This is a genomic window from Streptomyces sp. NPDC000880 (assembly GCF_053599675.1).
In genome coordinates this window covers 1-57,671 of the sequence record NZ_JBSFMS010000032.1, presented here as the reverse complement: position 1 = coordinate 57,671, position 57,671 = coordinate 1, and the positions used below count along the sequence as shown (strand labels likewise).

45 protein-coding genes, 1 other RNA gene and 1 pseudogene (1 of these 47 running past the window's edge) are annotated in these 57,671 nt (G+C 70.3%); 30 read left to right on the top strand and 17 right to left on the bottom strand.

Annotated features, from left to right (window positions below; translation table 11 throughout):
* The 3 genes in view from ACWDO5_RS13865 to ACWDO5_RS13855 are tightly spaced (at most 4 nt apart) and all read right to left on the bottom strand, a layout consistent with a single transcriptional unit that may run on beyond the window.
* Positions 1–1,186 carry the 5' portion of a DUF4350 domain-containing protein gene (locus ACWDO5_RS13865; protein WP_450530499.1) on the bottom strand. The gene continues 14 nt to the left of window position 1, outside the view, so 1,186 of the gene's 1,200 nt are visible here — the first part of the coding sequence; it begins with the start codon at positions 1,184–1,186; the stop codon falls past the left edge of the window.
* On the bottom strand, positions 1,183–1,869 hold the full coding sequence (locus ACWDO5_RS13860; protein WP_450530498.1) for a DUF4129 domain-containing protein: 687 nt from the start codon (positions 1,867–1,869) through the stop codon (positions 1,183–1,185). The genes ACWDO5_RS13865 and ACWDO5_RS13860 overlap by 4 nt, the downstream gene beginning before the upstream one ends.
* A 4-nt stretch (positions 1,870–1,873) precedes the next feature.
* On the bottom strand, positions 1,874–3,106 hold the full coding sequence (locus ACWDO5_RS13855; protein ID WP_450530497.1) for a DUF7544 domain-containing protein: 1,233 nt from the start codon (positions 3,104–3,106) through the stop codon (positions 1,874–1,876).
* Positions 3,107–3,287: 181 nt separating this feature from the next.
* Here ACWDO5_RS13855 and mtnA point away from each other — a divergent pair, with 181 nt between their 5' ends.
* From mtnA to ACWDO5_RS13820, 7 genes are all read left to right on the top strand, one after another.
* Positions 3,288–4,436 (top strand): S-methyl-5-thioribose-1-phosphate isomerase, encoded by a 1,149-nt coding sequence (gene mtnA, locus ACWDO5_RS13850; protein WP_450530496.1) that lies wholly within the window; start codon positions 3,288–3,290, stop codon positions 4,434–4,436.
* A gap of 4 nt (positions 4,437–4,440) precedes the next feature.
* Positions 4,441–5,130, top strand: a complete 690-nt coding sequence (gene mtrA / locus ACWDO5_RS13845; RefSeq protein ID WP_205375139.1) for an MtrAB system response regulator MtrA — start codon at positions 4,441–4,443, stop codon at positions 5,128–5,130.
* A gap of 1 nt (position 5,131) precedes the next feature.
* Complete coding sequence (gene mtrB / locus ACWDO5_RS13840) at positions 5,132–7,153, top strand: MtrAB system histidine kinase MtrB (protein WP_450530495.1); 2,022 nt, start codon at positions 5,132–5,134, stop codon at positions 7,151–7,153.
* Positions 7,143–8,993, top strand: a complete 1,851-nt coding sequence (locus ACWDO5_RS13835; RefSeq protein ID WP_450530494.1) for an LpqB family beta-propeller domain-containing protein — start codon at positions 7,143–7,145, stop codon at positions 8,991–8,993. The genes mtrB and ACWDO5_RS13835 overlap by 11 nt, the downstream gene beginning before the upstream one ends.
* Before the next feature lie 181 nt (positions 8,994–9,174).
* Positions 9,175–9,900, top strand: coding sequence for a ComF family protein (locus tag ACWDO5_RS13830; protein WP_450530493.1), 726 nt, complete (start codon positions 9,175–9,177; stop codon positions 9,898–9,900).
* A gap of 341 nt (positions 9,901–10,241) precedes the next feature.
* Positions 10,242–10,931 carry a ribosome hibernation-promoting factor, HPF/YfiA family gene (hpf, locus tag ACWDO5_RS13825; protein WP_450530492.1) on the top strand — a complete coding sequence of 230 codons (690 nt, stop codon included), beginning with the start codon at positions 10,242–10,244 and terminating at the stop codon, positions 10,929–10,931.
* A 196-nt stretch (positions 10,932–11,127) separates the two neighbouring features.
* Complete coding sequence (locus tag ACWDO5_RS13820; protein WP_450530491.1) at positions 11,128–11,847, top strand: response regulator; 720 nt, start codon at positions 11,128–11,130, stop codon at positions 11,845–11,847.
* Between the two features lie 24 nt (positions 11,848–11,871).
* Here the strand turns inward: ACWDO5_RS13820 and ACWDO5_RS13815 are convergent, their stop codons facing one another.
* On the bottom strand, positions 11,872–13,035 hold the full coding sequence (locus ACWDO5_RS13815; RefSeq protein ID WP_450530490.1) for a winged helix-turn-helix domain-containing protein: 1,164 nt from the start codon (positions 13,033–13,035) through the stop codon (positions 11,872–11,874).
* A gap of 125 nt (positions 13,036–13,160) precedes the next feature.
* The gene (locus tag ACWDO5_RS13810; RefSeq protein ID WP_450530489.1) at positions 13,161–13,736 is read right to left on the bottom strand and encodes a GNAT family N-acetyltransferase; all 576 of its coding nucleotides are present in this window, start codon (positions 13,734–13,736) and stop codon (positions 13,161–13,163) included.
* A gap of 239 nt (positions 13,737–13,975) precedes the next feature.
* On the opposite strand from ACWDO5_RS13810, the gene secA reads away from it, so the two are divergent.
* Positions 13,976–16,795, top strand: coding sequence for a preprotein translocase subunit SecA (secA, locus tag ACWDO5_RS13805; RefSeq protein ID WP_450530488.1), 2,820 nt, complete (start codon positions 13,976–13,978; stop codon positions 16,793–16,795).
* An 85-nt stretch (positions 16,796–16,880) separates the two neighbouring features.
* On the opposite strand, the gene ACWDO5_RS13800 is transcribed toward secA, so the two are convergent.
* Entirely contained in the window at positions 16,881–17,396 is a 516-nt protein-coding gene (locus tag ACWDO5_RS13800; protein ID WP_450530487.1) for an SgcJ/EcaC family oxidoreductase, read from the bottom strand.
* 63 nt (positions 17,397–17,459) lie between these two features.
* Here ACWDO5_RS13800 and ACWDO5_RS13795 point away from each other — a divergent pair, with 63 nt between their 5' ends.
* Positions 17,460–17,915 (top strand): MarR family winged helix-turn-helix transcriptional regulator, encoded by a 456-nt coding sequence (locus ACWDO5_RS13795; RefSeq protein ID WP_450530486.1) that lies wholly within the window; start codon positions 17,460–17,462, stop codon positions 17,913–17,915.
* A gap of 20 nt (positions 17,916–17,935) precedes the next feature.
* Here ACWDO5_RS13795 and ACWDO5_RS13790 read toward each other — a convergent pair whose 3' ends face one another.
* Positions 17,936–18,364: an Rv3235 family protein gene (locus ACWDO5_RS13790; protein ID WP_450530485.1), complete on the bottom strand. Its 429-nt coding sequence runs from the start codon at positions 18,362–18,364 to the stop codon at positions 17,936–17,938.
* Positions 18,365–18,639: 275 nt separating this feature from the next.
* Here ACWDO5_RS13790 and ACWDO5_RS13785 point away from each other — a divergent pair, with 275 nt between their 5' ends.
* Both ACWDO5_RS13785 and ACWDO5_RS13780 read left to right on the top strand, forming a co-directional pair.
* The gene (locus ACWDO5_RS13785; RefSeq protein ID WP_450530484.1) at positions 18,640–19,146 is read left to right on the top strand and encodes a DUF6912 family protein; all 507 of its coding nucleotides are present in this window, start codon (positions 18,640–18,642) and stop codon (positions 19,144–19,146) included.
* 90 nt (positions 19,147–19,236) lie between these two features.
* On the top strand, positions 19,237–19,902 hold the full coding sequence (locus tag ACWDO5_RS13780; RefSeq protein ID WP_450530483.1) for an HAD family hydrolase: 666 nt from the start codon (positions 19,237–19,239) through the stop codon (positions 19,900–19,902).
* A 225-nt stretch (positions 19,903–20,127) separates the two neighbouring features.
* On the opposite strand, the gene ACWDO5_RS13775 is transcribed toward ACWDO5_RS13780, so the two are convergent.
* Positions 20,128–20,694 carry a DJ-1/PfpI family protein gene (locus ACWDO5_RS13775; RefSeq protein ID WP_450530482.1) on the bottom strand — a complete coding sequence of 189 codons (567 nt, stop codon included), beginning with the start codon at positions 20,692–20,694 and terminating at the stop codon, positions 20,128–20,130.
* Positions 20,695–21,143: 449 nt separating this feature from the next.
* On the opposite strand from ACWDO5_RS13775, the gene ACWDO5_RS13770 reads away from it, so the two are divergent.
* Positions 21,144–26,090 carry an NAD-glutamate dehydrogenase gene (locus ACWDO5_RS13770; protein ID WP_450530481.1) on the top strand — a complete coding sequence of 1,649 codons (4,947 nt, stop codon included), beginning with the start codon at positions 21,144–21,146 and terminating at the stop codon, positions 26,088–26,090.
* A gap of 107 nt (positions 26,091–26,197) precedes the next feature.
* Here the strand turns inward: ACWDO5_RS13770 and ACWDO5_RS13765 are convergent, their stop codons facing one another.
* The 3 genes from ACWDO5_RS13765 to ACWDO5_RS13755 all read right to left on the bottom strand — a co-directional run bounded on the left by ACWDO5_RS13765 (position 26,198) and on the right by ACWDO5_RS13755 (position 28,480).
* Positions 26,198–26,707, bottom strand: coding sequence for a hypothetical protein (locus ACWDO5_RS13765; RefSeq protein WP_450530480.1), 510 nt, complete (start codon positions 26,705–26,707; stop codon positions 26,198–26,200).
* 77 nt (positions 26,708–26,784) lie between these two features.
* Positions 26,785–27,570, bottom strand: coding sequence for an ABC transporter ATP-binding protein (locus ACWDO5_RS13760; RefSeq protein WP_450530479.1), 786 nt, complete (start codon positions 27,568–27,570; stop codon positions 26,785–26,787).
* Entirely contained in the window at positions 27,563–28,480 is a 918-nt protein-coding gene (locus ACWDO5_RS13755) for an ABC transporter permease (RefSeq protein ID WP_450530478.1), read from the bottom strand. The genes ACWDO5_RS13760 and ACWDO5_RS13755 overlap by 8 nt, the downstream gene beginning before the upstream one ends.
* Positions 28,481–28,607: 127 nt before the next feature.
* Between ACWDO5_RS13755 and ACWDO5_RS13750 the strand changes: the two genes are divergently transcribed.
* Positions 28,608–29,213 carry a TetR/AcrR family transcriptional regulator gene (locus tag ACWDO5_RS13750; RefSeq protein WP_450530477.1) on the top strand — a complete coding sequence of 202 codons (606 nt, stop codon included), beginning with the start codon at positions 28,608–28,610 and terminating at the stop codon, positions 29,211–29,213.
* A 446-nt stretch (positions 29,214–29,659) separates the two neighbouring features.
* Here ACWDO5_RS13750 and ACWDO5_RS13745 read toward each other — a convergent pair whose 3' ends face one another.
* From ACWDO5_RS13745 to ACWDO5_RS13730, 4 genes are all read right to left on the bottom strand, one after another.
* Complete coding sequence (locus ACWDO5_RS13745) at positions 29,660–30,541, bottom strand: carbohydrate ABC transporter permease (protein ID WP_450530476.1); 882 nt, start codon at positions 30,539–30,541, stop codon at positions 29,660–29,662.
* Complete coding sequence (locus ACWDO5_RS13740; RefSeq protein ID WP_450530475.1) at positions 30,538–31,887, bottom strand: carbohydrate ABC transporter permease; 1,350 nt, start codon at positions 31,885–31,887, stop codon at positions 30,538–30,540. Before ACWDO5_RS13740 ends, ACWDO5_RS13745 begins: the two co-directional genes overlap by 4 nt.
* A 5-nt stretch (positions 31,888–31,892) precedes the next feature.
* The gene (locus ACWDO5_RS13735) at positions 31,893–33,245 is read right to left on the bottom strand and encodes an ABC transporter substrate-binding protein (protein ID WP_450530474.1); all 1,353 of its coding nucleotides are present in this window, start codon (positions 33,243–33,245) and stop codon (positions 31,893–31,895) included.
* Positions 33,246–33,405: 160 nt separating this feature from the next.
* Positions 33,406–36,792: an FHA domain-containing protein gene (locus tag ACWDO5_RS13730; RefSeq protein WP_450530473.1), complete on the bottom strand. Its 3,387-nt coding sequence runs from the start codon at positions 36,790–36,792 to the stop codon at positions 33,406–33,408.
* Positions 36,793–37,232: 440 nt separating this feature from the next.
* On the opposite strand from ACWDO5_RS13730, the gene ACWDO5_RS13725 reads away from it, so the two are divergent.
* From ACWDO5_RS13725 to ACWDO5_RS13710, 4 genes are all read left to right on the top strand, one after another.
* Positions 37,233–38,876, top strand: a complete 1,644-nt coding sequence (locus ACWDO5_RS13725) for a serine/threonine-protein kinase (protein WP_450530472.1) — start codon at positions 37,233–37,235, stop codon at positions 38,874–38,876.
* 222 nt (positions 38,877–39,098) lie between these two features.
* A complete protein-coding gene (locus ACWDO5_RS13720) occupies positions 39,099–40,370 on the top strand; it encodes a serine/threonine-protein kinase (RefSeq protein ID WP_450530471.1) in 1,272 nt (423 codons plus the stop codon).
* Between the two features lie 38 nt (positions 40,371–40,408).
* Complete coding sequence (gene prfB, locus ACWDO5_RS13715) at positions 40,409–41,515, top strand: peptide chain release factor 2 (RefSeq protein WP_450530470.1); 1,107 nt, start codon at positions 40,409–40,411, stop codon at positions 41,513–41,515.
* Positions 41,516–41,785: 270 nt separating this feature from the next.
* On the top strand, positions 41,786–42,436 hold the full coding sequence (locus ACWDO5_RS13710; protein ID WP_450530469.1) for an LPXTG cell wall anchor domain-containing protein: 651 nt from the start codon (positions 41,786–41,788) through the stop codon (positions 42,434–42,436).
* Positions 42,437–42,532: 96 nt separating this feature from the next.
* Here the strand turns inward: ACWDO5_RS13710 and ACWDO5_RS13705 are convergent, their stop codons facing one another.
* On the bottom strand, positions 42,533–42,727 hold the full coding sequence (locus tag ACWDO5_RS13705) for a hypothetical protein (protein WP_450530468.1): 195 nt from the start codon (positions 42,725–42,727) through the stop codon (positions 42,533–42,535).
* A gap of 248 nt (positions 42,728–42,975) precedes the next feature.
* On the opposite strand from ACWDO5_RS13705, the gene ftsE reads away from it, so the two are divergent.
* The 5 genes from ftsE to ssrA all read left to right on the top strand — a co-directional run bounded on the left by ftsE (position 42,976) and on the right by ssrA (position 46,823).
* The gene (ftsE, locus tag ACWDO5_RS13700) at positions 42,976–43,665 is read left to right on the top strand and encodes a cell division ATP-binding protein FtsE (RefSeq protein WP_215092120.1); all 690 of its coding nucleotides are present in this window, start codon (positions 42,976–42,978) and stop codon (positions 43,663–43,665) included.
* 40 nt (positions 43,666–43,705) lie between these two features.
* The gene (ftsX, locus tag ACWDO5_RS13695) at positions 43,706–44,623 is read left to right on the top strand and encodes a permease-like cell division protein FtsX (protein ID WP_450530467.1); all 918 of its coding nucleotides are present in this window, start codon (positions 43,706–43,708) and stop codon (positions 44,621–44,623) included.
* 67 nt (positions 44,624–44,690) lie between these two features.
* Positions 44,691–45,842, top strand: a complete 1,152-nt coding sequence (locus ACWDO5_RS13690; RefSeq protein WP_450530466.1) for a S41 family peptidase — start codon at positions 44,691–44,693, stop codon at positions 45,840–45,842.
* 18 nt (positions 45,843–45,860) lie between these two features.
* Positions 45,861–46,340 carry an SsrA-binding protein SmpB gene (smpB, locus tag ACWDO5_RS13685; protein ID WP_450530465.1) on the top strand — a complete coding sequence of 160 codons (480 nt, stop codon included), beginning with the start codon at positions 45,861–45,863 and terminating at the stop codon, positions 46,338–46,340.
* A gap of 98 nt (positions 46,341–46,438) precedes the next feature.
* Positions 46,439–46,823, top strand: a transfer-messenger RNA (tmRNA) gene (gene ssrA, locus ACWDO5_RS13680).
* A 27-nt stretch (positions 46,824–46,850) separates the two neighbouring features.
* Here ssrA and ACWDO5_RS13675 read toward each other — a convergent pair.
* A complete protein-coding gene (locus ACWDO5_RS13675; RefSeq protein ID WP_450530464.1) occupies positions 46,851–48,260 on the bottom strand; it encodes an MFS transporter in 1,410 nt (469 codons plus the stop codon).
* A gap of 96 nt (positions 48,261–48,356) precedes the next feature.
* Here ACWDO5_RS13675 and ACWDO5_RS13670 point away from each other — a divergent pair, with 96 nt between their 5' ends.
* From ACWDO5_RS13670 to ACWDO5_RS13635, 8 genes and pseudogenes are all read left to right on the top strand, one after another.
* A complete protein-coding gene (locus tag ACWDO5_RS13670) occupies positions 48,357–49,337 on the top strand; it encodes a LysR family transcriptional regulator (protein ID WP_450530502.1) in 981 nt (326 codons plus the stop codon).
* 95 nt (positions 49,338–49,432) lie between these two features.
* Positions 49,433–50,773: a nitrate/nitrite transporter gene (locus tag ACWDO5_RS13665; RefSeq protein ID WP_450530463.1), complete on the top strand. Its 1,341-nt coding sequence runs from the start codon at positions 49,433–49,435 to the stop codon at positions 50,771–50,773.
* 85 nt (positions 50,774–50,858) lie between these two features.
* Positions 50,859–52,001 (top strand): uroporphyrinogen-III synthase, encoded by a 1,143-nt coding sequence (locus ACWDO5_RS13660; protein WP_450530462.1) that lies wholly within the window; start codon positions 50,859–50,861, stop codon positions 51,999–52,001.
* A 264-nt stretch (positions 52,002–52,265) separates the two neighbouring features.
* A complete protein-coding gene (locus ACWDO5_RS13655; protein ID WP_450530461.1) occupies positions 52,266–52,874 on the top strand; it encodes a CGNR zinc finger domain-containing protein in 609 nt (202 codons plus the stop codon).
* Positions 52,875–53,000: 126 nt separating this feature from the next.
* A complete protein-coding gene (locus ACWDO5_RS13650) occupies positions 53,001–53,588 on the top strand; it encodes a sigma-70 family RNA polymerase sigma factor (protein ID WP_307663109.1) in 588 nt (195 codons plus the stop codon).
* On the top strand, positions 53,585–54,412 hold the full coding sequence (locus tag ACWDO5_RS13645) for an anti-sigma factor family protein (RefSeq protein WP_450530460.1): 828 nt from the start codon (positions 53,585–53,587) through the stop codon (positions 54,410–54,412). The genes ACWDO5_RS13650 and ACWDO5_RS13645 overlap by 4 nt, the downstream gene beginning before the upstream one ends.
* Before the next feature lie 61 nt (positions 54,413–54,473).
* Complete coding sequence (locus ACWDO5_RS13640; RefSeq protein WP_450530459.1) at positions 54,474–56,774, top strand: HelD family protein; 2,301 nt, start codon at positions 54,474–54,476, stop codon at positions 56,772–56,774.
* 406 nt (positions 56,775–57,180) lie between these two features.
* Positions 57,181–57,671: pseudogene (locus tag ACWDO5_RS13635) on the top strand (NAD-dependent malic enzyme); the annotation flags it as partial.

Sequence of the window (57,671 nt, the reverse complement as noted above, 5' to 3'; positions counted from 1 at the left end):
CCTCTCTTTCGAGGGCGTCGAGTTGGTCTGCCAGGTGGACGAGAGCGATGTCGTTGGCCGGAGCTGGGCCGAAGAGCAGGGCCTTGAGGTCCCGGTCGCCCGTGGGGAGATGGGCCGAGATGGCCGGGAGCAGGGCCGCGGGGGAGTGCGCGCCGGTCGGAAGGACGCCGAGGAGCGGGGCGAGGCGGGTGCGGGTGGCGGAGCGCAGGGCCGACGCCGCGCGGTCGCGGGCGTTCACCTTGCGGTAGAGGCGGGCGCGGCCCTCGGTTGACTCGGAGGCGCGGATGGCTACGGGAAGCCGTTCGGTGACGAGGGGGCCCAGCCGACGGGCGCGCCAGATGGCTGCCAGGGCGGCGGCGAGGGTGAGTTGGAGCGTCCCCCAGAGCCAGCCGGAGGGGATGAGTTCGAGGAACGTGCTGTCGGTGTCGCCGTCGGTGCTGTCTTGGGCGGCGGAGCTGTCGGTGAGCGAAGGGAGGTACCAGACCAGATGGGTGCGGGAGCCGAGGAGTTGCAGGGCGAGGGAGGCGTTGCCGTGCTTGTCCAGACGGTGGTTGTACAGGATGTCGGGGGAGCCGAGCAGGACGGTGTCGCCATTGCCGGGGTCGTCGATCCTGAGGAGGGTGGGCCGGCCGTCGCTCGGGTAGCAGCCGTCGGCGCCGGGCGTCTCGGTGGAGTACCGCTCACCGCCGAGGTCGGCGTTGCCGGCGCTGCGGGCTGCAGGCAGGGAGCACTGAGGGGTGAGTGCCGAGACGGGCGCCGGGATTTCGCTGTCGACGCCCGGGGCAAGTGCGTCGAGCGACGCGGGGCCGGTGGAGAGAAGGACGGTGCGCCCGCCGGAGTTGGCCGTCGCGGTGCGGAAGGTCTCCTGTTGGCGGCTCGTCAGCAGGTCGGGTGCGGCGACCAGAAGGGTGGTGTCGGGGCCGGCCGCGCTGGTGGCCTCGTCGAGGGTGGTGACCACGCGGGTGGTGACGCCGCGGTCCCTGAGGAGTTCGGCGACGGCCCGGCTGCCGGAAGGGTCGGCGGAGCGGGGATCGAGGCGGCCGTGCTCGTCTCCGGAGCGCAGGGCGGCCATGGCGATCCCGGCTGCGACGAGGATGACGAGTGCCAGCAGCAGGCCGCGGGTGCGGGTCCACACCTGGCGGCCGGTGGGAGACATGGAGGTGGAGCTGAGGGTCGCCCCGGTCATTCGGCTGCTCCTTGGGCCGCGCCGCTCAGTTGGGGCTTGGCGCGCTCCAGTTCGAGGTCGAGATCGCGCAGGCGCAGATACGCCTGCTGGTCGGCGGTGCGGCCGCCGTATGTGACGTCGTCGAACTCCCTGGCGGAGGCGCGGAGTCCGTCGGCGTGGTCGGGGAGGGAGCGGCCCGCTTCGGCGGCGGCTTCGTCGGCGGTACGGCCGGGGCGCGGGTCGAGGAGGGTTCGTTCCTCCAGGGAGCGGACGATTGCCCGCATGTGTTCCTGGACGGCTTGGTTCCAGCGTCCGGCGGCGGCGTGGGCCTCGGCGGCGGTGCGGTGTTCGGATGCGCTGCGGGGGCTGTCGTCGAACAGGGAGTCCGCGGTGCCGGGGGTGCGCCGGGGTGTGCCAAGTCGCCACCAGAGGGCGGCGATCAGGCCGACGACGAGCAGGACGACGACGAGAAGACCGAGCGGGCCGCCGGGGGTGGCGCCTGACGCGGCGTCGAAGATGCCGCCGACCCAGTCCCAGAAGCGGTTGAGCGCGCGCTGGAGCAGGCTCGGGTCGTTCTCGTGGTACATCGGCTTGGACAGTTCCCGCTCCGCCGCCTCCCGGGCGGGGATGCGGGGAGTGTCCACCGGTACGTCGTTCGCGCGGATCAGCGGCCGCGCCATTGTCACGCCCCCCGTGGTGGACACCGCATCAGCTCCTGGAAGGGGCGTTGCCGGGCGGCTCGGAGCCGTAGCCGGGGACGCCGGCGGCCCGTGCGAGTTCGATATCGAGGGCCTCGCGGCGGATGCGCTGGTCGATGTAGAGGAGGACCGTCACGCCGGCGGAGATCGGGTAGGTGATGGAGGACGCGATCACCGAGCCGATGCCCGTGATGATCAGGAACGGCCACCCGAAGTCAGGGGTGGTCCCGGCGAACAGGTCGCCGAACCCGCTGCCGTCCACCGCGAACGCGATCAGAGCGAACGGCACAGCGATGATCATCGAAACAAGCAGCGTCAGCAGCAGCGTCAGCGCCACGATGCCGAAGGTCCGCCACCAGGCGCCCTGGACCAGTTTGGCGGAGCGGCGCAGGGATGCGATGACGCCCTGGCGCTCCAGCATGAGTGCGGGAGAGGCAAGGGCGAACCGGATCATCAGCCAGAGGATCACGACGCAGGCGGCCAGGCCTGCGAGTACGGAAAGCGCGATTCCCGCACCGGTGCCCAGCAGCATGCCGGGCAGAATCGCCACGGTCATGATGCCGCCGCTTATGAGTGGCAACAGCAGGGTGAGACCCAGCAGTTGGGGGAACCGGGGCCGCGCCTCGTGCCAGGCCTCGGAGAGCGTCACCGGGCGGCCCAGCACCGAGCGGCTGATCACCACGGTGAGAAGTGCCGTGGTGAAGAGCGTGGCGATCAGGGTGATGATCAGCACAGGGCCCATGGCGAGCAGGCTGGACTGCAGCGAGTCCACCGACTGCCTCAAAGCCTCCGACGGGTCTGCGTCCGGGTTGACCTCGGGCGGGTCGGGGAGCAGGTAGCGGTCGACGAGGATGTTGCCGATCTCGGAGATCACAGAGACGGTGATCGTGATGCCCAGCACCGTTCGCCAGTGAGCACGCAGGGTCGACACCGCGCCGTCGAGGATCTCGCCGACTCCCAATGGTCGGAGCGGGATGACGCCGGGCTTGGCGGCGGTCGGAGGCTGGCCCCAGCTGCCGCGCGGCTGACCGCCGCCCCAGCCGGGCGCTGGTGGTGGTGGCGCAGGGACGCGGTTGGCACCCGGGGCGGTCGGCGCGGACCACTGTCCCGGGGGCGGCTGCTCCTTGGACCACTTCGAGGCGGGGCTGCTCTCGTCGGCGGGCGCGGCGGGCTGTGGTGCGCCGCCGTCCTGGCCGTCGGAGGGAGCAGATCCGGGCGAGGCCCAGCCCGGAGTGTCGTTCACGGTCGTCCACCTCATGGGTTGGTCACGGGGCCGGCTCGGCGAGCCGACATGTTCGCGGTGGCCGTCCCCGTAGCGGGGCGGCAGGTTGGCTGCCATCGTGCCACGCGTGGCACGTTGGTGGGCGGGCCCTGTATCTCCTTCGCACCTTCTTTGTCGGTGCCTCACCGGGCAGACTGGGCGGATGGCTGATCAGTACGTACAAAATCCGGTCGGCGCGGAGCCGCCCATGCTTCCGGTGCTGCGCTGGGACGAGCCACCGGAAGGACCCGTACTGGTGCTTCTCGACCAGACCCGGCTCCCTGTCGAGGAGGTCGAGCTGGTCTGCACCGATGTGCCTGCCCTGGTACGGGCGATCCAGACGCTCGCCGTGCGTGGGGCGCCGCTGCTGGGCATCGCGGGCGCCTACGGTGTGGCCCTCGCCGCCGTGCGGGGCTACGACGTGGACGAGGCAGCGGGGCTGCTGGAGCAGGCGCGGCCCACCGCCGTGAACCTGGGATACGGAGTGCGGCTGGCAGTAGCCGCGTACCGGGCTGCGGCCGAGAAGGGGGCGGACGCGGAGCAGGCAGGACAGGCGGCGCTGGCCGCGGCCAAGGGGCTGCACCGGGAGGATGCCGCGGCCAGTGCCCGGATGGCTGAGCACGGGCTGGTGCTGCTCGACGAGCTGCTGCCGGGTGGCGGTCACCGGATCCTGACCCACTGCAACACCGGGGCGCTGGTCTCGGGCGGTGAGGGCACCGCGTTCGCCGTGGCGCTCACGGCGCACCGCGCGGGGCGGCTGCGGCGGCTGTGGGTGGACGAGACGCGGCCGCTGCTGCAGGGGTCCCGGCTGACCGCCTACGAGGCTGCGCGCAGCGGAATGCCGTACACATTGCTCACGGACAATGCCGCGGGGTCGCTCTTCGCGGCGGGGGAGGTGGATGCCGTACTGATCGGGGCCGACCGGATCGCCGCCGACGGTTCGGTGGCGAACAAGGTCGGGAGCTACCCGCTCGCGGTGCTGGCGAAGTACCACCACGTACCGTTCATCGTGGTCGCGCCGACGACGACGGTGGACCTGGGCACGCCGGACGGGGCGTCGATCGAGGTGGAACAACGGCCTGGACAGGAGGTGACGGAGGTCACCGCGCCGCAGATAGCGGCGGCCGGAGGGGGAGTGAGCGGCGGGCTGCCGGTGGCGCCGCTGGGAACGCAGGCGTACAACCCGGCGTTCGACGTCACTCCTGTGGATCTGGTGACGGCGATCGTCACCGAAAAAGGAGCGTTGTCCCCGGTCACCGGGGGTGGAATAGCGGAGCTGTGTGCCAGGTCATGCCAGGTAACGATTAGCTAATGGGATGATGTCGATTATGAAGGGACGAGTCCTTGTCGTCGACGACGACACCGCACTGGCCGAGATGCTCGGGATTGTGCTGCGTGGTGAAGGTTTCGAGCCGTCGTTCGTAGCGGACGGTGACAAGGCACTTGCCGCTTTCCGTGAGGCCAAGCCGGATCTTGTACTGCTGGATCTCATGCTGCCCGGACGGGACGGCATCGAGGTGTGCAGGCTGATCAGGGCCGAGTCCGGTGTGCCGATCGTGATGCTCACCGCCAAGAGTGACACCGTGGATGTGGTGGTCGGCCTGGAGTCCGGGGCCGATGACTACATCGTCAAGCCGTTCAAGCCGAAGGAGCTGGTCGCCCGGATCCGGGCGCGGCTGAGGAGGTCCGAGGAGCCGGCGCCGGAGCAGCTGGCGATCGGGGATCTGGTCATCGATGTGGCCGGTCACTCCGTGAAGAGGGACGGGCAGTCGATCGCCCTGACTCCGCTCGAGTTCGATCTGCTGGTCGCGCTCGCCCGCAAGCCCTGGCAGGTGTTCACCCGCGAGGTGCTGCTGGAGCAGGTGTGGGGCTACCGTCACGCCGCGGACACGAGGCTGGTCAATGTCCATGTACAGCGGCTGCGTTCCAAGGTCGAGAAGGACCCTGAGCGCCCGGAGATCGTGGTGACCGTCCGTGGTGTCGGTTACAAGGCCGGGCCGAGCTGACATGTCCGGAGGCAGTGTTGCTCCGAAGCCCGGGGAGCCGGGAGTCCGTACGGGGCGGGCTGCCGGACCGGGGCGTGAGCCTTCGCGATTCGGCCGCCTGCTCCATGGCGGACGGCTGTCCCAGGACAGTGCGCCGGGCGGCCCGGTCCTCCGGCTTGTTATGCGCTGGGTGCGCCGTCCGCTGCTGCTGGCCGTCCGGCTGTGGCGGCGGAACATCCAGCTCAGGGTGGTCGCGAGCACACTGCTGATGTCGCTCGGCGTGGTGCTGTTGCTCGGCCTTGTCGTCATTGGGCAGGTGCGTAACGGTCTGCTCGACGCCAAGGAGAAGGCGGCTCAGAGTCAGGCGGCTGGTGGTTTCGCGGTGGCGAGGGAGAGGGCGAACGCGCCGGTCGGGCCCGGCGGGCAGGACGGTGCCTCGACGGACGGCAGGACCGCCCAGAGTTCCTGGCGGTCCGACCTGGTGGAGCAGCTCGCCAGTGGTGGTCAGGGCGCGTTCAATCTGGTGGCGCTGAGTTCCGGCTCCGAGGGTGCGGGTTCCAGCCGCGGGCCCCGGACGTCCGGGAGCGTGGACTTTGCGAGCATCCCCGAGGGGCTCCGTGAAGCCGTCGGCCAGGGGACCGGGACGTACGAGACGTACATCCGGATCAAGTACAACAACGCTGAGCACGAGCCGGAGCCCGGGCTGGTCATCGGTACGCGGCTGAACGACGTCGAGGGCAATCCCTACGAGCTGTACTACCTCTTCCCGCTGGCGCAGGAGGAGCAGTCGCTCAACCTGGTCAGGGGGACCCTCGCCACGGCCGGACTGTTCGTGGTGGTTCTGCTGGGAGCTATCGCCTGGCTGGTCGTGCGGCAGATTGTCACGCCCGTACGGATGGCCGCGGGGATCGCCGAGCGGCTCTCCGCGGGCCGCCTCCAGGAACGGATGAAGGTCACCGGCGAGGACGACATCGCCAGACTGGGCGAGGCGTTCAACAAGATGGCGCAGAACCTTCAGCTCAAGATCCAGCAGCTGGAGGAGCTCTCCCGGATGCAGCGTCGGTTCGTCTCGGACGTTTCGCACGAGCTGCGTACGCCGCTGACGACCGTGCGGATGGCAGCGGATGTCATCCATGAGGCGCGGCAGGACTTCGACCCGGTGACGGCGCGCTCCGCCGAGCTGCTCGGGGATCAGCTCGACCGCTTCGAGTCGCTGCTCTCCGATCTGCTCGAGATCAGCCGCTTCGACGCGGGAGCGGCGGCGCTGGAGGCCGAGCCGATAGATCTGCGCGAGGTGGTACGGCGGGTGATCGGCGGCGCCGAGCCGCTGGCCGAACGCAAGGGCAGCCGGATACGGGTGATCGGCGACGAGCAGCCGGTCGTGGCGGAGGCCGACGCCCGGCGTGTGGAGCGTGTCCTGCGGAACCTGGTCGTCAACGCCGTCGAGCACGGCGAGGGCCGGGACGTGGTGGTGCGGATGGCAGTGGCCGGCGGGGCCGTCGCGGTCGCCGTGCGCGACTACGGCGTGGGACTGAAGCCGGGGGAGGCGACCCGGGTGTTCAACCGCTTCTGGCGGGCGGACCCGGCGCGTGCCAGGACCACCGGCGGCACCGGTCTCGGTCTGTCCATCGCGGTCGAGGACGCCCGGCTGCACGGCGGCTGGCTCCAGGCATGGGGTGAGCCCGGCGGTGGTTCGCAGTTCCGGCTGACCCTGCCGCGTACGGCGGACGAGCCGCTGCGCGGTTCGCCGATACCGCTGGAGCCGGAGGACTCGCGGCAGAACAGGGAGCGTGGCTTGTCCGCAGAGCCGAAGGCGAGCGGGCACCTGCTGGCGTCCGTGCCCGTTCAGTCGGTGACGGACCGGTTGCCCCTGCCCGTACCGCCGCGTGCTCCGGTGTCGCCTCGTACGGGCCCGACGGGCGTGGATCCCGCGGCGCTGCCGGGCAGCGGCGCCCGGGTGGTGGCGCGTCAGGCGGGGGAGCGGCACGACGACTCCGCAGCACAGGTTTCATTGGACCGGGAGGACACGACTCGTGGGCGCTGATCCCCGTCGCAACGGCCGCCGAGGCGCGTTGCGCGTGTCGGCGCTGCTCGGCTGCGGCAGTGTGCTGGTGGCCGGGTGCGCCTCGATGCCCGACAGCGGTGACATCCACGCCGTGAAGGCGTCCCAGGGAGCGGACTCCCAAGTGCGGGTGTATGCGGTGCCGCCGCGGATGGGGGCTACGCCCGACGAGATCGTCACAGGCTTCCTGGAGGCGATGACCAGCGACGATGCCAATTTCGCAACCGCGCGGACGTATCTGACGCCGGAGACGTCCCAGAAGTGGCGGCCGGAGGCGGGCACCACGGTGCTGTCGGCCGCACCGGACGCGGGACAGGCCAGCGCGGGCGACCGGGACAATCCAGGCCTCAACTACCCGCTGTTGGGCAAGCAGATCGCCACGGTGGACACTAAGCACGCCTATCAGCCGGTCACACCCACCGACTACGAACAGACCATTCATCTGTCGCTGCAGAACGGTCCGGACGGCAAGCAGTGGCGTATTGACAACCTGCCGCCGGGGCTGGTGCTCGGGGCATCCGACTTCCAGCGCAACTACCGCTCGGTGAACAAGTACTACTTTGCCTCCGGGCGCAGCATCCTGGTTGCCGACCCGGTCTACATCCGGCAGCGGCTGGATCCGGTGACCCGGATGGATCCCGTCACACAGTCGGTCAAGGCGCTGCTGGACGGGCCGACGAACTGGCTGCAGCCAGTGGTCGAGTCGCCCTTCCCGACCGGTACGACGCTGAAGGAGGGCACCAAGTCGCTCGCGTTCGACGACCGCAACGCGCTGAAGGTGCCGCTCAACGGGAAGGCCTCCAACGTGGGCCAGCAGCAGTGCATGAAGATGGCGGCGCAGATCCTGTTCACTCTGAAGGATCTGACGTCCACCAGGGTGGAGCAGGTGGACCTGCAGCGTGCGAACGGCTCGCAGCTGTGTGTGCTCAACAGCGGCCAGGCGGAGGGTTACGCACCGGACCACGTCTCGGGCAGGCCGGTCAACCAGTACTTCGTCGACGACAAGTTCCGGCTGGCGCTGCTGGCGGGCGGAGCGAAGGACATAAGCGAGCCGGAGAACGTCCCAGGGCCGTTCGGCAATGGGCAGCTGCCCATGAGCATGGTCGGGGTGGCTCGCGACGAGCGCACCGCCGCGGCGGTTTCGAAGGACAACAGCCGTTTGTACGTGGCGTCCATTACGGGGGAGAGCAAGCTGGGCAATGCGGTGGTGAAGAGCACTGGCAAGAGCACCAGCAATCGTCTTTCGGCCCCCAGCTGGGACGGGCGTGGCGATCTGTGGGTCGCGGATCGCGACCCCGGCCATCCGGCTTTGTGGCGTCTGCCGGACGGCACCGGCAAACCCCAGAATGTCAAGATCATCCCAGGGCTGGACGGCGCGCGTATTGAGGCGCTGAAGGTCTCCGCGGACGGTGTGCGGATCGCGCTGCTGCTGACGAAGGACGGGAAGAAGACGCTGCAGATCGGACGCGTGGAGCGCCCGGGCCCCAAGGGCAACCCGGTGGTGTCCGTCGCGGAACTGCGGCCTGCTGCACCCCAGATGGAGACGGTGACGGCCGTTTCCTGGGCCGGCCCCAGCAGGCTCGTGGTGGTGGGCAAGGAATCCGGCGGAGTGCAGCAGGTGCGCTATATGCAGACGGACGGTTCGAGTTCGGACGTGAGCCTGCTGCCGGGGCTGAACCGGGTCAAGGCGGTCGCGGCGTGGGACGACGAGACTCGCCCGCTGGTGGCGTACTCCGAGGACGACGGCATCGTGCGGCTTCCGGCCGGCGCCAACTGGCAGACGCTGGTGAAGAAGGGCTCGTCGCCGGTCTACCCGGGGTAGCGGCGGCCGGCTCGGCCGCTTTCCTCGGCCGGTCGCGCCCCGCAGAAGGGCCTCAGGAGAGCCTCCTCCCCGGGCCTCAGGGGGGCCTGGCAGAGCCTCGGGAGAGATCCGGGGAGAAGTCCCCGCGAAGAGGTATCCACAGGGGTGGCACGGCGCTCCAGGTGTTGGCACAGTGGTTGCCATGGGGGACTGGTGGCGGGAAATCTCCGGTCTGGTGCTGCCGGTCGACTGTGGCGGCTGCGGCACTCCGCGTACGCCGCTGTGCGAGGAGTGCGCGTGGGCGCTGAGCGGCACGGCAGCGCGCCGGGCGAGGCCCGTGCCGGAGCCAGCGGGCCTGCCGGTGGTGCACGCCGCCGCGCCGTATGCCGATGCGGTACGTGCGGTGTTGCTGGCCCACAAGGAGCGGGGCGCGCTGGGGCTGTCCCGGCCCCTGGGTGCCGCGCTCGCCGGAGCGGTGCGGGCCGGCCTGTCACGGGCCGGCCGGGAAGCGGGGCCGCTGCTGCTCGTACCGGTGCCATCGGCGCGGCGAGCGGTCAGAGCGAGGGGGCACGACGCGGCGCGGCGGATCGCTCTGGCAGCCGCGGGCGAGCTGCGGCGTACAGGGACGGAGGCGACGGCGCTCCCGGTGCTGCGGCAGTGGCGGGCAGTGGCCGACCAGTCCGGCCTCACGGCCCGCGAGCGGGTGGCGAATCTAGCCGGTGCCCTGGAGGTCGCGCCCGGCGGCGGACGGCTGCTGGAGAGCGGCCGGGCGGTGCTGGTGGACGATCTCATGACGACGGGGGCGTCACTGGTCGAGGCGGCGCGGGCGCTCCGTGCGGCCGCCGGGCTGCGATTTCCCGGCCCAGTACCGCTGGGCGCAGCGGTTGTCGCAGTGCCACCGCTCTCTTTCGAAATGAACCGGAACTAACAGCGTAGTCGGAACGTTGCAGGTAGTGAGAGGAAAAGTATCCCTGAACGGAGGTACGCGCTGGTAGCGGGTGCCGAGACCGCTCCGATCGAGCTATGTTCGGTTGTGAGGAATGGCGATTGCCGTACCTCACGAGCGTACGGCCATGTTTCCGGGCTTTTCGGTCAGGGATTCGAGTAATTGCGTGCCTCGAAAATTGGTGGGGTGGAGATCTTGTCGACTGGGGAGGAGGAGGTGAAAGTCGCCAAGTCCGAGGCTCCGGTGATCACCGGAGCCTGGTGCAAGAGGGAGACGCTCCGCAGCCTGCGAGCGGGCGGGGCTATCCGGGAACGGAGTTCTGCGTGGACATCGTCGTCAAGGGCCGCAAGACCGAGGTGCCTGAGCGGTTCCGCAAGCACGTGGCCGAGAAGCTGAAGCTGGACAAGATCCAGAAGCTCGACGGCAAGGTGATCAGCCTGGACGTCGAGGTGTCCAAGGAGCACAACCCGCGGCAGGCCGACCGTTCCGACCGAGTGGAGATCACCCTCCACTCCCGAGGCCCGGTGATCCGGGCGGAGGCCGCGGCCGGCGACCCGTACGCAGCACTCGACCTCGCCACCGGCAAGTTGGAGGCGCGGCTGCGCAAGCAGCACGAGAAGCGCCACAACCGCCGTGGCAGCGGCCGCATTTCGGCGTCCGAAGTGGCCGATGTCGTTCCCGGCGTCGCCGAGTTGAACGCCAATGGCCGGCCGCACGTCGAAGAGGCGTCTCAATCCATTCCCACCACCAGGATCGGCTCGCTCGAAGTCCAGGGCGAGGGACCGCTGGTGGTCCGCGAGAAGATCCACATCGCAGCACCGATGACGCTCGACCAGGCGCTCTACGAGATGGAGCTGGTCGGGCACGACTTCTACCTCTTCGTCGACTCCGAGACGAAGCAGCCCAGTGTCGTCTACCGACGGCACGCATACGACTATGGCGTCATCCACCTGGAGACCGACCCGCTGGCGGGATCCGAGGCGGGCGGCGCCGGAGGTGCGCTCGGCGGCTGACGACGGCCGTCACAGCAGGTAGGTGGTGCCCCTGGAGCGCCCCGTGCGCCCTCAGGGGCACCACCGTGCGACCCACAGGATCACCGCTCTGTCGTCCGGGCATGAAAGCATGGCCTCGCAAGCCAACCGGTGCGTTGTGCACTGACGTTGACAGACAACACGTGATCTTCAGGCCACGGCTTCAGGGGGAGGAACGATGGCGGACAGCTTCGGGCCGGTTCGCGGCGACGACGCGGACCACGGCAGCTCCCGCAAGGAGCCGATCCGGGTTCTGGTGGTGGACGACCACGCCCTGTTCCGGCGCGGGCTGGAGATCGTCCTCGCTCAGGAGGAGGACATCCAGGTCGTCGGCGAGGCGGGCGACGGCGCGGAGGCCGTCGACAAGGCGGCCGATCTGCTGCCCGACATCGTGCTGATGGATGTGCGGATGCCTAAGCGCGGTGGCATCGAGGCATGTACGTCCATCAAGGAGGTGGCTCCCAGCGCGAAGATCATCATGTTGACGATCAGTGACGAGGAGGCCGATCTCTACGACGCGATCAAGGCGGGCGCCACGGGCTATCTCCTCAAGGAGATCTCCACCGACGAGGTGGCCACGGCGATCCGCGCGGTGGCGGACGGGCAGTCGCAGATCAGCCCATCCATGGCGTCCAAGTTGCTCACCGAGTTCAAGTCGATGATCCAGCGCACCGACGAGCGCAGACTTGTGCCCGCGCCCCGGCTCACCGACCGGGAGCTGGAAGTGCTCAAGCTCGTCGCCACGGGGATGAACAACCGCGACATCGCCAAGGAGTTGTTCATTTCCGAGAACACCGTGAAGAACCACGTCCGCAACATCCTGGAGAAACTGCAGCTGCACTCCAGGATGGAGGCAGTGGTCTACGCGATGCGGGAAAAGATCCTCGAGATCCGGTAGCGGTCACCCACCCGCGGGCAAGGGTCAGGAAAGGGCCCGGACGAGGTCCGCGGTGAATTCGGGGCGGTCGACCCGCTCGATGCGTACGGAATCGCAACCGACCCACTCAGCCGCCTCGCGCAGCGCCTGCGCCATGGGTGCCACCGACTTCCCGCCGTGCAGGGACACCTGGCGTGCCACCAGCGTCGTGCCCTCGCGGGCCGGGTCGACGCGACCCAGCAGCTTTCCGCCCGACAGCAGCGGCATCGCGAAGTAGCCGTACACCCGCTTGGGCTTGGGGACGTATGCCTCGAGGCGGTGCGTGAAGCCGAAGATCCGTTCGGTGCGTGCCCGTTCCCAGATGAGCGAGTCGAACGGCGAGAGCAGGGTCGTACGATGCCGGCCGCGTGGCTCGGAGGCCAGCGCCTGCGGGTCCGCCCAAGCGGGCTTGGACCAGCCCTCGACCGTCACCGGCACCAGCCCGGAGTCCGCGACCACCGCGTCGAACTGCTCGCCCTTGAGGCGGTGATAGTCCGCGATGTCCGCGCGGGTGCCGACGCCGAGCGCCTGGCCCGCGAGCCGGACGAGCCGGCGCAGGCACTCCGTGTCGTCCAGCTCGTCGTGCAGCAGGTCGTCGGGGATGGCCCGCTCGGCGAGGTCGTACACCCGCTTCCAGCTGCGCCGCTCGGTGCACACCACCTCGCCGTACATCAGCGCGCGCTCGACGGCGACCTTTGAGGCCGACCAGTCCCACCACTCCCCGCCGTTCTTCGCGCCGCCCAACTCCGTCGCGGTGAGAGGTCCTTCGGCGCGCAGCTGCTTGACGACCTTGTCGTACGCACCGTCCGGGAGGTCGTGGTACCAGTGCGGGCGGGCGCGGTAGGCGCGGCGGCGGAAGGCGAAGTGCGGCCATTCCTCGACGGGCAGGATGCAGGCCGCGTGCGACCAGTACTCGAAGCTGTGGCCCTCGGTCCAGTACGCGTTCTCGACCGTCCTGCGGCCGACCGCGCCGAGCCGGGCGTACGGAATCAGCTCGTGCGAGCGCGCCAGCACCGAGATCGTGTCCAGCTGTATGGCGCCGAGGTGCCGCAGCACGCCCCGCACCCCGGCCCGCCTGTCGGGTGCGACCAGGAACCCTTGGGCGCGCAGCGCTGTGCGGCGGGCTTCGTCGGCGGACAGTTCGGCGGCGGGCCGCGGCACAGGGGTCATGGTCGGCACCCTAGATGGCGGCACTGACAACCGGCCCCGGGCGGACAAGCGGCCTCGGCCGTCAGGCCAGGCCTCGCCCGGTCGTCCCGGTCAGGTCGTCCCCGTCCGGCCATCTCCGCCTTCCGTCAGCTCAGGGTCGGGAGATACACATGGGTGCTCGTCAGTCCCAGGTCGGACGGGAGCAGCGCGCCCACCCAGGTGTCCCTGAGGGTGTCCTTGTTGAGCAGGGCCGCACGCAGCGCCCCCTCGACGACGAAGCCGGTCTTCTCGGCGACGGCCCGCGAGCCCGCGTTGCCCACCTCCGCCCGCCACTCGAGGCGCGTCGCGCCCAGCCTGGCGAAGGCCCAGTGCGCCACGGCGCCCACGGTCTCCGCCATGACGCCGCGCCCCCGGTGCTCCTTGGCCGTCCAGAAGCCGATCTCCCAGGTGCCCGAGAAAGTGCGCAGGGTGACCGCGACCGACGCCATCAGCGGGCCGCCCGCGCGCGGCAGCACCGCGAAGGTGCACATCGTGCCGGAGTTCCAGCCGCCCGGGACCACCTGCCCGGTGAACTCGGCCGCGTGCTGTCGCTCGTAAGGCGAGGGAACCGTCGTCCACCGCTGGATGTCGGGATCCTGGCAGGCTTGGTACACCGCCTCCGTGTCGTCGGTCGTGAACGTGCGCAGCAGCAGGCGCTCGGTGGTGAGGGTGATGGGCTCCATAGCTGGATTCTTGTCAGGTCCGCGGAGGGACGCGAGCACTTTTCGTACCTCACCGGCACCTTCCACGCGTCCCGCGCGTTCTATTTGCGGATGACGCAGGCCTGGCTGACGGCGGACCTCCCGACCTGGTGGGGTCCTCGCTTACGATGGCCGTTGCGGTGGGGCCCACCTGCCGTGCCCGCGCCAGTGTCCATAACACGACCCAGTGCCAGGCCCGATTGGCAAGGAGACCAACCTCAGTGTCCGTCTTCAACAAGCTCATGCGTGCAGGCGAAGGCAAGATCCTGCGCAAACTGCACCGCATCGCGGACCAGGTCAACTCCATCGAAGAGGACTTCGTCAACCTCTCCGACGCCGAGTTGCGGGCGCTCACAGACGAATACAAGGAGCGCTACGCCGACGGCGAAAGTCTGGACGACCTGCTCCCCGAGGCATTCGCGACCGTCCGCGAGGCCGCCAAGCGCGTCCTCGGCCAGCGTCACTACGACGTACAGATGATGGGCGGAGCCGCGCTGCACCTCGGATTCGTCGCCGAGATGAAGACTGGTGAGGGCAAGACCCTCGTCGGCACGCTGCCTGCATACCTCAACGCGCTCTCGGGCAAGGGCGTCCACCTGATCACGGTCAATGACTATCTGGCCGAGCGCGACTCCGAGATGATGGGCCGCGTCCACAAGTTCCTGGGCCTGAGCGTCGGCTGCATCCTCGCCAACATGACTCCGGCGCAACGTCGCGAACAGTACAACTGCGACATTACGTACGGCACGAACAACGAGTTCGGCTTCGACTACCTGCGCGACAACATGGCTTGGTCCAAGGACGAGCTCGTCCAGCGCGGCCACAACTACGCCATCGTCGACGAGGTGGACTCGATCCTCGTCGACGAGGCTCGTACGCCGCTGATCATCTCCGGCCCCGCCGACCAGGCCACCAAGTGGTACGGCGACTTCGCCAAGCTGGTCACGCGCCTGACCAAGGGCGAGGCGGGCAACACGCTCAAGGGCATCGAGGAGACTGGCGACTACGAGGTCGACGAGAAGAAGCGGACCGTCGCCATCCATGAGCCCGGTGTCGCGAAGGTCGAGGACTGGCTGGGCATCGACAACCTCTACGAGTCGGTGAACACCCCGCTCGTCGGGTATCTGAACAACGCGATCAAGGCCAAGGAACTCTTCAAGAAGGACAAGGACTACGTCGTCATCGACGGCGAAGTCATGATCGTCGACGAGCACACCGGCCGTATCCTCGCCGGCCGCCGCTACAACGAGGGCATGCACCAGGCGATCGAGGCGAAGGAAGGGGTGGACATCAAGGACGAGAACCAGACGCTCGCCACGATCACCCTGCAGAACTTCTTCCGCCTCTACGGCAAGCTCTCCGGCATGACCGGTACGGCGATGACCGAGGCCGCCGAGTTCCACCAGATCTACAAGCTGGGCGTCGTGCCGATCCCGACGAACAAGCCGATGGTCCGCAAGGACCAGTCCGACCTGATCTACCGGACCGAGGTCGCCAAGTTCGCGGCCGTCGTCGACGACATCGTCGAGAAGCACGAGAAGGGCCAGCCGATCCTGGTCGGCACCACCTCGGTCGAGAAGTCCGAGTACCTCTCGCAGCAGCTCAACAAGCGAGGCGTCCAGCACGAGGTCCTCAACGCCAAGCAGCACGACCGGGAGGCGACGATCGTCGCCCAGGCCGGCCGCAAGGGCGCGGTCACGGTCGCGACGAACATGGCCGGACGTGGTACGGACATCAAGCTCGGCGGCAACCCCGACGACCTGGCCGAGGCGGAGCTGCGCCAGCGCGGCCTGGACCCGGTCGAGCATGTCGAGGAGTGGGCCGCGGCCCTGCCCGCCGCGCTGGAGCGCGCCGAGGAGGCTGTCAGGGCCGAGCACGACGAGGTGACCGACCTCGGCGGGCTCTACGTACTGGGCACCGAGCGGCACGAGTCGCGGCGTATCGACAACCAGCTGCGCGGTCGCTCCGGCCGTCAGGGCGACCCGGGCGAGTCCCGCTTCTATCTCTCCCTGGGTGACGACCTGATGCGGCTGTTCAAGGCGCAGATGGTCGAGCGTGTGATGTCGATGGCCAACGTCCCCGACGACGTGCCGATCGAGAACAAGATGGTCACGCGCGCGATCGCGTCGGCCCAGTCGCAGGTCGAGCAGCAGAACTTCGAGACGCGTAAGAACGTCCTGAAGTACGACGAGGTCCTCAACCGCCAGCGCGAGGTCATCTACGGCGAGCGCCGCCGCGTTCTTGAGGGCGAGGACCTGCACGAGCAGGTGCGCCACTTCATGGACGACACCATCGACGCGTACATCCAGGCGGAGACCGTCGAGGGCTTCGCGGAGGAGTGGGACCTGGACCGACTGTGGGGCGCGTTCAAGCAGCTCTACCCGGTGAAGACCACTGTCGAGGACCTGGAGGACGCGGCCGGCGACCGGGCCGGGATCACCGCTGAATTCATCGCCGAGTCCATCAAGGACGACATCCACGAGCAATATGACGAGCGCGAGAAGCAGCTCGGCTCGGACATCATGCGTGAGCTCGAGCGGCGCGTGGTGCTGTCCGTACTGGACCGCAAGTGGCGCGAGCACCTCTACGAGATGGACTACCTTCAGGAGGGCATCGGCCTGCGCGCCATGGCGCAGAAAGACCCGCTGGTGGAGTACCAGCGCGAGGGCTTCGACATGTTCACCGCAATGATGGAGGGCATCAAGGAGGAGTCCGTCGGCTATCTGTTCAACCTGGAGGTCCAGGTCGAGCAGCAGGTCGAGGAGGTCCCGGTGCAGGACGCGGCGGAGCGGACCTCGCTCGCCAAGGAGGACGCGGTTCCGGCGGGCGCGTCCCGTCCGGAGATCCGCGCGAAGGGACTCGACGCCCCGCAGCGGCCCGACCGGCTGCACTTCTCCGCGCCCACGGTGGACGGGGAGGGCGGTGTCGTCGAGGGCGACTTCGACAACGACGGGCAGCCTGCGCGGTCGGAGACGGACGGGCTGACCCGGGCGGAGCGGCGCAAGGCGCAGAAGGGCGGCAGCCGCCGCCGCAAGAAGTAGCGCCTGTACGAGAGTCGTAAGGCCGGGGCCGGACATCCTTTGCGGTGTCCGGCCCCGGCCTTCTCTCTTTCCGTTCTCGTTGTGCTCAGGGCCCGGCGGTGGCGCGGCCCAGGCCGAGGCGGCGCGCGGTCCGGGTCATGGCCTGCGACATCCTCGACGGCATCGAGTCGGGTGCGGGGACGGTGACGGGGCGCACCCGGCCGTTGTGGATGGCGGTGATCCGCCAGCCGTCGTCGGTGTTCACGACGACGATCGTCTGGCGCGACAGGCGGCGCTTGGGGAGCCTGGAGCGCCACGGCATGAGCACGGACGCGGTGCCGTACACGATCGCGACGTCGGGCGTGACGTAGCGGATCGCCTCGATCTCGCCGACGAGGGCGGAGCCGGTGAGCACCCCGCGGAACAGCTTGTCGTGGTTGGCCTGGTGCTCGGCGAGCCCCACGGCTCGTGTGCCGTCGTACGAGACGTAGTCCGAGTCTTCGGTGAAGCAGGCACCGAAGGCGACCGCGTTGCCGTCGGTCCAGGCCTGCATGAAGCGCTGGAAGAGGTCCTCGATGTGACCGTCGACGCGACCGTCGCTCTTGTGCTGCTGGGTACCCATGGCTTTGCCCCTCCTGATGTTATCCTTACGACCAACGAAACTTACGATACCAGAAAGATTCGAATGTCGAAAGAACTGTTCATAGAAAGCGTCGCTCAGCAGCTCCGGTCGCTGCAGCAGAGCTTCGACGCGTTCGACGAGGCGGCCGCCGCGCGGCTCGGGGTGAACCGCACCGACCTGCGCTGTCTCGACCTGGTGCTGGGCAAGGGGTCGCTGTCGGCCGGTGAGCTGAGCGCCGCGTTGAAGCTCAGCCCGGCGGCGACGACGACGGTCATCGACCGCCTGGAGCGGGCCGGCCTGGTCGTCCGCACGCGCGACGCGGCCAACCGGCGGCGGGTACTGGTCACGGCCACGGAGCTCGCGAGTGCGGCCGAGGCTGACGTCTATCTGCCCGTGGGCGCCGCGGCGGCGGAGGCGCTCCGCCGCTACGACGAGGAGCAGCTCGCCACGATCCTGGACTTCTTGCGGGTGGCGCGGCAGGTACAGGAAGTCCAGGCGGCGCGACTGGCTGCGGAGTGAGCGCGGCTCTTGTTCGGCCGTCAGCCGGCCGCGTGTGCGCTCACGCGTTCACCGCCCAGCTCTACCGCGGCGCAGCGCCAGCGCTGGTCCGCGCCCTGTTCGAGGCGGAAGGCCATCGCACTGACCCGGTCGCCCGAGCCGATTCTGGCGAAGGCCTCGATCACGCCTGGGCCCGGGTGGTACTCGCCGCAGTGGCGGACGACCGGTGTCACCCGCTCTGCCGGCCGCAGCGGGGCTCCCGGGGCAAGCCGCACCAGCTGTTCGTATGCCTCCCCGATCGTGTGTCCGAGCATCCAGTGCACCGGTCGCTGGCCGCTGAGCACCGCGAGCAGGCGGTCGGCGAACCAGTAGTGCGGCTTGTGCTGCCGCCGTGCGCGTGCCATCGCGGATGCCGCCGCCACGGCGGGACGGCGCTGGTCGCGCCGCCCTGCGGGCCGGGTCCTGTCCATGCAGATCGCCCCCGTTGGGCCGGGCCCGGCCGATACCGGGCGGTAACTTCACTGGTGATCTTCTACGGGGCGGGCTGCGCCGTCCGCAACGCGTGCTGTCCGACGAGGAGGCGGCGCCGTAAATCACCTATCAGGGTGACGAGGGGCGGCCTGGGGCGGTCGCCGGGCGGGACGGGGTCTTCGCCCGCTGACGGTGCGCGAGGCCGGGAGCGGCACCCCGAAGGGGGACCTCGCACGTATCCTGAGGGCGTCTCCGACTACGAAAGCGGCCAGCCATGCGCGTCTACGTTCCCCTGACCCTCTCCGGTCTCGCAGAGGCGCACAAGACGGGCGAACTGGGGCCTGGCCCGCTGACCGCCTATGCCGTCACTCCGGGGCTGCGCGAGTGGTACGTCTCCGACGACATCGAGGAGCTCGAGTACGCCGCGCTGAACCGCGCCGCCGCCGCGTCGCTGCGGCTGCTCGCCGGTGACCCGGACGCGGCTCGCCGCCGGGTGGTCGTCGCCGTCGACGTACGGGACCAGGACGCGGTCGCCGACCCCGACCGGGTGCTCGTCGCGAGCGCGCTGGGCGAGGTGCGGGTCGGGTCCACAGTGCCGCTGGCCAAGGCGGCGGCGGTCCACGTCGATGCCCCCGATGCGGTCGGCGGCGTGTCCGCGGCGGCGGACGCGCTGGGGGCGGCGGACCAGGGCGACGACGACGCGCAGTTCACGGTGGACGGGGCGGAGGACCACGAGTTGCTCTGGTACGGGGTGCAGGAGATCCCGAACCTCATCCGCTGAGGCAGCGTCCCCGGTTCCCCGGTCCGCCTGAAGCGGTCGGTTTTCCGGTCCCGGCCGTGCGTTGTCAGTCCCGGCCGGTACGGTTTTCGAATGGGGAAGCACAGCACGCATCTGGTCTGGGACTGGAACGGCACACTGCTCGACGACATCAAGGCGGTCATCGGGGCGACGAACGCCGCCTTCGCGGAGATAGACCTGGAGCCGATCACGCTCGAGCGCTACCGCGAGCTGTACTGCGTGCCGATTCCCCGGTTCTACGAGCGGCTGATGGGCCGACTGCCGTCGGACGCGGAGTGGGAGGTCATGGACGAGGCCTTCCACCGGCACTACAGCGAGCACCGGATCGGCTGCGGGCTGACCGAGGGTGTCGAGGAGCTGCTCCGGGAGTGGCAGCTGGCCGGCCGCAGCCAGTCGCTGCTCAGCATGTACGGGCACGAGCAGCTGGTCCCGGTCGTGCGGGGGTACGGGATCGAGAGCCACTTCCTACGCGTGGACGGGCGGACCGGGCCGTCCGGGGGCGCCAAGGCGCTCCACATGGAGCGCCACCTCCGGGCGCTGGACGGGGCCGCCCAGCCGGGTCGCACGGTGGTGATCGGCGACGCGGTCGACGACGCGGTGGCGGCGGCGCACGTGGGCGCGCTGGCGGTGCTGTACACGGGCGGCTCGCACAGCAGGGCCAGCCTGGAGGCGGTGGGCGTGCCGGTGGTGGACACGCTCGCCGAGGCGGTGGAGGAGGCCTTGCGCCTAGTGGCGTGAGCCCGCCCGCACGACTCTGTGGGCGGGGCAGCCCCGACCGCCTCGTTGTCGGCAGCGACCGCCCCGCCGCTGGGTGAGGCCGCGTGCGCACCAGGCCAGGCGCCTGGCAGTCCCCAGCGCCCCGCAGACGCACGCCGCGGTCCGACCGCCCAGCGCGCCGCAGATGCGCGCCGCGGTGCGACCGCCCAGCGTCCCGCAGATGCGCGCCGTGGTCCGACCGCCCCGCTACGCCACCGGCGCCTTCGCTCGCAGCACCTTCAGGAACTCCCGCATCCAGGCCGAGTGGTCCGGCCAGGCACGGGAGGAGACCAGGGTGCCGTCGACCACCGCCTCCACGTCCTGGAAGCTGGCTCCCGCTGCCTGCATGTCCAGTTCCAGGGCCGGGTACGCGGTGACCCGGCGGCCCTCCAGGCTGCCGATCGCCGCCGTCAGCAGCGGGCCGTGGCAGATCTGGGCCACCGGTTTGTCCGCGTCGAAGAAGGACTTCAGGATCTTGCGGAGCTCAGGGTCGTTGCGCAGGTACTCCGGGGCGCGGCCGCCCGGAACCACCAGCGCTGCGTACTGTCCGGGGTCGACCTCGGAGAAGGCCAGGTCCGCGGGCCAGGTGTAGCCCGGCTTCTCGGTGTACGTGTCGAAGCCCGGCTCGAAGTCGTGCACGACGAACTGCAGCTTCTTGCGGGCGGGGGCCGCGATGTCGACCTCGTACCCCTCCTCCCGCAGCCGCTGGTACGGGTAGAGGACTTCGAGGGACTCGGCTGCGTCGCCGGTGACGATCAGGATCTTCGCTGTCATGGCTGCTCCCGGTGTCGGGCTGTCGACGGTTCCCCTGCCGTGGGTGCAGGGCGTCGACGGTGTGCCGTGTCGTCACCGCCAACCTGCACCGTGGCGGGCTGTTTGCCAAGAGTGGGCCTGTGTCGCTGTCCAGACTGTCAAACTTCCGGCCCCGCTTTTGTACACATACGGCTCATGACGGGTCGGGGGGGCGGGGCGATAGCCTTGACCCGTGATCAGCGCTATATGCCGTGGGGGCAGCGAAGCCCCCGGCCTGCGCCCGGAGCGCCACAGCGCCCGGGCGGTCGTTGATCTTCTCGTTCCGGCCCGGCTGCCAAAATTGGCCAATAACGGCTCGGACATCTCTCATCGCGGCATAACGTCGACTCCGACCGGATACCCCGCGTCGTGGCGTTGCGTCGTTTCTCCCACCTACGTCACGCAATGGCGCGCGACAGGAGCCAGAGGACATGCAGACCAAGCTGGACGAAGCCAAGGCCGAGCTGCTCGCACGGGCCGCCCGGGTAGCTGAGCACAGCCCGGTCGGGGGGCACCTTCCGACTGGGGCCGAGCAAGGGAAGCGTCCGGACCAGGGCACCCTGCTCGCGTACCTCCAGCGCTACTACCTGCACACCGCTCCCGAGGACCTCGCCGACCGCGACCCGGTCGACATCTTCGGCGCGGCGCTTTCCCACTACCGGCTCGCCGAGAACCGCCCGCAGGGGACGGCCAATGTGCGGGTCCACACCCCGACCGTCGAGGAAAACGGCTGGACCTGCAGTCACTCCGTGGTCGAGGTCGTCACCGACGACATGCCCTTCCTCGTCGACTCGGTCACCAATGAGCTCTCCCGGCAGGGCCGCGGCATCCATGTAGTGATCCACCCGCAGGTCGTCGTCCGCCGGGATGTCACGGGCAAGCTCATCGAGGTGCTCCCCAGCGAGACCAACGGCAAGGCAAGGGGCAGGGCGCTGCCGCACGACGCGCTCGTCGAGTCCTGGATCCACGTCGAGTTCGACCGTGAGACCGACCGGGCCGATCTGAAGCAGATCACCTCCGACCTGCTGCGCGTCCTGTCGGACGTGCGCGAGGCCGTCGAGGACTGGGAGAAGATGCGCGATGCCGCGCTGCGCATCGCCGATGAGCTGCCGAGTGAGCCGACCGCCGACGACCTGCGCGACCAGGAGGTCGACGAGGCGCGCGAGCTGCTGCGCTGGCTCGCCGACGACCACTTCACCTTCCTCGGATTCCGGGAGTACGAGCTCACCGAGAACGACTCGCTCGCCGCCGTGCCCGGCACCGGCCTCGGCATTCTGCGCTCCGACCCTCACCACAGCGGCGACGAGACCCACCCGGTCAGCCCGTCCTTCAGTAGGCTGCCCGCCGACGCCCGCAAGAAGGCCCGCGAGCACAAGCTGCTCGTACTGACCAAGGCCAACAGCCGTTCGACCGTGCACCGGCCCAGCTACCTCGACTATGTGGGCGTCAAGAAGTTCAACGCCGATGGTGAGGTCATCGGCGAGCGCCGCTTCCTCGGCCTGTTCTCCTCCGCCGCGTACACCGAGTCCGTCCGCCGCGTCCCGGTCATCCGCCGCAAGGTCGCCGAGGTCCTGGAGGGCGCCGGCTTCTCGCCCAACAGCCATGACGGCCGCGACCTGATGCAGATCCTCGAGACCTACCCGCGCGACGAGCTCTTCCAGACGCCCGTCGACCAGCTGCGCTCCATCGTCACCAGCGTGCTCTACCTCCAAGAGCGCCGCCGGCTGCGGCTCTACCTGCGCCAGGACGAGTACGGGCGCTACTACTCCGCCCTGGTCTACCTGCCGCGCGACCGGTACACCACCGGCGTACGGCTGCGCCTGATCGAGATCCTCAAGGAAGAGCTGGGCGGCACCAGCGTCGACTTCACCGCCTGGAACACCGAGTCGATCCTGTCCCGGCTGCACTTCGTGGTCCGCGTCCCGGTCGGCACCGAGCTGCCCGGCCTCACCGACGCCGACACCGAGCGCATCGAGGCCCGGCTGGTGGAGGCCGCCCGTTCCTGGGCCGACGGATTCGCCGAGGCGCTGAACGCCGAGTGCGGCGAGGAGCGCGCGGCCGAACTGCTGCGCCGTTACGGAAACGCCTTCCCCGAGGGTTACAAGGCCGACCACTCGCCACGCGCCGCCGTCGCCGACCTGGCCCACATCGATCAGCTGACCCGCTCCGGCAAGGAATTCTCGCTCTCCCTCTACGAGCCGGTCGGCGCGGGGCCCGGCGAGCGCCGCTTCAAGATCTACCGCACCGGCGAGCAGGTCTCGCTCTCCGCCGTGCTGCCGGTGCTGCAGCGGCTGGGGTGCGAGGTCGTCGACGAGCGTCCCTACGAGCTGCGCAGCTCGGACCGTACGACCGCGTGGATCTACGACTTCGGGCTGCGTATGCCGAAGGCCTCGGGCAACGGCGACCACCTCGCCGACGATGCCCGCGAGCGTTTCCAGGACGCCTTCGCCGCTGTCTGGACCGGCGAGGCGGAGAACGACGGCTTCAACTCTCTCGTGCTGGGCGCCGGTCTGAACTGGCGGCAGGCGATGGTGCTGCGCGCGTACGCCAAGTACCTGCGCCAGGCCGGTTCGACTTTCAGCCAGGACTACATGGAGGACACCCTCCGTACCAATGTCCACACCACCCGGCTTCTGGTCTCCCTCTTCGAGGCGAGGATGTCGCCGAACCGTCAACGTGCGGGAACCGAGCTGACCGACGGTCTGCTCGAGGAGCTCGACGGGGCGCTCGACCAGGTCGCGAGCCTGGACGAGGACCGGATCCTGCGCTCCTTCCTCACCGTCATCAAGGCGACGCTGCGCACCAATTTCTTCCAGGAGGCGGCGGGCGGCAAGCAGCACAGCTATGTGTCGATGAAATTCGACCCGCAGGCCATCCCGGATCTGCCTGCGCCCCGGCCGGCGTACGAGATCTGGGTCTACTCCCCCCGCGTCGAGGGTGTGCACCTGCGCTTCGGCAAGGTGGCACGCGGCGGGCTGCGCTGGTCCGACCGGCGTGAGGACTTCCGTACGGAGATCCTGGGTCTGGTCAAGGCGCAGATGGTCAAGAACACCGTGATCGTGCCGGTCGGCGCGAAGGGCGGGTTCGTCGCCAAGCAGCTCCCGGATCCGTCGGTGGACCGGGACGCCTGGCTGGCCGAGGGGATCGCCTGCTACAAGATCTTCATCTCCGCGCTGCTCGACATCACCGACAACCTGGTGGCGGGCGAGGTCGTGCCGCCGGCCGACGTCGTGTGTCACGACGAGGACGACACCTACCTCGTCGTCGCCGCCGACAAGGGCACCGCGTCCTTCTCCGACATCGCCAACGAGGTCGCGCTCTCGTACAACTTCTGGCTCGGTGACGCCTTCGCCTCGGGCGGCTCCGCCGGATACGACCACAAGGGCATGGGCATCACCGCCCGCGGCGCGTGGGAGTCCGTCAAGCGGCACTTCCGCGAGCTCGGCCACGACACCCAGACCCAGGACTTCACGGTCGTCGGCGTCGGCGACATGTCCGGCGACGTGTTCGGCAACGGCATGCTGCTCAGCGAGCACATCCGGCTCGTCGCGGCCTTCGACCACCGGCACATCTTCATCGACCCGAACCCGGACGCGGCCCCCTCGTACGCCGAGCGCCGCCGGCTCTTCGAGCTGCCCCGCTCCTCCTGGGCCGACTACAACAAGGAACTGCTGTCGCAGGGCGGCGGCATCCACTCCCGCAGCGCCAAGTCGATCCCGGTCAACGCGCAGATGCGCGCGGCGCTCGGCATCAGGGCGGGCATCGCCAAGATGACGCCCGCCGAGCTGATGAAGGCGATCCTCAAGGCCCCGGTGGACCTGCTGTGGAACGGCGGCATCGGTACCTACGTCAAGGCCTCCACCGAGTCCAACGCGGACGTCGGCGACAAGGCCAACGACGCGATCCGCGTCAACGGCGAGGACCTGCGCGTCAAGGTCGTCGGCGAGGGCGGCAACCTGGGTCTGACCCAGCTCGGCCGGATCGAGTTCGACCGCCACGGCGGCAAGATCAACACCGACGCCATCGACAACAGCGCGGGCGTGGACACCTCCGACCACGAGGTGAACATCAAGATCCTGCTCAACGGCCTGGTGTCGGACGGCGATCTGACCGTCAAGCAGCGCAACAAGCTGCTCGCCGGGATGACCGACGAGGTCGGCAGGCTGGTGCTGCGCAACAACTACGCGCAGAACGTCGCCCTTGCGAACGCCGTCGCCCAGTCGCCCTCACTGCTCCACGCCCACCAGCGCTTCATTCGGCGGCTGGAGCGGGACGGGGCGCTGGACCGGGGGCTGGAGTTCCTGCCGACCGACCGGCAGATCCGTGAACTGCTCAACGCGGGCAAGGGACTCAGCCAGCCCGAGCTGGCCGTGCTGCTCGCCTACACCAAGATCACGGTGGCGGACGAGCTGATCAGGACCCCCCTGCCGGACGACCCGTATCTGCGCCGGCTGCTGCACGCGTACTTCCCGAAGCCGCTGCGCGAGAAGTTCCCCGGGGCGATCGACGGGCATGCGCTGCGCCGCGAGATCGTCACGACGGTGCTGGTCAACGACACGGTGAACACCGGTGGTTCGACCTTCCTGCACCGGCTGCGGGAGGAGACGGGCGCGTCGGTCGAGGAGATCGTGCGGGCGCATACCGCGGCCCGGGAGATCTTCGGTCTCAACGCGGTGTGGGACGCCGTCGAGGCTCTCGACAACAAGGTCGCTGCCGACGTCCAGACCCGTATCCGGCTGCACTCGCGCCGCCTCATCGAGCGCGGTACGCGATGGCTGCTGGGCAACCGACCGCAGCCGCTGGAGCTCGCCGGGACCATCGACTTCTTCGCCGAGCGCGTGGAGCAGGTCTGGGGCGAGCTGCCGAAGATGCTGCGTGGCAATGACATGGAGTGGTACGAGCGGATCCTGCAGGAGCTCACCGATGCGGGCGTGCCCGAGGAGCTCGCGCTGCGGGTCGCCGGGTTCTCTTCCGCCTTCCCGACGCTCGACATCGTGGCGATCGCGGACCGCACGAAGAAGGAGCCGATGGCGGTCGCCGAGGTGTACTACGACCTCGCCGACCGGCTGCAGATCACTCAGCTGATGGACCGGATCATCGAACTGCCGCGGGCCGACCGCTGGCAGTCGATGGCCCGCGCCTCCATCCGCGAGGACCTGTACGCAGCGCACGCCATGCTCACCGCGGATGTGCTCTCCGTCGGCAACGGCGCGTCGACGCCGGAGGAGCGGTTCAAGGCGTGGGAGCAGAAGAACGCGGCGATCCTGGGCCGGGCACGCTCGACGCTGGAGGAGATCCAGAGCTCGGACACGTTCGACCTGGCGAACCTGTCGGTGGCGATGCGGACGATGCGGCAGCTGCTGCGGATGCACAGCTAGCGCGGTGACCGGCGAAGGCTGACCGGCTCCGCCCGGTGGGCCCCGGTTTGTCCTCAGTCGCCGGACGGGCTTGAAGAACAAGTTCGTCCGGCGATTGAGCGCCCTGCTCAGCCGGACCGCGTGGCCGTGGCCGCCCACAGACGGTGGCAGGAGAGCAGCGCCGCGGCGAGCAGCAGGCCGAGGGGAGAGCCGGCGAGCACGTCGTCGTACAGCAGGGGGTAGGCGAGCGCGCTCAGCGCGGCAGCGGGCAGCATCAGGAGGGCGACCGGGCGCTGGGTGGTGTGCCGGGAGGTGAGGCAGACGCCGGGGGAGAGGAAGATGAGCGCGGCGCCGGGCGGATACTGCCAGGTGACGTCGTCCAGGGGGAAGGCGCCCTGGACCAGCTGTTCGTACCAGCACCGGTAGAGGGTGTGCACCTCACCGGCGACGCCGCTGTCGCCGACGCGGTCGACGAGAAGCAGGGCGAGCATGCCGACGCGGGTGGCCGCCCAGACGGCGGCGAGGGTGGCGGCCCGCAGGGAGCCGTTGCGGCGGCGTGTGGTGCCGGCGTCTGAGATCCCTGGCGCCGGGGGGAGTCCGAAGGCGGGCGGGGGCGGGCCGATCCGATGGGTCGTCATCGGCCGGTACCCTAGCCCGCTTTAAGGTTGTTTCGAACGATTTCCGGGCACTCTCGGGCGCTTCCCGCCGCTTGCTGTTACTTCTTGCCGCCCGTGAACTCTTCGTACGCGGCGACGACTTCCTTCGCCGGGCCGTCCATCCGCAGCGTCCCCGCCTCCAGCCAGATGGCGCGGTCGCAGGTCTCGGTGATCGTGCCGTTGCTGTGGCTGACCAGGAAGACCGTGCCCGCCTCCGCGCGCAGCTCGTCGATCCGCTCCTGGCTGCGCCGCCGGAAGCGGGCGTCGCCGGTGGACAGCGCCTCGTCGATCAGCAGGACGTCATGGCTCTTCGCGGCGGCGATGGAGAACCGCAGCCGGGCGCCCATGCCGGAGGAGTACGTACGCATCGGCAGCGAGATGAAGTCGCCCTTGTCGTTGATCCCCGAGAAGTCGACGATGTCGTCGTAGCGCGCGTGGATCTGCTCGCGCGTCATGCCCATCGCGAGGCCGCCGAGGATGACATTGCGCTCGCCGGTCAGGTCGGCCATCAGCGCGGCGTTCACGCCGAGCAGGGAGGGCTGGCCCTGGGTGAAGACATTGCCCTCGGAGGGTGGCAGCAGGCCCGCGATCGCCTTGAGCAGGGTCGACTTACCCGAGCCGTTGGAGCCGATCAGGCCGATGGCCTCGCCCTTGTACGCGGCGAAGCTGACGCCCTTGACGGCGTGCACCTCGCGCCCGCCGGGGGCGGCCTTGCGGGAGATGATCCGGCTGAGGGCAGTGGTGGCACTGCCCCGGCCGGTGCGGGCGCCGTTCACCTTGTACCTGACGTGGACGCCGTCGACGACGACGGTGGGGACGCGTGTGGGGGTGCGGGAGTCAGCCACGGCCGTACTCCTCCTCTGCCTTCCAGAAGTACACGAATCCGCCGGCCCCGAAGAGCACCGCCCAGAACAGGGCGAGAGCCCATACGTGCGGGGGAAGCTGTGCGGCGGTGAAGCTGTCGATGAGGGCGAAGCGCACCAGGTCGATGTAGACGGCGGCGGGATTGCACTCCAGCGCGAGCATCACGAGGTGGGGCAGCTTGTTGTGGCTCAGCACCTTGTCGATGGACCACATCACGCCGGACACGTACATCCAGGTGCGCAGGACGAAGGGCATCAGCTGGGCGATGTCCGGGGTCCGGCTGGCCAGCCGCGCCATGATCATCGAGAGGCCGGTGTTGAAGCCGGCCTGCAGGAGCAGTGCGGGGATCGCGAGCAGCCAGTTGACGTGCGGGTACTCCCCGACGGCGAGCAGGATCCCGATCAGCGCGGCGAGCGAGAAGAGCAGTTGCTGGAGCTGCTGGAGCGCTATGGCGATGGGGAGGCTGGCGCGAGGGAAGTGCAGGGCCCGTACGAGGCCGATGTTGCCGGAGATCGCGCGGGTGCCGGCCATGATCGAACTGGAGGTGAAGGTCCAGATGAAGACGCCGGTCACGAGGAACGGGATGAAGTCGGCGACGCCGCTCTTGGTGTTCAGCAGCACGCCGAAGATGAAGTAGTAAACCGTCGCGTTGAGCAGGGGGGTCATGACCTGCCAGACCTGGCCGAGCTTCGCCTGGCTGTACTGGGCGGTCAGCCGGGCGGTGGCGAAGGCGACGATGAAGTGGCGACGGGAGCTGAGCTGGCGGACGTAGGCGGGGAGGGTGGGGCGGGCGCCACTGACGGTGAGGCCGTGGCGGAGCGCGAGCGCGGTGAGGTCCGTCTCAGGTTTGTGCGGCTCCGGCTGTGACCGGGCGATGGTCTGGCTGCTCACGGTGCTCGCTTTCCACAGGGCGGGGTGCGGCGGTCACGATGGGACGGACCCGTTTCGTCGCTACGGGGAGAGTAGGACGGAGTTACGTCGCGACGCAACCGTCTCGTCGTCCCGCTATGCTCTGGGCATGACCACGGATCCGGGAACCCCGCGTCGTGCGCCGGCGGGAGCCGCAGTGCTCCGGGAGGACGTGACCGACGCGATTCGCGCCGCCGTCTTCGAGGAGCTGGCCGCGGTGGGCTTCGCGCGGATGTCGATCGAGGGGATCGCGCGGCGGGCGGGCGTCGGCAAGACGGCGGTCTACCGGCGGTGGAAGTCGAAGCTGTCGCTGGTACTGGACCTGGTCTCGGCGTTCGCGGCGCAGGGGTTGCCGGCGCCGGCGACGGGTTCGCTGTACGGGGACGTACGGGCGCTCCTGGAGGTGGCGTCGCACGCCCTGCGCCACCCGGTGGCCTCGCAGGTCATCCCTGACCTGCTCGTGGAGGCGGCCCGCCACCCGGAAATCTCGGACGCGATCAAGGCGGCGCTGCTGGACAGCCAGCAGGGGGTGGCGGCAGTGGTTGTACGGGAGGCGGTGGCGCGCGGCGAACTGCCCGAGTCGACGGACCCGGACCGGGCGCTGGACGTGATTATCGGGCCGCTGTACTGGCGGCTGGTGGTGGTGCGGGCGGGGTTGCCGAAGGGGTACTTGGACGAGCTGGCGCGGTCGGCGGTGGCGGCGCTTCGGGCGTGACGGGGCTTTCCCCCAACCGCCCCTTCCTGAACGGGGCCAAGACCCCCGGGGCCCCGCCGCGCGCCGGGGGGCCCGGACAGCGGAGCCCTTCGGCGCCGCGGGACGGGGGTGAATACGGAGCGGGGCAGCTTCGCCCCGCGAGTGGCGGGCCGGGGACCGTAGGCCCCCGCCCGTAACCCGCGGCGGCTTTGGTACCGCTGGGTGCGGCAGCTTCGCGCCGCGGGTCGCCCGATTGCCGGCGTCGCGGACCGGGACGGGCTCCTGGCCTGCCGCAGCGCACCCGGGTGGTGGCGGCCCGTTCGGTGCCGACCGTCACGGCCACCGCCTCCGGTGCGCCGCCGCCCACCCCCGCCGCGCGCCTCGGGCCCGCGCGCCTCGGGCCCGTCCCGCAACCGCGGTCCCCGTCAGGCCTCGGCCAGGGGCGCCGTCGGCAGCAGTGCCCGTGGCTACTTGACCGCTCCCGCCATCACTCCCGTCACGAACTGACGCTGGAACGCGAAGAAGACCGCCAGCGGGATGATCATCGAGACGAACGCTCCCGGCGCCAGTACATCGATGTTGTTGCCGAACTGCCTCACCTGGCGCTGCAGCGCCACCGTGATCGGTGCGCTCTCCGAGTCCGCGAAGATCAGCGCGACCAGCATGTCGTTCCACACCCACAGGAACTGGAAGATGCCGAGCGACGCGATCGCCGGGCCGCCCAGTGGCATCACCACACGGGTGAAGAGCCGCATCTCGCCCGCCCCGTCCAGCCGCGCCGCCTCCAGCAGTTCCCTCGGGATCTCCGCGAAGAAGTTCCGCAGCAGGAAGATCGCGAACGGGAGCCCGAACGCCACATGGAAGATGATCACGCCGATCGTCGTCTCGAAGATGCCGATCTGGCCGAACAGCCTGGAGACCGGCACCAGCGCGACCTGGACCGGGACCACCAGGAGGGCGACCACGGCTATGAACCACCAGTCGCGGCCCGGGAAGTCCATCCAGGCGAAGGCGTAACCGGCCAGCGAGCCGATCACCACCACCAGGAGCGTCGCCGGGACGGTGATCAGCAGGCTGGACAGCAGGGAATCGGTGATCGCCTCGTTGTCCAGCAGGCGCGAGTAGTTGTCGAACGTGAGCTGCGCGGGCGCGGTGAACACCTTCCACCAGCCGCTCTCGCCGATGTCCGCCGGCCCCCGCAGCGAGGACAGCAGCAGCCCGAACGTCGGCATCAGCCAGAACAGGCCCACCAGGACCAGGAAGACGCGCATCACGCCACCGCCCGCGCGCGCCGCGATCCGTGCGGGGAGGGACGTTTTCGCCTTCACCACACCGTCGGTCGTGGTCATCGGCGGGCCTCCCTTCGCATGCGCCGGATGTTGAACAGCATCACCGGGATCACCAGCAGCAACAGCAGGACGGCGATCGCGCTGCCGAGCCCCAGGTTCGAGTCCGTGCCGAACGACGACCGGTACAGCTGGAGTGCCAGCACGTTGGCGTCGTCCTGGGCCGAGCCCGGCGCGATGATGAAGACCAGGTCGAAGATCTTCAGCACATTGATCATCAGGGTGACCAGCACCACCGCGAGTACGGGCGCCAGCAGCGGGACCGTCACTCTGCGGAAGACCTGCCACTCGTTCGCGCCGTCCACCCGCGCCGCTTCCAGCAGTTCACGCGGCACGCTCGCCAGGCCCGCCGCGATCAGCACCATCGCGAAGCCCGCCCACATCCACACGTAACTGCCGATGATCGCCGGGGTGACGAGCGAAGGGCCGAGCCAGTTGACGCCGTTGTACGGCTCCCTGAAGTTGTCGGCCGGCAGCCGCAGTTGAGCCCCCTCCGCGGACGCCGGCAGCGTGAACGTACCGTCCGAGCCCGCCCGCGCGGACGCGACGACCTTGCCGTCCTTGACCGCCTCCACCTTGATGCCCTTGAGGCCTAACTCCTGCGCGTCGATGGCGTTCGGCTTGCCGCCGCCGCCCTTGGTGAAGTCCAGCCACGCGGTCCCGCGGATCTTCCCGTCCTCCGGCTGCGCCGCCTTCGCGGGCTTCGCGTCGGACGGCATCTTCGCCGGCGCGACGCCGACCAGCGGCAGCAGCGCCTCCTTGCCCGCCGTCACCGGCTCCTTCGTGACGAACGAGCCGCCGCCGCCCGCCCTGAGGGGATGCACCGGCAGCGGATGCGCCTTGGGGAAACCGGCCGACTCGGCGAACGTGTCGTGCACGCCCACCCAGACCGCGTTGGCGACCCCCCGGTCCGGATCCTGCTCGTACACCAGCCGGAAGATGATGCCCGCGGCGAGCATCGAGATCGCCATCGGCATGAACACGATCAGCTTGAAGGCCGTGCCCCAGCGGACCCGCTCGGTGAGCACGGCGAAGATCAGACCGAGGGCCGTCGAGACGGTCGGCGCGACCACCACCCAGATCGCGTTGTTCTTGACCGCGGTCAGGATGGAGTCCTCGGTGAAGATCTCCTTGTAGTTGTCCAGCCCGGCGAAACCGCTGCCGGCCTGGTCGAAGAAGGACCGGTAGACCGAGTACCCGATCGGGTAGACCACGAGCGCGCCCAGCAGCACCAGCGCGGGCAGCAGAAAGCCGGCCGCGACAATTTTACGTGTGCCTGTCACGCTCTTGCGCTTGCCGGCGGGGGGCTGCGGACTCGCCGAGCCCCCCGCGGTCGCCGCGGTTTTCACCCGCGTCAGCTCTTGTACGCCTTGGCCGCGTCCGACTCCAGCTTCTGCTGGGCCCCCGCGACATCCTTCGGGTTCTTCAGGAAGTCCTGCAGCGCCTTCCACTCACCCTTGCCGGGCGTGCCACCGAACGACTGCGGCATCTGGTCCGACATGTCGAAGCGGAAGTCGTCGCCCGCCTCGATCAGCGCCTTGGCGATGTCGCGCTGCACGTCATTGGGGTACGCCGCGAGGTCCAGGGCCTTGTTCGGGGAGATGAACCCGCCCGAGGAGGCCGAGATCTTCGCCGCGTCCGGAGAGGCGAGGAAGGTCAGCAGCGCCTGAGCGCCCTTGGAGTCCTTCAGCGCCACGGCCGCGTCTCCGCCCGTCACCACCGGAGGCTCCGAGCCGACCGCCGGGAACGGGAACACCTTCGCGTCCGTACCGATCTTGGCCTCGGTCTGCGCGATGTTGACGGTCACGAAGTCGCCCTCGAAGACCATCGCGCCCTTGGGCTGGTCGCCCCCGCTGAAGGTCTGGGTGACCGATGCCGGGAACTCCGTCTGCAGCGCGCCGTCCGCGCCGCCCGCGATCAGGGCGGGCTTGCCGAAGAGCTCGCCGAGCGTGGTCAGCGCGGTCTTCACGGACGGGTCGGTCCACTTGATCTTGTGCTGGGCGAGTTGGTCGTACTTCTCCGGGCCCGCCTGGGAGAGATAGACGTTCTCGAACCAGTCGGTGAGCGTCCAGCCGTCCGCGCCGGCCACCGAGACGGGGGTGACGCCCGACGCGGAGATCGTCTCGGCCGTCGACAGGAAGTCCTTCCAGGTCTTCGGCACCTGCGCACCCGCGTTCTCGAAGGCGGCGTTGTTGTACCAGACCAGGGACTTGTTGGCGGCCTTGTAATACACGCCGTACTGCGTGCCGTCCACCGCGCCGAGATCCTGCCAGCCCTTGGAGTAGTTCTTCGCCAGCTGCGCCTTGGCCTCCGCGCCGACGGGCTTGGCCCATTTACGCTGTACGGCCTGCTGGATCGCGCCCACCTGGGGGAGCATCGCGACATCGGGAGGACTGCCACCAGCGATCTTCGTACCGAGGAAGTTGACGATCGGGTCCTGCGCGGGGACGAACGTGACCGTGGCCCCGGTCCGCTTCTCGAACTCCTTGAGAACCTTGGTGAAGTTCTCCTGCTCGGGGCCGCTCCAGACCGCGGCTACTTCTATCTTCTCGCCGTTCAGCTTGGGCAGTTGGACCGTCGCCGACGACTCCGTGCCCTCGCCCGGTTTCGCCGGGTCGTCCTTGTTGTTGCCGCAGCCGGTGATGGCGAGGGCGCCGATGGCGGCGAACACCACTGCGGCCCTGCCCGTACGAAGAGTTGTGCGCATCACTGCCCCGTCTCTTCCGTGCGCTGTCCCGAGCGCTTTCCCGTGACCGACAGGTGTACGCCCGGTATCCGGGCGCCGCAATACCGCACCAGGCGTCAACAAGCCTTTTGTGATGGCCTTGTGACGTGATGTCATGTCAAAGGTCGGGCCTGTGCTGCGCTCAGGGGCGGGCCGGAGTCAGCGGCGGAACCGGAGCCGCGTCCACCGATCGTGCAGCTCGCTCCAGGGCACTGGCCAAGAGAGCCAAGTCCGTTGGGCCATTGCCCAGTTCGCGTACGGGACGACGGGTAGGCGGATCGCCCATCCGCTCCCACTCGAGCGGCACCACAGTGGGACGCAAGGTCCCCGTACGCGGAATGCGTCCCGTGACCCGGCCGCTCTGGAACGGCGTCACCCGGCCGTCCGGATGTCCGAGCCTGCCGCGACCCGGAGCGGGGTCCTCCGGTCCCGGTGAGGCGGGCGGCGGATCCAGCACCGCGCGCAACCGCGCACCCTGCGCCAGCTCCGTGTCCGCCGTGCGGTCGGGGCGCGCGGATGTCGCCACCAGATGTACGCCGAGCCGCTCGCCGTCGCGGGCCACGGCCTCCAGCGCCCGTACGACCGAACCGGCCGCGGGGCGTCCCGGGCTGCCGAGCGCCGGGGCGACCAGTGCGTCGAAGTCGTCCACCAGCACGACGAGCCGGGGCAGCGGGGCGGGCCCCTGCGCCTTCGTACGAGCGCCGGGGCGCAGCCGCAGCGTGCCTCCCCCTCGCTCCGCGGGGGGGACCCCCAAAGAGGAGTCCAGGTCGCCGCGCTGCTCGGCGGCGCTCGGCGGGCGCTGGCCCACCATCCGGTCGGCCACCTCGCGCTGCGTGTGCCACTCGGCGAAGCCCACGCTGCCCAGCAGCTCGGACCGGCGCTTCAGCTCGGCCCCCAGCGCCTGCGCGAAGGCTCGCATCCGGACCGGGTCACAGGCCACCAAGTGCTCCGTGACATGCGGGAGTTCCGTACAGGCCGCGAGCCCTTCGCCGCGCTCGCCGCCCGCGCCGTCGACAAGCAGCAGGCCGAGCCGGTCGGGGCGGCCCGCGGCGGCCAGCGAGGCCGCGACGGAACGCAGCAGCTCGGTACGGCCGCTGCCGGCCGGGCCCTCGATCAGCAGATGCGGGCCCTCCTCGGTCAGATCGACGGCCAGCGGGCCGTAGGGACTTGTCCCGAGCACGGCGGTGCCGTCGCCCGCGGACGCCCAGCGCGCCATCAGCGATGCGGGCGTGGCGCGGGCCAGACCCAGCTCGTCAAGGAGCCGCGCGGACCGGGGCAGCGCCACGGCCCTGCCCGGGTGAGCGCCCGTGCCCCCGCCCTCGGCACGCAGGGGTGCGAGCGCGCGGCCGAAGCGCTCCGCCCAGGCCGCGGACACCGCGTCCACCGCGCCGACCGTGCCGTGCCCGGCGGGCTGCCCGCCCGCCGTACGCATCAGGCGCAGCGCGGTCGCCACATCGCCGCTCAGCAGGGCGACCGCCCCGCACTCGCGGAAGGCGAGCGAGGCCGCGCACGCCGTCTCGTACGTCGCGGCGACCGGGGAGGCGGCCGAGGCCGCCGGGGTCTCGGCCAGACAGACCAGATGGATCCCGGCGGCCGAACCTGCCCCGGCCAGCCGGGCCGTCGTCTCGCGCAGAGCGGCCGAGCCCGGGTCGCCGTCGATGATGACGAGGGTGCGGGCCCCTTCGTACCGCGCGGCGGCCTCGGAGACGGACCTGTGGTCGGCGCTCGGCCAGCCGGGACCGAGCGGGCCGTCGTCCAGCCTGCGGGTGAGCTCCGCGCCGCGGGCGGTGGCCTGGTCCCGGTCGTACGCGAGCAGCAGCCGGCAGTCCTGGCCGTGGGCGGGCCGCAGATGGGGCAGCCAGCCGAGCCAGGCCCACTCGGCCCTGCGCTCCTCCAGGCTCCGCGTCCGGTCCGTGCTGATCAGCACGATCTCCAGGTCCACCGGCGAGTGCAGCGCGGCGAGCTGGGCCACTGCAGACCTGGCGAGACCGGCCAGCCGCGCCCGCGGCCCCGCGAGCCCCAGTGAACCGGCCTCCCGCAGGCCGACGGTCACCGGCACGGCGGGCAGCTCGGCCCGGTCGGTGGTGCCGAGCCGCACGACGAGTGACTCGGGATGCCCGGGCCCGCGCTCCCAGAGCCGCGGTCCGGGGCCGAGTGCGGTGAGCAGGACGGCGGCGGGGTCGGGCCAGCTCTCGACGACGGGCGAGGCGCTGAGGGGCGGCCCGGGATGCGGCGCGACCTCGGCGTGGGGCTGCTCCCGCCCGCCGGCCAGCCGTCTCGCCCAGGCACCTATGCCACGCCTGCGCCCGACACCCTCGGGCACACGGGTGCCGTGCGCGGGAGTGCCATGCCCCTTGGGTCCGGCGGCGGAAGGCTGGTCCTGACCGTCGGCAGCCCTGGCATGCACGGTGTCGCCCTGGGGCTCGCCCGCGGGACTGCTCGGGTACAGCGTCCCGGCGTCGCCCCGGCCTGAGCTGGTGGGGGCCGACGGGGCGTGGGGGTCGTACTGGGTGGTCACGTGGGGGGTGGTGCTGCGCGGGGCGTAAGCGTCGGGGCCGGGGCCCCCGGGGGCGTACGCGTCTGGGCCGGGGCCGTCCTGCGAACCGCCGGAGACAAGGCCCGAACCGCCGGAGCCGGTGCCGTACGGAGCAGGCCCGGCAGGATGGCGAGGGGCCGGCGCGGGGCCGCCGGGGCCTGAACTACCGGAGCCGGTGCCGTACGGAGCCGACCCGGCACGACCGAAACCGCCCTGTCCCGGGCTGCCGGCGCCCGATCCGCCCGGCCCGGAGGCATGCGCAGCCGACCCCCCACCGCCCGCTTCGCCCGGCCGCCCGTCAGGGCCTTCCGCGCCGGTATCTCGCGTCACCCGCAGGTGTCCCTCGCCGTCCGGAGCCGTGGCCAGACCCGGCGTCCGGTCGCACGGGGCCAGGCGGAGCGTCGATTCGCCCAGGCGCAGCAGCGCGCCCGCCGGCAGGCGGACCGGGCGCGCGCTCACCGTTGTGCCGTCCAGCGTTGTGCCGTTCGTCGAGCCGAGGTCCGCGACCGTGACGCGGCCGTCCTCGGCGACCGTGACCGCGCAGTGCAGCCGCGAGACGTCCGGGTCGTCCAGCGGCACGTCCGCGTCGGCGGAGCGGCCGATCCTGATCCGGCCGCCGTGCAGCAGATGGACGCCGCCCGCGTCCGGGCCCGCCACCACATGGAGCTGGGCGGACGCGTCCTCGATGGGCGACTCGTCATCGCGGGGGATCTGCAGGGAGAGCACCGCGCCGTCCACCAGCGGCGGCTCACCCAGGGTGCGGCGCTGGGCGTCGAGCCGCTCCTGGCCCGCGAACAGCACGACCGAGCCCGAGACGTCCGTGCCGGCGACGGCCGCCGCCAGACGGGAGGCCACGGCGGCCAGCGCCGTCCCAGCGGGTGCGGTGATCAGCACGTCGCACGCGCGCCCCGGGGAGCCATGTCCCGCATATGCGTGTCCCGCGGCCGCGGACTGCCCGCTGCACGGCGCGAGGACGGTCAGCCGGATCTGCATCGCCGTCAGCAATCCCTTCTGCGCGGGGTACCCGGCAGGAGCCGCCCTGTGATCGCCCCCACCCGGCAGGTCGGCACGCGGCGCGAGGCTCCTTCCCTCACGACTCCGTGCTGAGGGCATCCTCGCACCTGCCACTGACAACACGCCCGGGGGCCACCCGTAAGTGATCTTGATTGGTCGGCTCTGGACGTAAAAATGCCTGGTTGGGATCTGATCCGGAAGGTCAGTGACGTGCGCGGCACGGCCGTTCGGCAACCATCCGTACGATGCCCGCGTCTTATTTCGAACACCGCTGGGCAGGCGAGGGCACGGCAACCGGACGGGCAACTGGAGGACGACCGCCGGTCTCCCGTCCAGCGGCACTAAAGTGGGTCGGACACCCGGGCAGGGCACAGTGTCCCGGGACCACGCAAGGACACGATCAGCAGGGAGCACATGACGTGCGGCCGGTAGGCAGCAAGTACCTGCTCGAGGAGCCCCTCGGGCGTGGCGCCACGGGTACCGTCTGGCGAGCGCGCCAGCGCGAGACCGCGGGCGCCGAGGCGGCCGTGGCGGGCCAGCCCGGCGAGACCGTTGCGATCAAGGTCCTCAAGGAGGAGCTGGCGAACGACGCGGACGTGGTGATGCGCTTCCTGCGCGAGCGCTCCGTCCTGCTCCGCCTGACCCACCCGAACATCGTGCGCACCCGAGACCTCGTCGTCGAGGGCGATCTCCTCGCGCTCGTCATGGACCTGGTCGACGGCCCCGACCTGCACCGTTATCTCCGCGACAACGGCCCCTTGACGCCGGTCGCCGCGTCCCTCCTCACCGCCCAGATCGCGGACGCGCTCGCCGCCAGCCACGCCGACGGCGTCGTCCACCGCGACCTCAAGCCCGCGAACGTCCTGCTCAAGAACGACGCCGACGGCCAGATGCACCCGATGCTGACCGATTTCGGCATCGCGCGCCTCGCGGACTCCCCGGGCCTGACCCGTACGCACGAATTCGTCGGCACGCCCGCATACGTCGCGCCCGAGTCCGCCGAGGGCCGCCCGCAGACCTCCGCCGTCGACATCTACGGCGCGGGCATCCTGCTGTACGAACTCGTCACCGGCAGGCCCCCGTTCGCGGGCGGCACCGCGCTCGAAGTGCTCCACCGCCACCTGAGCGAGGAGCCGCGTCGCCCCACCACCGTTCCCGAGCCGCTGTGGACGGTCATAGAGCGCTGCCTGCGCAAGGAGCCCGCCGAGCGGCCCAGCGCCGAGAACCTCGCCCGCGGGCTGCGCACGGTCGCGGCCGGTATCGGCGTGCACTCCTCCTCCGCGCAGGTCGAGGCCGCACTCGGGGTCGCCGCGCTGCTCGCGCCCGACCCCTCGCCGGCCCCGGTACCCGGCCTCCCGGACGCGGCCGACCCGACACAGGTGCTGCCGAGCAACACCGGTGCGTACAACCCCCCTGCGTACGACCCCAATGGCGCGACCAGCGTCATGCAGCAGACGGGCACCCCGCCCAGCGGCGCCGACCCGACCGCGGCCATGCCCCCCGTACCTCCGGGCCCGCCGCGTCCCGAGGACCCGCACCCCTGGCAGTCCCAGCTCCAGGCGGCGCGCGACCGCAACGAGCAGACGCAGGTCCAGTACCTCGACCCGAGCCAGGACCCGCTGCGCCGTCGCCCGCAGCGCCAGCAGCAGCGGCCACAGCAGCCGCCGCAGCGCCCGCAGCAGCAGTACGCACCGCAGGCCCAGCCTCAGCGCCCGCAGCCGCAGCGGTACGCCCCGCCACCGCCGCAGCAACAGCAGTACGCGCCTCCGCAGCCGCCGCCCCAGCAGCCCGTCCCGCGCCGGCCGAGGCAGCGCAGCGCCAACCCGATGCGGATCCCGGGCCTCGGCTGCCTCAAGGGCTGCCTGTTCAGCGTGGTCCTGCTCTTCGTCGCGGGCTGGCTGATCTGGGAGCTGACCCCGCTCCAGGGCTGGGTCGCGCAGGGCACGAGCTACTGGCAGGCGATCGGCAACGGCATCTCGAAGGTGACGGGCTGGATCTCGAGCCTCGGCGCCTCCGACCCGGGCTCCGGCAACACGGGCACCAGTTCCGGCACCGGGCCGTAGCCACTGAGTGGATTTGTCGACTTCTACGGGCCTAATTCGCCCGCAGAAGTGAAGGTTGGCGCCATCCTGGGCACACAGCCCCCTGATGCCCGCGTACTTTACTCAGGTGCGCCTCGCGTGTCCCCGTCGGTCACGGTGCCTGGCCCGCTTGTCGGGCCGGGGGTCCGGGGGTCGTCCCCCGGGTGGACACAGCGGGCAACGCCAGCCGCTGAGGGAGCAGTCTTGGCACGGAATATCGGCAGCCGGTACACGGCCCACCAGATCCTGGGGCGGGGCAGCGCGGGCACGGTGTGGCTCGGCGAGGGCCCCGAAGGCCCCGTCGCCATCAAGCTGTTGCGCGAGGACCTGGCGTCCGACCAGGAGCTGGTCGGACGCTTCGTACAGGAGCGCACGGCCCTGCTCGGACTCGAGCACCCGAGTGTCGTCGGCGTCCGCGACCTCGTCGTCGACGGCAACGACCTGGCGCTCGTCATGGATCTCGTCCGCGGCACCGATCTGCGCACCCGTCTCGACCGGGAGCGCCGCCTCGCCCCCGAGGCGGCGGTCGCGATCATCGCGGACGTCGCCGACGGCCTCGCCGCCGCCCACTCCGCCGGGGTCGTCCACCGTGACGTCAAGCCCGAGAACATCCTCCTCGACATGGAGGGCCCGCTCGGCCCCGCAGGATCCCACCCGGCGCTGCTCACCGACTTCGGCGTTGCCAAGCTGATCGACACCCCGCGCCGCACCAAGGCGCTGCGTCCCACCGGCGCGAACGCGCCGAACCCGTCGGGCATCATCGGCACCCCCGACTACATCGCCCCGGAGATCGTCGAGGGCCTGCCGCCCCGGGCCGCGGTCGACATCTACGCCCTCGCCACCGTCCTGTACGAGCTCCTCGCCGGCTTCACCCCCTTCGGCGGCGGGCACCCCGGCGCGGTCCTGCGCCGCCATGTCACCGAGAGCGTGGTCCCCCTCCCGGGCATCCCCGACGAGCTGTGGCAGCTCCTCGTCCAGTGTCTGGCGAAGGCCCCCGCCTCCCGCCTGCGCGCCTCCGAGCTGGCCACCCGCCTGCACGACCTGCTCCCGCTCCTCGCCGGCATTCCGCCGCTCGACGTCGACGAGCCGGACGCCGAGCCGCCCTCGGAGCCGTACGAGGACGTGGTGCAGGCCACCTCCGGCGAACCCCGTCGCCGCGGCGCCGTCCCCCTCGTCCCCGGCGCAGCCCCCGCGGACTCCAACCGCGACACCCACACCTCGATGCGCGTCCCGGCCCCGGACGAGCTCGCGGGCGGCGCCCGCGGCACGGCCCGCGCCCCTCGCACGCCCGGCCAGCGCCGCCCGGGATCGGCCCGCCACAAGTCCGACACGGTCCGCAAGCGCCGCATCACCCTGGGGGTCGCGGCGCTCGCGGCGGCCGTGGCGGTGGGCGTGGGCGGCTGGCTGGCCACGAGCGACGACGGCACGGACGCGCCCCCGCAGGACTCGAAGCAGTCGGCGCCCGCGGAACCCTAGGGGGTCGGGGTGTCGCGCCCAGCCGTTACGCTGGACGCGTGGCAGTCGTCGATGTATCCGAAGAGCTGAAGTCCCTCTCCTCGACCATGGGGTCGATCGAGGCCGTCCTGGACCTCGAGAAGATGAGGGCAGATATTGCCGTGCTCGAGGAGCAGGCCGCGGCCCCGTCCCTCTGGGACGACCCGGAGGCGGCGCAGAAGATCACCAGCAAGCTTTCGCACCTCCAGGCCGAGCTCCGCAAGACCGAGGCGCTCCGTAACCGGATCGACGACCTGAGCGTGCTCTTCGAGCTCGCCGAGGCCGAGGACGACGCGGACACCCTCGCCGAGGCCGAGTCCGAGCTCGCCGACGTCCGCAAGGCGCTGGACGAGATGGAAGTACGCACGCTGCTGTCCGGCGAGTACGACGAGCGCGAAGCGCTGGTCAACATCCGCGCCGAGGCCGGCGGCGTCGACGCCTCCGACTTCGCCGAGCGCCTGCAGCGTATGTATCTGCGCTGGGCCGAGCGCCACGGCCACTCCACCGAGGTCTACGAGACGTCGTACGCCGAAGAGGCCGGCATCAAGTCGACCACCTTCGTGGTGAAGGCGCCGTACGCCTACGGCACGCTCTCCGTCGAGCAGGGCACGCACCGCCTGGTGCGTATCTCGCCGTTCGACAACCAGGGCCGCCGCCAGACGTCCTTCGCCGGTGTCGAGGTGCTTCCCGTCGTCGAGAAGACGGACCACATCGAGATCGACGAGACCGAGCTGCGCGTCGATGTCTACCGCGCGTCAGGACCTGGCGGTCAGGGCGTCAACACCACCGACTCGGCAGTGCGTCTGACGCACATCCCGACCGGCATCGTCGTCTCCTGTCAGAACGAGCGCTCCCAGATCCAGAACAAGGCGAGCGCGATGAACGTCCTGCAGGCGAAGCTGCTTGAGCGCCGCCGTCAGGAGGAGCAGGCCAAGATGGACGCCCTCAAGGGTGACGGCGGCAACTCCTGGGGAAACCAGATGCGTTCGTACGTCCTGCACCCGTACCAAATGGTCAAGGACCTGCGTACGGAGTTCGAAGTGGGCAACCCGCAGGCGGTACTTGACGGCGAGATCGACGGTTTCCTGGAGGCCGGAATTCGCTGGCGCAAGCAACAGGAGAAGTAACAGCTCGCTTTGTCGACAAGGGAACTGCCGCCCTCGGGGCGGCAGTTCCCTTTTTATGTCACAGTTGCATCCGCGCAGGTCAGGCAAGCTCCCGCATACCGGACATCGCACGCGCAACGACCTTGACGCAGTTGCGAAAACTGGGAAAGCTGACGCGCGGCATGCGTATCTCTGGGGCGCGTGTGAACGGGGGAAGAGTAATGCCCCCCCCAACGGCAGTTGCCCCGGGCGCTGCTCCATTGACGATTAGCTACTGGGGGTAGCAACCAGATGACCAAGAAGACGCGGATCCGTGTGGCGCGAATAGCGGCCGGCGCGGTGATCGCTGCCGGTGCGTCGCTGACCGCCGCCGGCGCAGCCTCGGCCGTCGGGGGCGATCTCAACCTGGGTCCCCTCACGGTGAAGGCCAATGTCGACCAGAGTGGCGTCGAGGCCGGTCTCGGTATCGACGGCGATCCCACCGTGATCCCGGACCCGACGGTGACGCCGCCGACGACCCCGCCGGTGACGCCGGACCCGCCGACGACGCCGCCGACCACCCCGGAGCCGCCGACGACGCCGCCGACCACCCCGGAGCCGCCGACGACGCCGCCGACCACGCCGGAGCCGCCGACGGGCACGCCCACCGACCAGCCGACCGGCGACCCGTCCGAGAACCCGACGAGCCCGACGACCCCAGGTAACGGCAACGACGCCGGCACCTGCACCGTCGACCTCAACGGTGCCCAGTGCGCCGACAACACCGACACCGACAGCGCCGGCTCCCAGCCGGTCGAGCAGGGTGCGGCCAAGGAGGAGCTGGCGCAGACCGGCGCCGCCGAGACCACCTTCCTGCTCATCGGTGCCGCGACGATGATCGCCGGTGGCATCGGCTTCCGTATGCTGCCGCGTCTCGTCGGTGGCGGTCGCACCGTCGCCTGAGCGACAAGCCACGAGCGACACAGCGCGTAGCAGTACGCGGAAGGGGCCCGGGGTGCGCTACAGCACCCCGGGCCCTTCCGTATGCGTATAGCTGTCCTACGCGGTCTGGTGCGCGGCCAGCAGCGCCACGGCCGCGATCAACACCACCAGCAAGGTCAGCAGCGCCACCGGGCTCAGGCCGCCGAAGGGGCCCTGCTGCTGCAGTCGCTCGCGGTTCGCCCGGCAGACCGGGCAGCGACCCTCTGTGACCGGGGCCGCGCAGTTGGCGCACACCAATCGGTCGTAGGTCATGCGCTCTCCTCCTCCCGCACGCCCGAGCCGCAGGCGCGGACCGTAAGCACAGTTCTCTCCGACAACGCTCAGGGATACGCCACTGTTCCCCTACCACTGTGCCAGCTCGCGCGTGTTTCGGCGCGCCCCGCCGGATTACACCCGTTCCACGACGGGACAAAATGCGCAACATGGGACGTCGACTGCGCACGCCAGTCCGCTTCGCGTAAGGTCACGCACACCTACTCCCGGCCGACCGTGGTGCACCCGTGATCCGATTCGACAACGTCTCCAAGACCTACCCCAAGCAGAGCCGCCCCGCCCTGCGCGACGTCTCACTCGACATCGCCAAGGGAGAGTTCGTCTTCCTCGTCGGCTCGTCCGGTTCCGGAAAGTCGACCTTCCTGCGGCTGGTCCTGCGCGAGGAGCGCGCCAGCCAGGGCCTCGTGCACGTCCTCGGCAAGGACCTGGCCCGGCTGTCCAACTGGAAGGTGCCGCAGATGCGCCGCCAGCTGGGCACGGTCTTCCAGGACTTCCGGCTGCTGCCCAACAAGACCGTCGCGGAGAACGTGGCGTTCGCGCAGGAGGTCATCGGCAAGCCGCGCGGTGAGATCCGCAAGGCCGTGCCGCAGGTCCTCGACCTCGTCGGCCTCGGCGGCAAGGAGGACCGGATGCCCGGTGAGCTCTCCGGCGGTGAGCAGCAGCGCGTGGCGATCGCGCGGGCCTTCGTCAACCGCCCCATGCTGCTGATCGCGGACGAGCCGACCGGCAACCTCGACCCGCAGACCTCCGTGGGCATCATGAAGCTGCTGGACCGGATCAACAGGACCGGTACCACGGTGATCATGGCGACTCACGACCAGAACATCGTCGACCAGATGCGCAAGCGCGTCATCGAGCTCGAGAAGGGCCGTCTCGTGCGTGACCAGGCGCGCGGCGTCTACGGCTACCAGCACTGAGCCCGTAGAGCGACACGACTGAAAGGCTGAAAGACTCGCCATGCGCGCCCAGTTCGTACTGTCGGAGATCGGCGTCGGTCTCCGCCGCAATCTCACGATGACCTTCGCCGTCATTGTCTCCGTAGCCCTTTCGCTCGCCCTCTTCGGCGGTGCGCTGCTCATGCGTGAGCAGGTCAGCACGATGAAGGACTTCTGGTACGACAAGGTCAACGTCTCGATCTTCCTCTGCAACAAGAACGACGCGGCGACGTCTCCCAAGTGCGCCAAGGGCGCCGTCACCGCCCAGCAGAAGCAGCAGATCGAAGCCGATCTCAACAAGATGGACGTGGTTGCCACCGTCCAGAAGGAGACGGCCGAAGAGGCGTACAAGCACTACCGGGAGCAGTACGGCGACACTCCGATCGCGTCCACCATCACGCCGGACCAGATGCAGGAGTCGTTCCGGGTCAAACTGAAGAACCCGGAGAAGTACCAGGTCGTCGCGACCGCCTTCGCGGGCCGGGACGGTGTGCAGTCCGTCCAGGACCAGCGCAACATCCTGGAGAACCTCTTCTCCCTGATGAACGGCATGAATGTCGCCGCGCTCTTCGTGATGGCGCTGATGCTCGTGATTGCGCTGATGCTGATCGTCAACACCGTGCGCGTTTCGGCGTTCAGCCGCAGGCGTGAGACCGGCATCATGCGGCTGGTGGGAGCATCCAGCTTCTACATCCAGATGCCGTTCATCATGGAGGCCGCCTTCGCCGGTCTGCTCGGCGGTCTGGTCGCCTCCGCCATGCTGCTCGTTGGCCGGTACTTCCTGATCGACCACGGTCTGGCGCTGTCCCAGAAGATGCAACTGGTCAACTTCATCGGCTGGGACGCGGTGGTCACCAAGCTCCCGCTGGTGATCGCGATCGGGCTGCTGATGCCTGCCATGGCGGCTTTCGTCGCATTGCGCAAGTACCTCAAGGTGTGACAAGCACCCCTGGCGCCGTGCGGCCAACGGCCGTACGGCGCCCTTCGCTTGTCCTAGAGTGTTCGCCATGCCGGGCCCGGAGTTCAGCCGTCGGCCCCGCCGCATCTGCCGCGGGGCGGCCCTGACATTCGTCTTCGCGAGCGTCCTCGCCACCGCGGCCGCCACCAACGCGCTGCCGCGCGACAGATACGTTCCGCACCTCTCCGCCCGCTCCGCCGCCGCGACCGTCGACCGTGACGACGTCGCCCGCGCCGCTGCCGAGGCGATGGCCGACGGCAAGTCCGGTGCCGAAGCGGCCGAGGACATCGTCAGCCGCAGCGGGGACCGCTGGGGTGCGGTGTACGACAAGAGCGAGTACGAAGAGTTCGAGCAGGACCTCGACGGTGAGTACACCGGTGTGGGCCTGTGGGCGCGCCGGACCGGCGCCGGGCGGGTGCAGGTCGCCAGGGTCCAGCCAGGCGGCCCCGCCGCCAAGGCGGGCATCAAGGCCGGCGACCAGCTCCGTACGATCGACGGCCGCACGGTCGACCAGCGTCCCGTCACCGAGGTCGTGGCGCTGCTGCGCGGCGGCGACGGTACGAGAGTCACGCTGGGGCTGGAGCGCGACGGCCGGGCCTGGACCGAGAAGCTGCTGCGCACCACGCTGAAGACCGAGGCGGTCACCGTCCGGCAGCTGGCGGGCGGCGCCGTCATGATCAAGGTCGCCTCCTTCACCAAGGGCTCGGGCGCGCAGGTGCGGGACGCGGTCCGGGGCACCCCCGCGGGCACCGGCGTCCTGCTCGATCTGCGCGGCAATGCGGGCGGCCTGGTCGCCGAGGCCGTCACCGCCGCCTCCGCCTTCCTGGACGGCGGTCTGGTCGCCACGTACGACGTACGGGGCGAGCAGCGCGCGCTGTACGCGACGCCCGGCGGGGACACCGCCAGACCCGTGGTCGCCCTCGTCGACGGCGGCACGATGAGCGCCGCCGAGCTGGTCACCGGGGCGCTGCAGGACCGTGGCCGGGCGATCACCGTGGGTTCGCGCACCTTCGGCAAGGGCTCGGTCCAGATGCCCAGCAGGCTGCCCGACGGCTCGGTCGCCGAGCTGACCGTCGGCCACTACCGCACCCCGGCCGGGCACAGCGTCGACGGCCGGGGCATCACCCCGGACCTCGCGGCGAGCGAGGGGGCCGAGGAACGGGCCCAGACGGTATTGAGTGGCCTCGGGGGCGGGTCTTAGTGCGAAAATGACGGCACTATGGCTAAGGAACAAGGGCGCAAGCTGATCGCGCAGAACAAGAAGGCGCGGCACGACTACCAGATCCTCGACACCTACGAGTGCGGTCTCGTGCTGACGGGCACCGAGGTGAAGTCGCTGCGCCAGGGGCGGGCCTCGTTGGTGGACGGCTTCGTCCAGATCGACGGCCACGAAGCGTGGCTGCACAACGTGCACGTGCCGGAGTACACCCAGGGGACGTGGACCAACCACAGCGCGCGGCGCAAGCGGAAGCTGCTGATGCACCGCGCGGAGATCGACAAGCTCGAGTCGAAGTCGCAGGAGACGGGGCACACGATCGTGCCGCTGGTGCTGTACTTCAAGGATGGCCGGGCGAAGGTCGAGATCGCGCTGGCGAAGGGTAAGAAGGAGTACGACAAGCGTCAGACGCTGCGGGAGAAGCAGGACCAGCGGGAGACGGACCGCGCGATCTCGGCGGCGAAGCGGCGGCAGCGGGCCTGAGCGCCGACCGCGCGGGAATAGGCTGGCACGGTCGTGCGTTGGTCACGTACGATGGCACCTGCACCTCACAGCGGGTGCATGCATTGAAAACTCAACATGGGGATGATCGGTTTCGACAGCGGATGTCGAAGCAGGGGAAGCGAGCCGAGGAAGCGGCAATGATCTCGTTAACCATATGTCGCAACCAATAATCGCCACTTCCAAGAGCGATTCCCGCGCCTTCGCGCTCGCTGCCTAATTAGCAGCTAGCGAAGGCCTTCGGGTGTCAGCCCGGGGCTGTTCCCGACCCGGATCCTGGCATCAGCTAGGGAACTAAACCTCTAAGCCCGGTCACGGGGCGTAGAGGGAAATCAAACAGTGACTGAGCCCGTCGGAGACTTGTTCGCGTGATCTCCGGGGCTGAGAAAATCGCAGCGAACTGCGCTCGGAGAAGCCCTGATTCCGCACCGTTGGACGCGGGTTCGATTCCCGCCATCTCCACTCATCCCATGTGAGGCGAAGGCCCGGCTGTCACGACAGCCGGGCCTTCGTCGTGCCTGCCACCGCGAGGGCCACGACCAGGGCCAGCGCCGCCGCCGATGCCGGGACGGCGTAGCCGTGCGCCGCGCCCAGGTGCTCCACCGTCCAGCCGGCGGTCGCCGAGCCGGCCGCGATGCCGCCGAGGATCGCGGTGACGGCGAGCGTCATGCCCTCGTTCAGGCTGTTCCGCGGGGTCAGCCGCTGGACCAGGGTCATTCCGGTCACCATCGTCGGTGCGGTCGCCGCGCCCGCCAGCAGCAGGGAGACGGCGAGGACGGCCGCCGAGCCCGTGCGGGCGGCGAGCAGCGGCAGGGTCATCAGGGCCGTCATGGCGGCGAGAGTGCCGGCCAGCCGGCCGGGCAGGCTGCGGGCGGGGCGCATCGCCCCGTACAGCAGGCCCGCTGTGCAGGACCCGGCGGCCTGCAGCGCGAGCAGCAGGCCCGCCCCCGGGCTGTCCAGATACGCGAGCGTGGTGACCTCCAGCGCGCCGAAGACCGCGCCGGTGGCGAGGAAGACGGCGAGCAGTGGCGCCATCCCGGCCGTACGCAGCGGGGAGCGCGTCCCGGCCGGGCGGGGCGTGAGGGGCGGCTCGGTGGAGCGCTGGGCCGCGAAGACCAGTACGCCGGTGAGCATCAGGACAGCGCCCGTGAGCGTGCCCGCCTCCGGGAAGAGCGCGGCGCACAGGAACGCCGCGAGCACCGGTCCGAGCATGAAGCACAGCTCGTCGGCGGCCTGCTCGAAGGAGTTCGCGGTGTGCAGCGTGGCCGGGTCCCCGCGGTGGATGTGGGCCCAGCGGGCGCGGGACATGCCGCCGGTGTTGGGGGTGGTGGCGGTCGCGGCGTACGCGGCGAAGAGCGTCCAGTCGGGCGCGTCGTAGTGCACGCAGAGCAGGAGGGCCAGTGAGCCGAGCGCGGCGAGGGCGGTGGCGGGCACGGCGATACGGGCCTGCCCGTACCGGTCCACGAGCCGCGCGGTCCACGGCGCGACCAGCGCGGTGACGGCGAGCCCGGTCGCGGTGACGGCCCCGGCGAGGGTGTACGAGCCGCGCGATCCGGCGATCATGATGACGGCGCTGACGCTGAACATCCCCATGGGGAGGCGGGCGAGGAGATTGCCCGCGGTGAAGGCGCGGGCGCCGGGTGGCGCGAAGAGTTGCCGGTAGGGGGCGAGGGGCCCGGGCTTGCGGGGCTGTTCCCCTCCCCGCCCCTTCCCGGAACTGGGGGCAAGCCCCCGGACGCCGGTACGCCCTTCGGGCGTTGTCCTCAATCGCCGGCCGGCGGGAAATTCAAGCCTCGCCGGCGTTTGAGGCGCGGGGTCTGGGGCGGAGCCCCAGTTACCGGGAACACGCCCGCCGCACGCCTCGGCGGGAGTCGGCTGCGGGGAGTCGGGTGATTGCGGCATCCCGCCACCCTCGCGGCGCGGGCCGCCCACGGTCCAACACCTGCTCGTACGCCATTGACGCACTCGCGTTGTAAATTCAACGGCGTGCCCCGAGACATGGACCCCCGGCTGCTCCGCGCCTTCGTCGCCGTCGCCGGCGAGCTGCACTTCACCCGTGCCGCCGCCCGCCTGTATGTCGCGCAGCAGGCTCTCAGCCGCGGTATCCGCCGGCTGGAGCGCGAGTTGGGCGCCGAGTTGTTCGTACGGACCACCCGGCAGGTGACCCTCACGGCAGACGGCGAGCGGCTGCTGCCGTACGCCCGGCGGGTGCTGGCGGCCCAGGACGATCTGCTGGCCGCCGCCGCGGGGGCCTCGCGGCCGCTGCTCGTTGATCTCAACAGCGAGGGCATGGCATCCGGCCGAGTGCTGGCGCGGGCTCGGGAGATCGCCCCCGCGTGCGAGCTGATGGCCCGCTTCGAGAGCGGGCTGACCGGCGCCGCCGCCGAGATCGTCGCCGGGCGGCTCGATGTCTCCTTCGGGCGCTTTGCCGGGCTCGAACCGGCCGTACGGGCGCTCCTGTCCCATCAGCCCGTACGGTACGAGCCGATGGCCGTCCTGCTGCCGCACGACCACCCGCTCGCCGGGCGGGAGCGCATCCCGCTGGACGCGCTCGCGGGCGAGAGCGTGTACGCGGGGGCGGGCAATCCGCGGACCCTGGAGTGGACGGATCTGGCGCGCCGGCTCTTCGCCGGGCGGGGAATTCACATCGCGCCGCCCGCGCCCGTGGCCATCGGTGCCGAGGATTTCCGGCGGGTGATGGCCAAGACCCGCAACCCGGTCCTGGCGGTCGTCGATTTTCCGGCCATGCCGGACAGCGTGCTGCGCCCGGTCGTCGATCCCGTACCGCTTTCGCCTCTCTCGCTGGTCTGGCGCAAGGGGCTCCGTCACCCGGGCGTCGAGGCGCTGCGGGCGGCCGCCGCGCGACTGGCTGCCCAGGAGGGCTGGCTGGACCGTGATCCCGCCCACTGGCTGCCTGAAGACGACATATCGCTGATGAGTGACTCCCAGCGGCTCACAGACGCGCCGGCCGCCGGGTGAGAGCAAGGTTTCGCCCCGGTCACCTCGTGCCACCGGCGCCGAAACGCGCCGCTCCTAGCGTCCCTCTCACGACCCGACACCCGTGGAGGCTTGTGATGGCTGGCCGGTGGATCGAACAGTGGGACCCCGAGGACGAGACGTTCTGGGAGGCGCGGGGGGAGCGGATTGCCCGGCGCAATCTGGTCTTCTCCATCCTCTCCGAGCACATCGGGTTCTCGATCTGGACCTTGTGGTCCGTCCTGGTCCTGTTCATGGGACCGGAGTACGGGATCGACCCGGCCGGGAAGTTCTTCCTGGTGGCCATGGCGACACTGGTCGGCGCCTTCATCCGGGTCCCGTACACCTTCGCCGTCGCCCGCTTCGGCGGCCGCAACTGGACGATCGTCGCGGCGTCGATGCTGCTCCTGCCGACGGCCGCCGCCTTCTTGGTGATGGAGCCCGGGACCTCGTACACCACCTTCATGCTGGTCGCGATGCTCACCGGCGTCGGCGGCGGGAACTTCGCCTCGTCGATGACCAACATCAACTCCTTCTTCCCGCTGCGGAAGAAGGGCTGGGCGCTCGGGCTGAACGCGGGCGGTGGCAACATCGGGGTGCCCGTCGTGCAGCTGGCCGGGCTCGCGGTCATCGGCGCGGCCGGCGGACCGCGGGTGCTGCTCGGGATCTACCTTCCCTTCATCGCCGTCTCCGCGATCTGCGCCGCGCTCTTCATGGACAACCTCGCCCCGGTCAAGAACGACACCGGGGCGTCGAAGGACGCCGTGCGCGATCCGCACACCTGGATCATGTCCTTCCTCTACATCGGCACCTTCGGGTCGTTCATCGGCTACAGCTTCGCCTTCGGTCTGGTCCTCCAGACACAGTTCGGGCGTACGCCGCTGCAGGCCGCGTCCATCACCTTCATCGGGCCGCTGCTCGGCTCGCTGATCCGGCCGCTCGGCGGACGGCTCGCCGACCGCTACGGCGGCGCTCGCATCACCCTGTGGAACTTCCTCGGGATGGGGGCGGCCACCGGGGTCGTCGTACTCGCCTCGGTCCAGGAGTCGTTGGCGCTCTTCACCACCGCGTTCATCGCGCTCTTCGTGCTGACCGGGGTCGGCAACGGCTCCACGTACAAGATGATCCCGGCCATCTTCCAGGCGAAGGCGGTCGCGAAGGGCATGACCGGCGAGGCGGCGGCCGCGTACGGGCGGCGGCTGTCCGGCGCGTCCATGGGGCTGATCGGCGCGGTGGGCGCGCTCGGCGGGCTCGGCATCAACCTCGCCTTCCGCCAGTCCTTCCTGACCGCGGGCACCGGCACCTCGGCGTTCGTCGCCTTCCTCGCCTTCTACGCGGCCTGCTTCACCGTCACCTGGGCGGTATACCTTCGCCGGCCCGCCACCGCGGCGGCACCGGTGGCGGAGGCGAAGCCACAGCTCAGCTACGCAAAGGTGTAACACGGGGGAAATCCAGGCGAACCGAGCCTGTCACGCCCCATTGGCAAGCTCGGTCGACCCATCCGCACACGTGGGGACGACAGCCATGCAGGACAAACAGCTGCCCGGACCGCTCTCCGGATTCACCGTTGGCGTCACCGCGGCACGGCGCGCCGACGAGCTCGGCGCGCTCCTCTGCCGACGCGGCGCCGCCGTCGTCCATGCCCCCGCCCTGCGTATCGTTCCGCTCGCAGACGACGCCGAACTCCTGGCCGCCACCAAGGAGTTGATCGACCACGTGCCCGATGTGGTGGTCGCCACCACCGCGATCGGCTTCCGCGGCTGGGTGGAGGCCGCGGACGGCTGGGGGTACGGCGAGGAGCTGCTGGCCCGGCTGCGCGGTGTGGAAGTGCTGGCCCGCGGGCCGAAGGTGAAGGGCGCGATCCGCGCCGCCGGGCTGACCGAGGAGTGGTCCCCGGCGTCCGAATCCATGGCCGAGGTGCTCGACCGGCTGCTCACCCAGGGCGTCGCGGGCCGCCGGATCGCGCTCCAGCTGCACGGCGAGCCGCTGCCCGGTTTCGTCGAGTCGCTACGGGCCGGGGGCGCCGATGTCGTCGTCGTACCCGTCTACCGGTGGATGCCGCCGCAGGACCTCGCACCCCTCGACCGCATGCTTGACGCGACTGTCGCGCGCGCCCTGGACGCCCTCACCTTCACCAGCGCCCCGGCCGCCGCCTCGCTGCTCTCCCGCGCCGAGACCCGCGGACTCCTCCCGGAGCTGCTGCATGCCCTCGACCACGATGTGATGGCCGCCTGCGTGGGGCCGGTCACCGCGCTGCCGCTGCAGGCCCGCGGCGTCTCCACGGTGCAGCCGGAGCGCTTCCGGCTCGGCCCGCTGGTGCAGCTGGTCGGCCTTGAGCTGCCGTCCCGGGCCCGTACGCTCCCGGTCGCGGGCCACCGCGTCGAGATCCGTGGGCACGCGGTCCTGGTCGACGACGATCTGCGGAACGTGCCGCCCGCCGGAATGGCCCTGCTGCGCGCGCTGTCCCGGCGCCCCGGCTGGGTCGTCTCCCGCTCCGACCTGCTGCGGACGCTGCCGGGCGCGGGCCGCGACGAGCACGCCGTCGAGACGGCGATGGCCCGGCTGCGCACGGCACTCGGCGCGCCCAAGCTGATCCAGACAGTCGTCAAGCGGGGCTACCGGCTGGCGCTGGACCCGGCCGCCGACACCAAGTACGCGGACGTGTGACGACAAGTACGCGGACGTGTGACGACAAGTACGCGGACGTGGACAAGGACGCGGACGTGTGGCGACATACGAGAACGGTTGCGCCGGATTCCCGCCGCCGGCTCGTTGTTGAGCGGTACGCTCACCGCCTCCCGCACGACGACCCGCCGACTCCCTGACTGGATGGCGCGAGTTGCGGCCGGACGGTGCACGATGAGGGGTTCCGGCCGCACGCCCGGACGGGCACTCTGGTGGGGAGACCCGGAAGTGACCCGAGGGGGTGACATGCGCATGGCAGCATCCGCGACGGGTGCGGCCGCGTACGACTGGAGGTTCGACTCCGGGCGGATCTGCCTCGACCTGGTGGCGACCGCGGAGGCGGCCACCGGCGGGCGTGAGCCGCTGGACGGGCCCGGGCAGCTCGGCCGGTGGCTGGTCGGCGCCGGTCTGGTGCCCGCGGGCACCGGGCTCGCGGCCGTCGAGGGCCAGTGGGTGGGGCGCTTCGTCGAACTGCGCGACTGCGTGGGTCAGTTGGTGCGGGCTCAGCTCGAAGGCCGGTCTGCCGAGTCCGCGCTGGAGCGGGTCAACGCCCTCGCGGCGGGAGCGCCGCCGGGCATTCGCGCAGTACGCGACGCGCAGGGCTCGCTCGTACGGGCACTGAGCGACGCGCCCGAGTGCGGGGCGCTGCTCGCCGCCGTCGCCCGCGACGCCGTGGAGCTGCTGACCGACCCGCCGGCCAGGGCGAGGCTGCGGCAGTGCGAAGGCGACAACTGCCGCCGCGTCTACCTGGACACCTCCCGCGGACGGCGGCGGCGCTGGTGCTCCAGCGAGGTGTGCGGGAACCGCGTGCGGGTCGCCAGACACCGGCGCAGGGCCGCCGTGGCGAGGGCCTGAGACCGGTCCGGGGCCCGCGGTGAAAGATCTTGAAACGTTTCGGCGGGACTTTGAGTGATGCGTCTGCGGCCCCCGTAGTGATGGGGGAGAAACAGCCGAAGTCAGGGTCTCGACCGGGAGGTTCAGGTGCGCAAGGATGCCGCCGTGGCCGATGACCGTCCGCAAAGGGCCCGCCATCGCAGCGAGAAGCCACGCAACGACTCCTCAGTACCTGACGAGGAACTCATGCGCGCGCTGTATCGCGAACATGCGGGACCTTTGCTCGCTTATGTACTCCGCCTCGTCGCCGGCGACCGCCAGCGAGCCGAGGACGTGGTGCAGGAGACGCTCATCCGTGCCTGGAAGAACGCCGGTCAGCTCAACCGGGCCACCGGCTCTGTCCGACCCTGGCTGGTGACGGTTGCACGCCGCATCGTCATCGACGGTCACCGCAGCCGGCAGGCCCGGCCGCAGGAGGTCGACCCGTCGCCGCTGGAGGTCATGCCCGCGGAGGACGAGATCGACAAGGCGTTGTGGCTGATGACGCTCTCAGATGCGCTCGATGACTTGACGCCCGCCCACCGGGAAGTGCTTGTCGAGACGTATTTCAAGGGGCGTACGGTCAATGAGGCGGCCGAGACGCTCGGCATACCCAGTGGGACGGTGCGGTCCCGGGTGTTCTACGCACTCCGTTCCATGAAGCTCGCTCTGGAGGAGAGGGGGGTCACGGCATGACCATGCATGAGCAGGAATCCGTACACGATGCCGTCGGCGCGTATGTGCTCGGCATTCTGGACGAACGAGACGCCTCCGCCTTCGAGGCGCACCTGGCGGGCTGCGACATGTGCGCCGCCCACCTCGAGGAGTTCTCCGGGATGGAGCCGATGCTGGCCATGCTGGCGGAGGCCCCGGCGCCGGTGCAGCAGCCGAATGTGCTGAACCTTCCCGGCATGCGCTTCGCGCCCGACTTCCCGCCGCCCCGGCCGGTCCCCGTGGTGCCCACCGCGCCCAGCCCGCAGCTGCTCGGCGGACTGCTCGACGAGGTCGCCGTCAAGCGAGCGGCCAAGCGCCGGCGCGGCATGTATCTGATCGCGGCCGCCGCGGCCCTGATCATCGGCGGTCCCGCCGTCGCGGTCGTGGTCACGGCGGACGACCCCGGCAGCAGCCAGGCGCTCACCGATCCGCACCCCACCAGTCCCGCCGAGGACGCCTTCTTCAACCACATGCCCGAGAAGGTGCAGGCCACGGACGCGACCACCAAGGTCAGCGCGACCGTCGGCATGGAGGAGAAGGGCTGGGGCACCCACACCGTTCTCGAACTGAAGAACGTCAAGGGCCCGCTCAAGTGCAATCTGATCGCCGTCTCCAAGACCGGCGAGGAAGAGGTCGTGACCTCCTGGGCCGTCCCGAAATGGGGTTACGGCATCGCGGACAGCCCCAACAAGATGGCCAGGAACCCGCTCTACGTCCACGGTGGAGCGGCGATGGACCGGAACGACATCGACCACTTCGAGGTCCGCACCTTCGAGGGCAAGCGACTGGTGGAGGTCGGAGCCTGACAGATTCGCCCCCTTCGCGTACGGTTGACGGCTGCCCAGTGCACGTCAGAAGGGGGCCTCGGTGGCCGCGCAGGATGCCGCTGTCGAAACCGCTGATCCCGGTGTCGATTCCGTACGAGACCGCGAGATCGGTATCGAGCAGGAACACCTGAATCAGGTGTACCGCCGCCTCGAGGAGAAGATCCACGAGGCGGAGTTCCTCATGCACGATGCCGCCAAACGCGGGCAGGTCGGCACGCCGGGCGCGCTCGCCGAGCGGGACGCCCAGGTCTTCCGGGCGGGCGTGCACCTCAACCGGCTGAACAACGAGTTCGAGGACTTCCTGTTCGGGCGGATCGACCTGCTGCACGGCAAGGACGGCAAGAAGGGCCCGGACGGCGCGTACACCTCGGTCGAGCCCGCGGACGACGCCGTACGGGCGGACAACACGGCCGATATCGGGGAGACCCTGCACATCGGCCGTATCGGAGTCCTCGACTCCGACTACGCGCCGCTCGTCATCGACTGGCGCGCCCCGGCCGCCGCGCCCTTCTACCGCTCGACCCCGGTCGATCCGGGCCGGGTGGTACGCCGCCGGGTCATCCGCTCCAAGGGCCGCAAGGTCCTCGGCGTCGAGGACGACCTGATGCGCCCGGAGCTGACCGCCACGCTGGACGGGGCGAAGCTCCCGGTCATCGGGGACGGCGCGCTGATGGCGGCTCTCGGACAGGCCCGCAGCCACACCATGCGGGACATCGTCGCCTCCATCCAGGCGGAGCAGGACCTGGTGATCCGGGCCCCCGCCGCGTCCGTCACCTATGTGGAGGGCGGGCCCGGCACCGGCAAGACCGCGGTGGCCCTGCACCGGGCGGCGTATCTGCTCTACCAGGACCGCCGCCGGTATGCGGGCGGCATCCTGATCGTCTCGCCGACCCCGCTGCTCGTCGCGTACACCGAGGGCGTGCTGCCCTCGCTGGGCGAGGAGGGGCAGGTCGCGATCCGCGCGGTCGGCCATCTGGTTGACGGCGTGGAGGCCACGGCGTACGACGAACCTGCGGTGGCCCGCGTCAAGGGCTCCTCGCGGATGCTGAAGGTGCTCCGCAAGGCAGCGCGGGGCGTGCTGGAGCTTGGGGGCAGCCCGGACCGGCTGCGCGTCGTCGCCTTCGGGCGCCGCGTCGAGCTGGAGGCCGACGAGCTCCAGCGCATCCGCCTGGCCGTGCTGGGCGGCACCGCCCCGGTCAACCTGCTGCGCCCGCGCGCCCGCAGGCTGCTGCTCGACGCCCTGTACGCGAAGTCGGGCGCCGCGACACGTCACACCGACCCGGAACTCGCCGCCGAGCTGCGGTCCTCCTTCGACGAAGACGTGGCCACCGAGGATGCCTTCATCGGCTTCCTGGACGCCTGGTGGCCCGAGCTCACCCCGCGCCGGGTGCTCACCGCGATGGCCGACGAGAGGCTGCTCGGCCGCTGGGGGCGCCGGATCCTCAACCCGGGCGAGGTGCGCCGCCTCGCCCGCTCCCTGCGCCGCGAAGCCCTGTCCGTACACGACGTGGCGCTCCTCGACGAGCTGCAGACGCTGCTCGGCACCCCGGCCCGCCCCAGACGCAGACGCGAGCTCGATCCGCTGGACCAGCTCACCGGTCTGGAGGAGCTGATGCCGCAACGCGAGGAGACCCAGCGCGAGCGGGCCGAGCGGCTGGCGCAGGAACGTACCGAGTACGCGCATGTCATCGTCGACGAGGCGCAGGACCTGACGCCCATGCAGTGGCGGATGGTCGGCCGCCGCGGCCGGCACGCCACCTGGACGGTCGTCGGCGACCCGGCACAGTCGTCCTGGTCGTCCCCGGACGAGGCGGCCGAGGCCCGTGACGAGGCGCTCGGCTCCCGCCCGCGCCGCCGCTTCCAGCTCACCGTCAACTACCGCAACCCGGCTGAGATCGCCGAGCTCGCGGCCAAGGTGCTGGCCCTCGCCATGCCCGGCATGGAGTCCCCGTCCGCGGTCCGCTCCACGGGCGTGCAGCCGAGCTTCGCGGTCGTACGGGACGGGAATCTGGCCCAGACAGTACGGGCCGAGGCGCAGCGCCTGCTGGACCGGGTCGACGGCACGGTCGGTGTGGTCGTCGCGATGAACCGGCGCGAGCAGGCGGCGCGTTGGCTGGCCGGGCTCGGCGAACGCGTGGTCGCGCTCGGCTCGCTCGAGGCGAAGGGCCTGGAGTACGACGCGACGGTCGTCGTCTCGCCCGCGGAGATCGCGGACGAGTCCCCGGCCGGACTGCGGCTGCTGTACGTGGCGCTGACCCGGGCGACCCAGCAGTTGACGGTGGTCTCGGACCGGCGGGACGAGCCGGACGCGAACGGTGTGCCGGACCTGCTGCGGGACTGATGGAGAGTCAACCCCCGATGTGGGAATCACTTACCGGGGTTGGAGGTCCGGGGGCGCCCCAGGGAAAAGCACAGTGTTAGCCTTGTTGTGGCACCGGCTCGATCCAAGCCCCCGGGCCCAACCTTCGTCGCTACGAGCGACCACTTGCCGCGAGGCGAGCATGGCGGGTCGGTGCCACCTATTCGTACGAGATACAGGTCCGCGTCACCGCGAGGTGACGCCGGACCTGTATCTATTGGGGCATCCACCGGAACGGTCGCATCTCGTATGGTGGAAAAGAGTTTCCGAAAACAAAACGACCACTATTACCTGCTACTCGCAGGTAGGTGCGACCATCGGAAAGCGTCGCCGGGCACCAGCCGCGGCCGCACGGCAATGAAGCTAGCGAAAGCAGAGGAACCCGGTCATGGCAACGGCGCCCAGCGTCTCGTACTCGATGACGGTCCGGCTGGAGGTCCCCGCGAGCGGAACCGCGGTCTCCCAGCTGACCACGGCCGTGGAGTCCTCCGGCGGTTCTGTGATCGGCCTGGACGTGACCGCTTCCGGCCACGAGAAGCTGCGGATCGACGTCACGATCGCGGCGACCTCGACCACGCACGCCGACGAGATCGTCGAGGAGCTGCGCAAGATCGAGGGCGTCGTCCTCGGCAAGGTCTCCGACCGTACGTTCCTGATGCACCTCGGCGGCAAGATCGAGATGGCGTCCAAGCACCCCATCCGTAACCGTGACGATCTCTCGATGATCTACACGCCGGGCGTGGCGCGGGTCTGCATGGCGATCGCCGAGAACCCCGAGGACGCCCGCCGCCTCACCATCAAGCGCAACTCCGTTGCGGTGGTCACCGACGGCTCCGCCGTACTGGGCCTCGGCAACATCGGCCCGATGGCCGCGCTCCC

Excerpts from the sequence above, each read along its gene's own strand:
- mtnA (WP_450530496.1), top strand. The coding sequence starts at position 3,288 with ATGGCTGATCAGTACGTACAAAATCCGGTCGGCGCGGAGCCGCCCATG.
- mtrA (WP_205375139.1), top strand. The coding sequence starts at position 4,441 with ATGATGTCGATTATGAAGGGACGAGTCCTTGTCGTCGACGACGACACC.
- mtrB (WP_450530495.1), top strand. The coding sequence starts at position 5,132 with ATGTCCGGAGGCAGTGTTGCTCCGAAGCCCGGGGAGCCGGGAGTCCGT.
- ACWDO5_RS13830 (WP_450530493.1), top strand. The coding sequence starts at position 9,175 with ATGGGGGACTGGTGGCGGGAAATCTCCGGTCTGGTGCTGCCGGTCGAC.
- ACWDO5_RS13820 (WP_450530491.1), top strand. The coding sequence starts at position 11,128 with ATGGCGGACAGCTTCGGGCCGGTTCGCGGCGACGACGCGGACCACGGC.
- ACWDO5_RS13815 (WP_450530490.1), bottom strand. The coding sequence starts at position 13,035 with ATGACCCCTGTGCCGCGGCCCGCCGCCGAACTGTCCGCCGACGAAGCC.
- ACWDO5_RS13810 (WP_450530489.1), bottom strand. The coding sequence starts at position 13,736 with ATGGAGCCCATCACCCTCACCACCGAGCGCCTGCTGCTGCGCACGTTC.
- ACWDO5_RS13800 (WP_450530487.1), bottom strand. The coding sequence starts at position 17,396 with ATGGGTACCCAGCAGCACAAGAGCGACGGTCGCGTCGACGGTCACATC.
- ACWDO5_RS13795 (WP_450530486.1), top strand. The coding sequence starts at position 17,460 with ATGTCGAAAGAACTGTTCATAGAAAGCGTCGCTCAGCAGCTCCGGTCG.
- ACWDO5_RS13790 (WP_450530485.1), bottom strand. The coding sequence starts at position 18,364 with ATGGACAGGACCCGGCCCGCAGGGCGGCGCGACCAGCGCCGTCCCGCC.
- ACWDO5_RS13785 (WP_450530484.1), top strand. The coding sequence starts at position 18,640 with ATGCGCGTCTACGTTCCCCTGACCCTCTCCGGTCTCGCAGAGGCGCAC.
- ACWDO5_RS13780 (WP_450530483.1), top strand. The coding sequence starts at position 19,237 with ATGGGGAAGCACAGCACGCATCTGGTCTGGGACTGGAACGGCACACTG.
- ACWDO5_RS13775 (WP_450530482.1), bottom strand. The coding sequence starts at position 20,694 with ATGACAGCGAAGATCCTGATCGTCACCGGCGACGCAGCCGAGTCCCTC.
- ACWDO5_RS13770 (WP_450530481.1), top strand. The coding sequence starts at position 21,144 with ATGCAGACCAAGCTGGACGAAGCCAAGGCCGAGCTGCTCGCACGGGCC.
- ACWDO5_RS13765 (WP_450530480.1), bottom strand. The coding sequence starts at position 26,707 with ATGACGACCCATCGGATCGGCCCGCCCCCGCCCGCCTTCGGACTCCCC.
- ACWDO5_RS13750 (WP_450530477.1), top strand. The coding sequence starts at position 28,608 with ATGACCACGGATCCGGGAACCCCGCGTCGTGCGCCGGCGGGAGCCGCA.
- ACWDO5_RS13745 (WP_450530476.1), bottom strand. The coding sequence starts at position 30,541 with ATGACCACGACCGACGGTGTGGTGAAGGCGAAAACGTCCCTCCCCGCA.
- ACWDO5_RS13735 (WP_450530474.1), bottom strand. The coding sequence starts at position 33,245 with ATGCGCACAACTCTTCGTACGGGCAGGGCCGCAGTGGTGTTCGCCGCC.
- ACWDO5_RS13730 (WP_450530473.1), bottom strand. The coding sequence starts at position 36,792 with ATGCAGATCCGGCTGACCGTCCTCGCGCCGTGCAGCGGGCAGTCCGCG.
- ACWDO5_RS13710 (WP_450530469.1), top strand. The coding sequence starts at position 41,786 with ATGACCAAGAAGACGCGGATCCGTGTGGCGCGAATAGCGGCCGGCGCG.
- ACWDO5_RS13705 (WP_450530468.1), bottom strand. The coding sequence starts at position 42,727 with ATGACCTACGACCGATTGGTGTGCGCCAACTGCGCGGCCCCGGTCACA.
- ftsX (WP_450530467.1), top strand. The coding sequence starts at position 43,706 with ATGCGCGCCCAGTTCGTACTGTCGGAGATCGGCGTCGGTCTCCGCCGC.
- ACWDO5_RS13690 (WP_450530466.1), top strand. The coding sequence starts at position 44,691 with ATGCCGGGCCCGGAGTTCAGCCGTCGGCCCCGCCGCATCTGCCGCGGG.
- smpB (WP_450530465.1), top strand. The coding sequence starts at position 45,861 with ATGGCTAAGGAACAAGGGCGCAAGCTGATCGCGCAGAACAAGAAGGCG.
- ACWDO5_RS13675 (WP_450530464.1), bottom strand. The coding sequence starts at position 48,260 with ATGCCGCAATCACCCGACTCCCCGCAGCCGACTCCCGCCGAGGCGTGC.
- ACWDO5_RS13670 (WP_450530502.1), top strand. The coding sequence starts at position 48,357 with ATGGACCCCCGGCTGCTCCGCGCCTTCGTCGCCGTCGCCGGCGAGCTG.
- ACWDO5_RS13665 (WP_450530463.1), top strand. The coding sequence starts at position 49,433 with ATGGCTGGCCGGTGGATCGAACAGTGGGACCCCGAGGACGAGACGTTC.
- ACWDO5_RS13660 (WP_450530462.1), top strand. The coding sequence starts at position 50,859 with ATGCAGGACAAACAGCTGCCCGGACCGCTCTCCGGATTCACCGTTGGC.
- ACWDO5_RS13655 (WP_450530461.1), top strand. The coding sequence starts at position 52,266 with ATGCGCATGGCAGCATCCGCGACGGGTGCGGCCGCGTACGACTGGAGG.
- ACWDO5_RS13645 (WP_450530460.1), top strand. The coding sequence starts at position 53,585 with ATGACCATGCATGAGCAGGAATCCGTACACGATGCCGTCGGCGCGTAT.